Source organism: Pseudomonas sp. NFACC41-3 (genome assembly GCF_900109505.1).
GTDB lineage: Bacteria > Pseudomonadota > Gammaproteobacteria > Pseudomonadales > Pseudomonadaceae > Aquipseudomonas > Aquipseudomonas chlororaphis.
In genome coordinates this window covers 1-57,671 of record NZ_FOAE01000005.1, presented here as the reverse complement: position 1 = coordinate 57,671, position 57,671 = coordinate 1, and the positions used below count along the sequence as shown (strand labels likewise).

Genomic DNA, 57,671 nt, shown 5'->3' with positions numbered 1-57,671 from the left:
GTGGACTTGCTCGGCGAGGGCTACGACCTGGCCTTGCGCATCGGCGTGCTGGAAGACTCGACGCTGATCGCCCGGCGCATCGCTTCGATCCAGCGGGTGTATTGCGCCAGCCCGGCGTACCTGGCCGAGCGCGGCACCCCGCTCAGGCCCGAGGAGTTGCCGGGCCACGACTGCCTGCCTTACGGCCACGGTCGCCAGGTGCAGTGGCGTTTCGAAGGGCAGGGCCACAAGCCCTTGCTGCTCAACGTCACCGGCAGGATGCGGGTCAACAACGGCGAATTGCTCAAGGACGCGGCCATCGCCGGCATGGGCATTACCTACCTGCCGACCTTCATCGTCGAAGCGGCACTGAAGGACGGGCGGCTGGTATCGGTGTTGGACGGCTTTGAGCCCGAGCCCCTGGCCTTGTCGGCGGTCTACCCGCAGCACCGCCAGGGTTCGCGGCCGGTGCAGGTGTTTATCGAGTTCTTGCGCGAACAGTTGAATCGCGGCGTGGCGTCGGGAACACGATAAGCGCTAGGAATGCAGTGCGTTAGCGGGGGCAGTCCGGTGCGGCTGCCTGTTCATCCCCGCCCGAACGCCACCGGCTCTCCCAACAATGCCTTTTGCCGCCAGGCGGGTGCGCTGGTGGGGAACAGCACCTCGGTCGGCCGCAAACGCGCGATGCCGCAGGCCGCGGCGATTCGCTGGCGTTGCTGGCCGCGGACAAGCGCTTGCCGATAACTGCTTTCGCTCTGTCGCAGCCCCAGCACATAACCCACGCCCGCCTGGAAACCGCCTGCATGGGCTTGCCACCAGGCGGCGATCAACCGCGGGTCGGGCCACGGCAGGTTCTCATCGGGGTCCATGGCGACATTGGAGTCCTTAGGGTCGTCGTTCGGGCCGGCATCGAAATCCGGCAGGTCCTGCAATTCCAGGTCGAGCAGCGCCAGGTCCGCGCCAGTCATCAGGCTGAAGGCCTCGCCAGCGACGCGGGCATGCGGCAGGTCGCTCATCTGCTGGATCAGCCAGGGCACACTGACCGGATCGCCCAACAGCCCGACGGCCTGGATGCCGATGCGCCGCTGCCCGGGGTTCTGCATCAACTGGCGGATCCAGGCGATGCTGTACTCGCGCTTTTGCCAGGCCAGCCATACGCAGAGCGCGCGGTACTGGAATTCGCCCGCTTGCTCGGCGAACTGGCGCAGTGGCTCCAAAGCTTCCTCGTCGCCCATCTGCGCGGTGGCCCAGTTGGCCCAGAAGCGTGGGGCTGCCTCCTGATGCTGGCGGTGGGCACGAATAGCCGGCATCAGGTCACGACGGCGCAACTCGCCGGCAGTACGGGCGGCCCGCGCCAGCACGCCGGGGTCGGCATGGGACAGCCCGGCCAGCAGGGCGGGGCCGGGATCGTGACGGTGCATGCCACAGGCGGCCAGGCCGAGGCGGCGGAACAAGGGCTCGGGGGAGGCGAGCATGCGCTCGATCCAGGGCGATACCCGCTCCCAGTCGAGCCAACCCAAGGCCGCGGCCATAAAGCGCTCGCTGCCCGTATGCAGGCGTACATGCTCGACCAGGATGCCCATGGCTGTCGCATTGTTTGTCTCGAAGGACAGCACCGTGGCGGCAAATACCTCGCCTCGTGCGTTGGGGCTCAGTTGCTGCGACAAGGCCTCCAGTCCGGGCAAACCCGCTATGCGCAGACCATCCAGATGGGCTTCGATGCGGTTGTCCAGGGTGGTCAAGTGCTTGAGGTCATAGTGGGGCGCTCGCACGGCGTAGTCGCGCAGGCCGGCGAGGAAAGATGCTTCATCCACGTATTGATTAAGAATCCCCTTTATTGTAAGGCGAACATCTATCACGGGTTGGCAACCTGTATCCAAGTTATAGCGTCATCACTGTATGCAATATCCTGCAAGCCGACTGACCAAATGCGGCCATCAGCAGAGTCAAGATATGCTGTGCTTACGTTTATATCGAGGTCTAATTTCTCAATATCATCGCCTACAATTTTGAATATCCCATCGTAACTGGAGATGTAAATGGAACCACAAAAGTAAGTCATGCCCCAAAAATCACTTTTCGTAAGGTCTTGTTCTATTACCTCCCATGCATTGTCACGCCCGCGAATGATTGTTCCCGCCATTCCACAGATGTATACATAGCCATCACCCGCACATTCAATTGCGTTAAGCACCACATTAGTCGGGCTATGCTCTTGCATCCAGTGCTTCCCATTATAGCGCCAGATTTCCCCTAAATATCCTGCACAATATATGTCCTCTTCAGAAAACCCATCGATGCAATTGAAGCCTATGGCATATTCGCGCCGATCTCTTCCTAGAAATACGCCATTATCAATTCGAAGCCATATTTTTTCGTTAGATTTTTTGTATACATGCCTGCCCATGCCTGCTAAGTAAATTTCACCATTGATAACTCTCATTGCTCTAAGCGTTAACAAATCACTCGGACCATCATCAGAGGGATCCACTTGCTCCTCAGATAGCCCTGGCAGATTAAGGGTTAATATTTTTCCATCAACACCCATGGCTAGTATTTTTTTCCCATCCTCAAGAACTATTGCTCCCCTTATAGCCGTATCCAGCGTCTTTTTTCCCCACTTCTCATCGGCATAGCGAAAAACTATCGAGTGGTCCGTATTTTGGTCTGCTAACTCATCGTCAACTGCCATTATGACAACGTAATTCTTTCTAAATGCGGTGACTCCTGTGAAACTTCTGGCGCGTTGTTGGTACATGGCGATTACCCTGTCTAGATTGGTTGCTTATTACATGTCATCGTCTTCGCTTATACGTTTTAAGGCATCGGACCTTTGTTCTGCTTTCAACGGTTGTCTTCGCGTTGGTGAGTGGCATTTTTTTTTGGGATCTTTCCCGTAAAAGTGATCCAATTGTGACTCTATACAGCTAGGCGAGCACTCACTATCAGGATTGGCGTCTTTGTGAGATTGGAGCGCGATTTCTTTTGCCTTGGCATAAGTTAATTCTTTGCCTATCAGCGTTTCCTCTATAACACCGCGTGTGCCATGTGCAACTCCATGTTTACCTTCATAGCGTGAACGGTTGGCGCACATTGTTGGAGCGCCGTTATAAGCGCCTCCAGGCTTGCTTGAAATATGAGAAAAATTAGGCATCAAAACACCCCCAGGGCGCACCCAGTGATCCTCAATCAAATGATCGCCTGTGTTCTCCGGACTGCAGCACATTTCTTTGTCTTTGCCCTTGGGCACAAGTATGCACCGCATGGCAGTTTTACAGTCGTCTGAGCAATCAACGTGGTGCTTTCTTTCGCCAACTTGCTTTGATTTTGAGTCTTTGCAGGCAGTCTGCATCTTCTCTGTATCTTTCTTACAGTTGGGAGGGTCTCCGAACGCCGTGGCGTCCTGATAGAGCCAGGGCGCTGTATTAGAATTTGAGCCGTGGTTATGAGTAGTCATATCCATATTCCTGACCACATTCTCCCCCTCGAACTTCACATCCATGGACCAGGAAGTGAAGTACACCTTGCCTTTGATCTTGCTGGTGATGATGCCCTTTTTCGGCGCGCAACCGGCCTCGTCGCCATAGCTGGTCTTGAAGTAACTCTTGTCCTTGAGCATCACCTCTTTGCGGGTGATCTTGACCGTTCGTGTGCCCCTGGTGGTGTCCTTGGCCATGCCCGTATTGGGATAGGGAATGGGTACTCCCGTCGGAGTCGGCGGCGCCTGAGGCGGGGTGAAGCAGACATCGGGGAAACAGGCGATGGATTTCCCAGCCGCCGCCTTGCAGGAAACTTCCATATTGTTGGCATACACCTCATTCGCCATCACGCAGCCCTCACAGTCTGATAACTGAGCAACGCGGCGGCGCGTTGGCCGGCGTCGTTGCCGAGGTGGCAGAAGATGTTCGGGCCTTCGCCGTAGCCCTTGCGGCTGGCGGCCAGGGCCACGGCGAGCATCGCCGGGCCGATGGCGGCGCCGGTCTCGCCGATGCAGTCGGCGGGGTGCCAGAGGTGGAAGAATTCCTTGCGCACCCGCAGGGTGCGGCTCAGGGCCAGGGAGGCTTCCTTGAAGTAGTACTGCTCGCCGGAGATATCGGTCAGGCGGTAGTCCATCTGCTCCAGCCCGCAGCCGGCTTCGCTCAGGGCCGCGCGCACGGCCTGGGTCAGGCCGTCGGCGCGCAGCGGAATGTCTTCGGCCCCCACCGTGGCCTTCTCCACACCGAACCCCAGGCCGATGCAGGCCAGTTGCGGTGTTGCGCTGGCGGTCGGGGCGTTGACCACCACGGCGGCGGCGCCTTCGCCGGGGATAAAACCGTTGGAGTTCTGGCTGGTGAGCAGGCGTTCGCGCTCTTCGAAAGCGGCCAGGGTCGGCCCGCTGAGGAAGGAGTCGACGCCGGCGATCAGCACGTGGCGATGGCCTTGCTGGTAAATCAGTTTGCGCGCATTGAGCAGGGCGACCGCGCCGCTGACCCGGCCACGGGCAATGACATTGGAGCTGCCATGAAAACGCACGCCCAGCTCATGCTCGATGTCGTGCAGCAGGCCCAGGTCCAGGCCGTCGAGCCGGCCGGGGCGGTCGGCCTCCGCCACCCCGAGCAGCAGCGGGGTTTTCTCCGGGTCGACGCCCGGCGTGCCCTGCAGCGCCTCGGCGATGGCCCGCGCGGCCATCTTGATCAGCTTGCTGCGCCCGCGCCAGGGCTGTTCCAGGGGCACGCTGGCAGCGATCAGCCATTCGCCGCCGCGGTCGATAAAGCGGGTCTCCTGGAAGTTGTCGATGGCGCAACGGATCGCCGCGCAGCTCGCGGGGGCGCTAAGGCCAACGGCGCTGACCATGCCGGAGCCGATGATGCACAGTGCGGTCATCAGGGCGTCTCCTCGGGTGTGCGTTTGGCTTTCACCAGGGCCGACAGCGACGGATAGTAATCCTTGCCCAGTTCGCGGGCGCGCCACCAGCCCGTGGACATAGTGCCGACCAGCACCTGAGCGATCTCGAACAGGTTGCGTTGTAGCGGACGGGAGACACGCCAGGTCAACTGCACCTGGCACGTGTCGGTGTCGATCAGCAGGGTGTCGATCACCGCTTGCACAGTCTCGTGACCGCCTTTTTTCAGAAAGAAGGTCACCGGCACCTCCATCTGGGGAATGCGAAAGCCCGCGCGCTCCTGGGGCGTGAGGTTGAGCAACAGCACATCCTCGCCGCCGCGCAGGTAGTGGGTCTGCTGATCGTCGGGGGCCGCCTGAAAGTAGCGCTGGTCGAAATCCGCCGGCAGAAACGGAAAGCAGTCGGCCAGCCAGGCCTCGTCGTAGGTGCCGGCGAAGCGGGCGCGTTGTGGCCAGCCACGGCCGAGGGGGCCGAGGGCCATGGGGCGAAAGTTGCCAGAGGGACTGTCGATCGGTTTGCCCAGCTCCTCGGTGCTCGGCATCGGCATGCCGACGATGTCGGCACTGTCGGCGCTGCGCGGGTACCAGCCACAACCGGTCGGATTGTCCAGGTAGCAGTGGCGCAATTGGGGGTCGTTGGCGATCGGATGGCTGCCGCCAAACGCCCGGGCGTAGGAGATGTCCTGCTCGGTAAACGGCTGGGGCAAGCCGGGAGCAACGCCCAACAGCCCCGATTGCCATTGCCGTGGACCGAGGACGGAAAAAGCCTTGCTCATCTGCCCGACGCGAATGCCCGCGGTCAGTTGCGTCACGGGGCGCCCACCTGGGGCGTAGGCCTTGCCGCGGACCAGGACATCGCAGCATGGCTTGACCGGGGCGAAGTCCATTTCCTGCAGTGGCGCGCTGAGACCGGGCTCGCCGAGGAAGGTGTCGGCCATCAGCAGCGGTTGCTGGGTGTCGGCGAGGGTGGCCGCGCGGCCGTCCAGGGGCAGGTTGAACGTGCCCTTGGCCACCACCACCAGGGATTCGCGGCCATCGGGCGCCAGGCCCTGGGTATAGGCGGCAAGCAGTTGGCTGGCGTTGAGCAGTTCCATAGGCCGGATACCTGTCTAGTTGATCTGCACCGAACCGCCCTTGATGCGGTTGACCCCGCTGGAGCGGCTGGACAGGTAGGCGCCCTGGATGATCACTTTGCCCGCGCGGGTCAGGGTGATGCTGGCCTTGCCACAACGCAGCACGATCTCGCGTTCGGCGCTCAGTTCCAGGCACTGCTCGTCCAGCCGCACGCTGGCGACGGGCTCGGGCGAGGCATCCGTGCCGAGCAACCGGCCGATCACCAATGGGCAGGCCGGGTCGCCGCCTTCGAACATCAGCGCGACCTGGCCGCCGATATCCGCAAGCTCCAGCCGCGCGGTGCAGCGGGCAACGACGCCGCTGCCCTCCGGGCAACCCGGGTAAACGACCCTGGGCGCACTGGCGTGCGGTAGCTCGAGCAGGGTGCCGATGACCACTGCATCGATGCGGGCTTGCATGGGTAGCGGGTGTTGAACCGTCATATACATACCTCCACTGTGCTGGCTCTGTACGAAAAGTGGCTGCGCGCTGGGCGCCTTCGGCGCTACGCGGGCCATGCTGCGTTAAAAACAGGCTTGCCTAACCTTCGCTCGCCGACTTTTCGTACAGACCCTAGTTCTGCAGGATCTTCTGGCCCTTGACCACCACGTTCCGGTTGGCCTTGATGTTGATGGCGCCGGAGCCGTCGATGGTGATGTCCTTGCCGCGAATCATGATGGTGCCGTCCTTCTTCATGGTGATGCTGGCCGCGCCCGTGGTCAGGGTGATGGAGTCGCCGGCGGTGAGGGAGAAGTTCTTGCCGACGTCCAGGCTGTCGTTCTGCTGGATGTTGGTGGTGCGGTTCTGGGATACGTCGCGGGATTCGTTCTGGCCGATCTGGGTGCTCTGGTTGCCGTTGATCTCGATACCTTCGTTGCCCTTGACCGTTTCGTTGCGGTTGCCGGTGATGTCGATGGTCTCGTTGCCGCCCACGTCCTCGGTGCGGTTGCTGACGATGCTGATGGTTTCGTTGGCACCGACCTTTTCCGTGCGGTCCGCGCCTATGGTGATGGTCTCGTTGTTGCCCACCTTCTCGGTGCGGTTGGCGCCGATGGTGATTTTCTCGTCGCTGCCGACATCCTCGGTACGGTTCACACCGATGGAGATGGTCTCGTTATTGCCGACCTTTTCCTTGCGGTCCACGCCGATGGTGATGGTTTCGTTGTTATCGACGGTTTCGGTGCGGTCGTGTTTGACGTGCACGGTCTCGTCGTTGTCGATGGTCTTGCTGCGGTCGTGGCCGACCCAGTGGGTCTCGTCGTTCTCGACCTCGATGTCCTGGTTCTTCTCGGCGTGGATGAACAACTGCTCCGCACCCTTTTTGTCCTCCATGCGGATTTCATTGAAGTTGGCGGGCGAGCCCTCCTTGCTCGAGCGGCTTTTCACCCCGCTCTGGGTGGCATTGGCCGGCAGTTCGTAGGGCACGGTCTGTTCGGCGTTATAGACCCGGCCGGTGATGATCGGGCGATCCGGGTCGCCTTCGAGAAAACCGACTATCACTTCCTGGCCGATCCGCGGGATCTGCACCGACCCCCAGTTCTTGCCGGCCCAGGCCTGCGACACGCGCATCCAGCAGGAGCTGTTCTCGTTGGATTGGTCGTGGCGATCCCAATAGAAATGCACCTTGACCCGGCCATACTGGTCGGTCCAGATCTCCTCGCCAGCGGGGCCTACCACCCTGGCGGTCTGCGGCCCGCGGACAATCGGCAGGGGGGTCAGGGGCAGGGGGCGGAAGGCCTGGCTGGCATCCATGCAGTCCAGTTCGCTGGTGAACTGCTCGGCCAGGTCCAGTTGCCCGCTTTCATAAAGCTCCTGGCGGATCTGGTAGCGGGCGACCACCACCAGGTATTCGCGATTCTGGTCGGCGCGCTCGTAGCCGGTCAGCTTGAACAGATGCCCGCAGCCCAGGCCACGCGCACGACCGCGCAACTGCACGCGCTCGAACTGGCTGTGAATGGCCTGGATGCGGGTGCGTGCGTAATGCTCGCCATCCTTGCTCTGGACGTATTCGCCCGGGTAGTCGTAGAGCGGATGGTCGCCGTTGCTGTGGCTGCGCGACACGCTGGAGCGCACTTCGAGGCTGGCACCGGGGCGCTGGAAGTCGTAGTCGTTCAACGCCAGCGAGCCCGGCTGGACTTCCCGCGCCAGTTGCCAGTCGTAGAAGTGGTCGCGCTCGCGCATCTGCTGATCGGGCGGGTAGAAGGGCACCGAGGCGTAGTCGGCCACCGTCGAGTGGGCGCCGTAGGCGTCGGCCAGCACCAACACGTGACGCGCTTTCTCATGGCGGAAGTAGTAGTAGATGCCTTCCTGCTCCATCAGCCGGCTGATGAAGTCGAAGCTGGTTTCGCGGTATTGCACGCAGTATTCCCACTCGCGGTAACTGCCGCTCAGGTTGTCTTCGAAATCGGAGAAGCCGAGGTCGCGGAACACCTGCTTGATGATGTCCGGCACTGTCTTGTTCTGGAAAATCCGGCAGTCCGAGGTGCGCGTGAGCAGCCAGAACCAGGGCCGCAGGCTGACCCGATAACCGGCGAACTGGCCGTGGCCGGTCAGTTGCCGGCAGCCGCAGGCAATACCGTGGAAATAGCGTTTGCCGCCGCCGTGCAGCTCCAGGGTCAGGCCCATCGGCTTGCCCAGTAACTGGTCGAACTTGATCGCCCGGTCTTCGGAGGTGAGGTCCAGTTCGTAATGGAACAATCGCCCCAGCTCCTCGCTGCCTTCCATGCCCTGCAGCAGCAGAACCTCGCCGCCGAGGGGGCTGTCGACCTGCACCAGGCGGGTGCTTTGCGTGATTGCCATAAACGGCTTCCTCCGGCTCGCGTTCGGGCGTCAGTCGGTTGTCTCGCCAACATGCGGGTCGAATGCGTAATGCAGCGCATTGTCCCGTTGGCTGATGCGCACGCCCGCCAGCGGCTTGCCCTCGAGCATGCGGGTGAGAAACTCCCGGCTCATATCCGGCAACAGGGTATTGGTCAGGATGGCGTCGATCATCCGTCCGCCGCTCTCGATCTCGGTGCAGCGCGAGACGATCAGGTCGACCACGCTGTCGTCGTAGGCGAAGGGCACCTTGTGCCCGCTTTCCACGCGCTGCTTGATCCGCTCCAGTTGCAGGCGGGTGATGGCTTTGAGCATCTCGTCGCTCAGCGGATAGTAGGGGACGGTCACCAGGCGCCCGAGCAGGGCCGGCGGGAACACCTGGAGCAATGGCTCGCGCAGCGCCTTGGCAATGGCATCGGGATCGGGCAGCCGTTGCGGGTCGCGGCACAGGCTGGCGATCATCTCGGTGCCGGCATTGGTGGTGAGCAGGATCAGGCAGTTCTTGAAATCGATCAGGCGGCCTTCGCCGTCCTCCATCACCCCCTTGTCGAACACCTGGAAGAAGATTTCGTGCACGTCCGGGTGGGCCTTTTCCACCTCGTCCAGCAACACCACGCTGTAGGGTTTGCGCCGCACCGCCTCGGTCAGCACGCCGCCTTCGCCGTAACCGACATAGCCGGGCGGGGCGCCCTTGAGGGTGGAGACGGTGTGCGCCTCCTGGAACTCGCTCATGTTGATGGTGATGATGTTCTGCTCGCCACCGTACAGGGCCTCGGCCAGGGCCAGGGCGGTTTCGGTCTTGCCCACGCCCGAGGTGCCGGCGAGGAGGAATACGCCAATCGGTTTGCTGGGGTTGTCCAGCCCGGCGCGCGAGGTCTGGATGCGCTTGGCGATCATCGCCAGGGCATGGTCCTGGCCGATGATGCGTTTTTTCATGTGCTCGTCGAGCCTGAGCACGGTGTCGATTTCGTTGCGCGCCATGCGTCCGACCGGGATGCCGGTCCAGTCGGCGACCACCGCGGCGACCGCCTGGTAATCCACGGTGGGCAGGATCAACGGGCTTTCGCCCTGCAAGGTGGCGAGGCGGCTCTGCAGGTCGCCGAGCTTGTCGCGCAATGCCGTGCGTTCGGCTTCACCCAGGCGCGGCGATGCAGCGTCGGCCTCGCCGCTGGTGTCGTCCAGCGGTTCGGCGGCGGCGCGCAGGGTGGCGCGGGTCGCCAGCAGTTCATCGACCAGGGCTTTCTCTTCGCTCCAGCGACCTTCCAGGGACGCCAGGCGTTGGCGTTCCTCGGCGAGGGCCGCCTCGACCTCCTGCTGGCGAGTACCGATGGCAATGCCAATGGCCTGCTCGCGGCCGATGATCGCCTGCTCGGTGCTCAGCGCCTCGATGCGTCGGCGGCTGTCGTCCACTTGCGCCGGTACCGCATGCAGGCTGATGGCGACCCGCGCGCAGGCGGTGTCGAGCAGGCTCACCGATTTGTCCGGCAGCTGCCGGGCCGGAATATAACGGTGCGACAGCTTGACCGAGGCCTCCAGCGCCTCGTCGAGGATCTGCACCTTGTGGTGCTGCTCCATGGTCGAGGCGACGCCGCGCATCATCAGGATCGCCTTGGCCTCGGACGGCTCGTCGACCTGCACCACCTGGAAGCGCCGGGTCAGGGCCGGGTCCTTCTCGATGTGCTTTTTGTATTCGGCCCAGGTGGTTGCCGCCACGGTGCGCAGGGTGCCACGGGCCAGGGCCGGCTTGAGCAGGTTGGCGGCATCGCCGGTACCGGCCGCGCCGCCGGCACCGACCAGGGTATGGGCCTCGTCGATAAACAGGATGATCGGCTTGGGCGAGGCCTGCACATCCTCGATGACCTGGCGCAGGCGCTGCTCGAACTCGCCCTTCATGCTCGCGCCGGCTTGCAGCAGGCCGACGTCCAGGGTGCGCAGTTCGACGTCCTTGAGGCTCGGCGGCACGTCGCCGGCGACGATACGCAGGGCGAAGCCCTCGACCACCGCGGTCTTGCCGACCCCGGCTTCGCCGGTGAGGATCGGGTTGTTCTGCCGGCGGCGCATGAGGATGTCGACCAGTTGGCGAATCTCCTCGTCGCGCCCGACTATGGGGTCGAGCTTGCCGCTGCGGGCCTGTTCGGTGAGGTCTACGGTAAAGCGCTTGAGCGCCTCCTGCTTGCCCAGCGCGCTGGGCGCCAGGGCGCCGCTCGCTTCGCCCGGCGCGGCGGTGGCGTTGAAACCGTCGCTGGCGGCCAGGCCGTTTTCCGGCGAGTCGCCAAGGTACTCGTCGAAGCGCTCGATCAGGTGCTCCACCTTGATCTTGTCGAACTCGCGGGAGATGGCCGAGAGGGCGTGGCGCAGGCTCGGTGTCTTGAGCATGCCGACGACCAGGTAGGCGCCGCGCACCTGGCTCTCGCCGAACAGCAAACTGCCATAGACCCAGCCGCGTTCCGCGGCTTCCTCGACCTGCAAGGACAAGTCGGTGATCGAGGTCGAGCCGCGTGGCAGGCGGTCCAGAGCGTCGGTGATATCCCTGGACAGGCGCGCCGGGTCGAGGCTGAACTGGCGGACCAGGCGGTGCAAATCGCCGTCCTGCAATTGCAGGAACTGATGCAGCCAATGCACCAGCTCCACATAGGGGTTGCCGCGCAGTTTGCAGAACACGGTGGCGGCTTCGATGGCCTTGTAGGCCGGGCTGTTCAACTTGCCGAACAGCGCGGCGCGGCTGATCTCACTCATGATCGCTGCTCCTTGAGGGGGTGGTATGGCTGGCGTATTCGCGGGCCAGCAGCAGGTCGCCGGCATCCGTCGACGGGCTGCCGAGCCAGGTGTCGAAGCCCAGGCGGGTCTGTCCGTCGAGATCGATGCGCGGCACTTCCTGGTGCCGCAGCAGCAGATTGACTTCCCAATCCAGCTCCTCGCCCTGGTACTCGGCGACCCAGGCGGCCAGTTCGCCGAAGCTTTCCTGGCCGGGCAGCAGGCGGCGGTATTGCTCCAGGCTCAAAGGCCCCAGGCGGATGCGGAATTTATGCTGGCGATCCCAGACGTGGGTGCCCAGGCTCAGGTCGCTGCCGAGCGAGCAGAGCGCCACGCCCAGCTGGCTGCGTTGCGGCAGCTCCAGCCACTGGCCGACGTATTCCTCGATGCTCACCGGCACGCCGAAGTAGTCTTCCAGGATCGCGCGCAAGCCGTCCGGGTAGCGGGTTTGCGCCGCCAGGTGGCCGGTGAAGTGGTAACGCGCCGAGTCGGCGATCGGGCCCTGGCCGAGCAGGCTGGTCATGCCCCGCCCGGACAGCGCGGCCAGGCGCATCGACCAGTAGTCGTGGGCGGGGCGGTCATGGCTGACGGTCGGCCGTGCCTCGGCCCAGGCGCGGTAGAACAGGCATAACAGGCGGTGATTGAACACGTCGAGAAAGCGCGTGAAGCTGGCGTCGTCGTTGTTGCGCTGGCGATCGCGGGCGTATTCGGTCAGGTGCAGCGGCAGCGGGCCGTTGGGCCCGGTGAGGCCGAAGAACAACTGCTCGATGCGCGGCGCGGCGCCCTCGGGGCCGGCCTTGATGCTGGCCAGGGTCGAGGGGGCGAAGCCGCAGTCGGGTTTTTGCCCCAGGCGCAGCGGGTCGTCGTGCAAGCGCAGGGAATGGCCGATGCGCGGCCGGTCGCTGGCCTCGCACTCGATGCGCCGTAGCGCCTGGAAGAAGTCGTAGGCCCAGGGCTCGTCGGCCATCCGCTCGATGCTGTGCAGCGGTTTCAGAGGTTCGGTCGACATCCGGGGTGCGCCTGCCATCGCATGATTTCGCCGCGCTCGGTGGTGCGCAGCACGGTTTCGGTGAAGCTGTTGATCGACACGTAACGGGCCAGGAAGCGCTCGAACACCGCGCCCAGCAGGTACACGCCGGTGCCGCGGAAGGCGTTTTCGTCGAACTCCAGGCTGATCTCCAGGCCACGGCCAAAAACGATCGGCCCCGGCATCGGCAACCGGCGGGTGCAGGGCGTGCTGCGCACCTGGCGCAGGCCCTCGATTTGCAACTGCAGCGCCGCATCGCCGGGGTCGCCGTACAGGCGCAGCAATTCGCGCAGCGCCGCGGCCCCCTGGCCCTGTTCGCTCAGCGACAGGTAGTTCAGCGACAGCTGGCTGATCAGCCGCCAGGCGCTGGCATCGTGCGCGCGGCTCGGCCGCGGCCGGCTTGGCCCGGCCAGGCAGCGCACGGCCAGCACCGGGGCGCTGTCTTCCAGGGTGAAATCGCTTTTGCCGGTACCCACCGGCATCAGCAGCGGCAGGTCGCGGTTGGTGCACAGGGCGCTGAGACCGAGCTGGCGCAAGTCGTGGCGATAGGGCGCCTGGTTGACATCCACCAGCGAGACGAAGGTTTCGCTGCCGATATAGGTCGAGCGTGGCCCGCGTCGCCGTTGCTGGCTGGACAAGCGACGCGGCTCGCGGCGGACGATGTAGTAGGCCTGCTCGCGGCCATAACGCAGCGGATCGCGGATCGCATAGAACGGCTGGAACGGCTGCTCGGGGCCGCTGCCATGGCCGGTGACCTGGGTCAGGGAATGGATCTCGAAATCCAGCGGCCGGGTGCGGTCGGCGATCACCTGGTGCTCATGCACCCGCTCGCTCAGGTGAATGCGATCGGTGCGGCGTGCAAACAGGTTCACCGCCGGGGTGCAGAAGGGCACGAATTGGGCTGCGGATACCGTGCCTTCCAGGGTGCTGTCGAGGCGATCGAACAGCACCACCACCTCCAGTTCCTGGCTGGCGCAGCGCTGCACACCGGCGCTCAGCCCGGTGAAGTCGACGAACAAAAAACGATTGGGCAGGGCGAAATATTCCTGCAGCAGGCGATACCCCTGGAAGGCCCGGGGCACCACCGGCAGCACTGCGTCTTGATCGTCGAAGCCGCGCGCCTTGAGGCTCTCCAGAGGCAAGCGCTCGGCCCAGTCGCCATCGACGCTCTTGATAAACACCGCGCAGGCGTTGCCGAGCAACTGCTCGTACAGACGGAAAGGTTGCTCGTCGGCGCCGTTGAGGTAGAGCGGCAGGCTGTCCAGCGCCAGGGCGTTGAACGGCAACCCGGCGCCGCAGCGCAGGCGCAGGCGCAACCCGGCCTTGGCCTTGGGTTCGCTGGCGGCCAGTCGGCCGAGGGTCGCGGCCGGGTTGCCGAAGTATTCGGCATGGCTGACCTGCAACGGCCACAGCGTCACGGCATGGGCGCTACGGTATTCGCAGGCGGTCTGCTCGCCATGGCCCAGCTGGCCGCGCAGGGCGGCGTGGCGTTCGACCGTGAAGCCGCTGGTCAGCGAGCCCTCGTTGGGGTCGGCGACCAGCTGGACCACCACCACCGAAGGCGTTGGCGCCAGGTAATGGGGGTAGGCGATTTCCAGCAGATTGTGGGTGAAGGTCGGGTATTCGGCGTCCAGCTTCAGGTGGACCCGCGCGCTCAGGTAGGCGAAGCCCTCCAGCAGACGCTCGACATAGGGGTCGGCGCATTCGATGCCGGACAGGGTCAGGCGGCTGGCGATCTTGGGGAACTCCTGGGCGAACTCGGCGGCGCTCTCGCGGATATGCTGCAGCTCCTGGTTGTAATACTCGAGCATGCGCGGGTTCATTGGCGTCTCCTGGCGGGCTCGGCCGGCGTCACTTTGACGTGCCCGGTTTCCAGGTCGAGGGCGGTGCTGAGCAGCAAGCGCAGGGGCACCGGCTCGGCCCACAGATCGCCCTCGATCTCGAAGCTCAGGGCGTTGTGGCTCATGTCATTGCCGTCGAGTCGCGCGCGGACCTTCAACGAGCCTTTGAGGATGCGCGGCTCAAAGGTGGCGATGGTGTCGCTGAACAAGGCTTCGATGGCCTGAACATCGACACTCGAGGCGGTATGTCCGGCCAGGGGCGGCAGGCCGAAATTCAGCACCGAGTTGCCCGCTGGCATCTGCGCGGCCTGCTCCGGATCGAACAGCACGCAGGTGTTGAACAGCCAGGCCAGATCGCGCAGCACGCAAGCTTTCAGCTGGGTCAGCGACATGACGCGGCGCTCGGCGGCTTCTTTCGGGTTGTGCGGATCGTCGTCGGTCAGGCGATCGAGCAACGAGGGTTGCAGGCGTTCTTGCAAGGTCAGCTCGGCCATCTTCGGTTATCCCTGTCGGTGAAGCTGAGGCTGTGCAGTTGATCCCGCAGGGCCCGGAGGGCGCCGCCCAACTGACCTGCACACATCGGCTGTTCGGCGTCCATCGCCATCTCCTTATTCGCAGGTTTAGTTCGCAGGCTTCGAGCCGAGCCCTGGCGTGCGCTCAAACGTCGGGTTCGAACAAGCCGATAAACATTTTCTCATCCCACTGGAAGGGCGGGCAGGCCGTCACCCGGCTCACCGCCGACGAGGCTTCCAAACCCTGCCCGGTACTGCGTATCGCCTGGATCTCGGTGCGGCAATCCCGACTGGGCGAGGGCAGTTGCTCGCTGCTTTCCACCAATATCACCTGGCGTGTCCCCACCTGCTTGGTGCGCAGGGTGCCGCTGGGGTCACGGTGGAACTGGCAAGGCCATTTCAGGCTCAGGTCGATGCCGGGTTGCTGCGGGACCAGCACACGACAGTTGCCATTGCGCTCTTCCAGCAGCAGGTCCCGGGCCAGGAAGCGCGCCTGGGTGGCGCTATCGGCCGGGTTCTGCGCGCAGGCGGGCAACATCAAACCCGCCAGGCCCGCGACGATAAGGCGAAGCAGGCGCTGACTCATGAGAGCTCCCAGAACCACACCTGGGCGGAGTGGTTGGCCGGGTCGTCGTAGGTCTTGGTGAAACCGCGGCTCCACAGGTCGATATGGTCGCCGGCCGCGCGACTCTCGCCGCTGCGGGTAAAGCAATCCTTGAAAAAAATGATCCCGTTCTTCTCATTGAGCTGCAGCTTGGCCTTGGCCGCGTCGGTAAAGATGCTGGGCCGGCCCAGGTGCTGTCGCCACAGCCAGTTCGCCAGCGACTCGGCACCGCGGGCGTGGCCGTGGCTGCAGCGCGGTTCCGAATAGGTGTGGCCATCCACGAGGATGCTTCGCTCGGCATTGAGCGTAATGCTCAGGCGGATCGCGCATTGATTTTCCCAACCGCCATCGCAAGGCTGGCTTTCAGCCGGATAGTTGTTCCACAGATTGATGAACGCGGGTCTGGCCATCACGAACCTCCTGTTGCGCCGTGGCCCCTGGTACAAGCCGAGCACCCTGCGGCAGGGCTGCAGGGTGGCTGGCGTCACACCTTGACGTTTTGGCGGATATTCCAGCCGTACTTGACCGGGCCGCCGTCCTTGGAACCGTCCTGCTTCTGCGGTTGGTAGTCGACCAGCACCTGGCCGAAATTCAGCGCGATGTTTTCGGTCAGGCGGTCCGCGCCGCCGCTGCCGCCGGTGCCGATCGAGGACACCAGGACCTCCTTGAGGGTGATGGTCAGGTACTCGACCGGATCGTCGCCGCCGGCCTTGCGCACCGTCAGCTTGGCCTCGTCGTAATGCTTGCCGCTGGAGCAGGCCATCATCAGGTTGGGGGAGGATTTATCCACCCACTTGGTCAACGTCAGGTCGTGGATATTGACCTTGCCGGCACCGCCGCCACCGCCCACATGCATGTTGCCGGACTGGGCCATGGCCCAGCTCCAGGAGAGCACGTCGATCTCCTCCTTGTGGTTCTTGTCCTGGGACTCGCCCTTGACGTCGCCGATCTTGATAAACATATCAACAGCCATCATGCCTCCTTAAGTGGTTTGCACCACTGTGTGCCAGTGATTCGCCACGCTGCGTCGCAGGGCACCCGCCACCACGGCGAATGCCTCCTGAGATGAATCAAACCGCCTTGGCGGATGGAAGTTTGGATACCAGCCGCAGCGATACCGTGAGCCCTTCGAGCTGGTAGTGCGGGCGCAGGTAGAACTTGGAGCTGTAGTAACCGGGGTTGCCCTCGATCTCCTCGACCACCACCTCCGCCGCGGCCAAGGGGTGCTGCGCCTTGGTGGTTTCGGTGGAGTGGGCCGGGTCGCCGTCCACGTAATTGAGAATCCAGTTCTGCAGCCAGCGCTGCATGTCGTCCTTTTCCTTGAACGAGCCGATCTTGTCGCGAACGATGCACTTCAGGTAATGGGCGAAGCGGCAGGTGGCGAACAGGTAGGGCAGGCGTGCCGCCAGGTTGGCGTTGGCGGTGGCGTCGGGGTCGTCATACTCGGCCGGCTTCTGCAGCGATTGCGCGCCGATGAAGGCGGCGAGGTCGGTGTTCTTCTTGTGCAGCAGCGGCATGAAACCGTTCTTCGCCAGCTCCGCCTCGCGCCGATCGGCGATGGCGATTTCGGTCGGGCACTTCATGTCGACCCCACCGTCGTCGGTCGGGAAGGTATGCGTCGGCAGGTTCGGCACCTCGCCGCCGGACTCCACGCCGCGAATCCGCGAGCACCAGCCATAGAGCTTGAACGAGCGGTTGATGTTCGCCGCCATGGCATAGGCCGAGTTGGCCCAGGTGTACTTGGAACTGTCGGCGCCGTTGGTTTCCTCTTCGAAGGCGAAGGCGTCCACCGGGTCGGTCTTGGCGCCGTAGGGCAGGCGGGCGAGGAAACGCGGCATGGTCAGGCCGATGTAGCGCGAGTCCTCGGAGTCGCGCAGCGAACGCCAGGCAGCGTATTCCGGCGTGGTGAAGATCTTGGTCAGGTCGCGTGGGTTGGACAGCTCCTGCCAGGAGCCCATGCCCATCACCGTCGGCGAGGCCGCACTAATGAAGGGCGCATGCATCGCCGCGCAGACCTTGGCCAGCTCGCCGAGCAGCTCGACGTCCGGCGACGACTGGTCGAAGTAGTAATCGCCCACCAGGCAGCCGAACGGCTCGCCGCCGAACTGGCCGTATTCCTCTTCGTACATTTTCTTGAAGATCGGGCTCTGGTCCCAGGCGGTGCCCTTGAACTTCTTCAAGGTCTTGTGCAGGTCGCCCTTGGCGATGCTCATCACGCGGATCTTCAGCTGCTCGTCGGTTTCCGTGTTGTTGACCAGGTAGCTCAAGCCGCGCCAGGCGCTTTCCAGTTGCTGGAAGTCGGCGTGATGCATGATCAGGTTGACCTGCGCGGTGAGCTTGGCGTCGATCGCGGCGATGATCGATTCGATGGATTTGATCGCGTCGTTGGAGATCAGCTCGGTCTTGCTCAAGGCCTGTTCGGCCAGGGTGCGCACGGCGCTTTCCACCGCCTCGCGGGCGTGCTCGGTCTTGGGTTTGAACTCTTGCAGGAGCAAGGCGGCGAAGTCGCTCGGTGCGGTCGCGGCGTCTGCCTGGGCCTGCGGGTCTTTCATCAATTCGGCCATGGTCTGCGTCCTCTGTCAGGCTTGCGGCTCGGGTTCGGTCGGTTTCGGCGCACTGGCCAATGCCTGCAACAGGGCCGGGTCCTTGATCGCCTTCATGATCATGTCCTCGGCGCCGGTCTTGCCGTCCATGTAGGTCAGCAGGTTGGCCAGCTGGGTGCGGGCTTCGAGCAGTTGGTTGAGGGCATCGACCTTGCGCGCCACCGCGGCAGGGCTGAAGTCGTCCATGCTCTCGAACGTGACGTCCAGGCTCAGGTTGCCTTCCCCGGTCAGGGCATTGGGCACGTTGAACGCCACCCGCGGCTTCATGGCCTTGAGCCGCGAGTCGAAGTTGTCGACATCGATCTCCAGGAACTTGCGGTCGGCCACCGCCGGCAGCGGCTCGGCAGGCTTGCCGACAAGGTCGGCCATCACCCCCATGACGAAGGGCAATTGCACCTTCTTCTCCGCGCCGTAAAGCTCTACGTCGTACTCGATCTGCACCCGGGGAGCACGGTTACGGGCGATGAATTTCTGGCTGCTGGTGTTAGCCATTTTTCCTCCTGCGCTGCCTATGCGGCTGTGTTGGATGGGCGTCGGTTAAAGCGTTTCACTCGGACTATTCACCCTCGGGCCCGCGCAATTTTTCGAACTGGGAAAAGCCGTCCGGAATCAGGTTGCTCACGATGGTGGCGAAATCGGCGCTGACCAGTCTCTTGGCGCGGCTCAGGAGCACCGGCACGGGGCTTGAGGGCTCGTGCCTGGCGTAATAACCGAGGATCCGGTCGAGGCTGCGCAGTACATCGTCACGGCTGCCGATCTCGCCGGCGATGCGCGGCGCGGCGGCGCCGGGGGCCGGGGACATGGCGGCATCGACAGGCTCGCCGGCCTGCGCGACAGCGCCGGGAACGCCTGTCTGAGGGGCGTGCTCGGCGATGATTTGCACGGCATGCCGAAGCAGTTGCTTGATCGTGCCCAGGTCCGCGCCGTGGGTGGAGCCGACCCGTTCGTTGACCTCGCGCTCTATGGTCAACAGCGTGCCATGGGCATCGTTCAGGGCGGCGCGGCAGGCCTCGAGCTGTTCGCCCGCGCAGTCCTGAAAGGCCGCGCCGAGCTGGTCCGGGCTGAGGCTTTCACTGGCGAAGCGCTGCAAGCCCGCGGCATTCAGCGCGGCCCGCAGGCCGATGCTGCCAAATGCCCGCGAGCTGATCAGCGGCATGCCCCAGAGCAGGCGAATGACCGGTTCGGCGTTGAGGCCGGCGAGGGCGTTGATCCGAAAGGTGGGGTCATTGTTATCTTCTGCATCCAGCTTGGGATGCAGGTCGTCCCAATACTGCGCGAGCAACTGCTGGATCAGCTGTAACCCTTGCACCAGGCCGGGCAAGCCTTGCAGGGCAATGGCGCTTTGCAGGAAGTAGTTGGCGATGCGCAGGTCTTTGCTGCGCGTGAACAGTTCGACGCAGAGGTCGCGGACCTGGCGCCATTCCGGCGGTGCGGCGGGTAACACGGCATCGCCCATCTGCCGTTCGGGTTGGCCTTGCGCCGCGCGTTCAAGCTCGAGAAAGGCGGCGTCGTACTCGAGGTCGCCGCCACAGGGGGAGTCGGGGGAAATGGTTTCCAACAAGCGCTGTACATCCACCACGGACGTGATCTCCATATCGGCCCGGCAATCGGCGCCCGGTCAGGGTGAGCGCACGACTAAATCCCTTTTGCTGCGGATGAGTGTTCTATCCAGAGCCACTGTTTGGCGTCATTTCTGAATTCAACAATTGACCTGAAGTTTTAGCCCAGTTCAATTGTTGTCAAGAAACTCTCCGACCAGTGGGGAACACTGTGATGTTTGAAGATAGGCGGTCGACGGCGATTTTTTTAGTTTCTTTTGTTATAGGGCTTATTTGAAAAAAGCGAATATAAGCGCAGGAACTTTGAGGGCACGGAAATCTTTTAGGGGGCTATACTCGCTTTGCACTCGCTGGCATGCCCGAGCTGTTGTTATTGAGCAATACCGTACAAGGAGTTCCAATGCCGCTGCGTTTGACAATCACCAGTTATCACAAGCTGACTCCCGGCCAACGCGCGGAGTTCGAGCTTGATCGCGGTGAGCTGAAAATCGGCCGCAACCCCGAGAACGACTGGGTACTTCCAGACCCGGAGCGCCTGGTGTCCGGCCAGCATTGCGTCATTCAGCTGCGTGACGGCACCTACTACCTGACCGACACCAGCACCAATGGCGTACAGCTGGTGAATGCCGGCGTGCGCATGCACCGCGGCAACAGCGAACCCTTGCGCGACGGCGAACTGCTGCGCGTCGGCGAGTACGACATCCTGGTGCAGATCAACGGCGCCCCACAAATCGCCAACGGCGCACCCGGGATGAGCGATCCCTTTACCGGCTTCGATGCGCTGATCAAGCGCCAGGCGCCGGACGAGATGCCCGGCGCCGCGGCGCCGCCCCCCGGCAGGGTGCAGATCCACGCGGGCGGTTCGCCCCTGGACACCAAGCCCGACCTGTTCGATTTTCTCGCGTCCCCGGCAGTGCCCCCACCGGCCCTGGCCGACCACGTGCCGTCCGAACGCCATGACTTTCGCCCGCCTGAGCCACAACGCCCGAGCGCCCCTGCGGCCAGCGAAACCGGCGCGGCGCCGGCGATTCCGGCGGATTGGGACCCCTTCACCGAACTGGGGGCGCACCCGGCGCCGGTGGCGCCGGCCACTGTGCAAGCCACCGCGCAGGCCCAGCCGCAACCATTGCCAGCGGTATCGGAGAACAGGGCCGGCAGCGCACCCGAACCGGCCGTGCAACGGGCCGCGGTTGCGCCTGCGGCGCCGGCAGTCGGAGGCGACAATGAGGAGGGGCTGGAAGCCTTTCTCAGGGGCGCGGGGCTCGAGCACTTGCGTATCGACAGAGGCGAAACCCGCGCGCAAATGGAGGCCATCGGCCGCAGCTACCGGCATATGGTCGCGGGGTTGATCGAGGTGCTGCGCGCCCGTGCCAGCCTCAAGGGTGAGTTCCGCATGGCCCAGACCATGATCCGCCCGGTGGAGAACAACCCCCTCAAATTCGCCCCCAATGTCGATGAGGCGCTGCTGTTATTGCTGCGTTCCGGCAACCAGGCCTTCATGCCGGCCGACCAGGCGATCAAGGAAAGCTTCGACGACCTGAAAGCGCATCAACTGGCCGTCATGGCGGGCGTGCAAGCCTCGATCAAACACCTGCTCGAGCGTTTTCAGCCAGCGGTACTGGAAGCGCGTTTAACTCAACCTTCGGCTATTGGCGCTTTGCTGCCCGGTAGACGTCAAGCGCAATACTGGGAGTTGTTCACGGAACTCTATGCGAGCATTTCCAGGGAGGCTGAAGATGATTTCGAGGATTTGTTCGGGCGCGAATTCAGTCGTGCCTATGAAGAACAAAATACCAAGTTGCGAAAAGGCTGAGCGCCCTCGGTTAGTTGGATAAAGGCTAATGGCTATTAAATAGTGAGTTGATCTTGTTTGGTGATCGGTAGTTTCGATTTGGAATAACAAACGTCATGGAGGACGACATGCCAAAGTTCTTGTTGTTCGCAACAGTACTACTGCTGACTGCCTGTGCTTCGAGTCCGCCGCCGCCCCCTGCTCCTACTGTCGTTGTCATGCATATCCAGGCTGCTGCCGATCTGAATCTTTCGGCGGGCGGCCAGGCGACCCCTGTGCGGGTGCGTTTGTATGAGTTGAAGAGCGGTGGAGCTTTCAGTCGCGCCGACTATTTCTCCCTGGTGAATGCCACCGGCGCGACCTTGTCCGCGGACCTGGTGGCGCAGGACGAATTGCTGGTCCAGCCGGGTCAACAGCTGACCCTGGAGCGCACGCTCGACGAGCAGAGCCGTTTGCTCGGCCTGGTGGTGTCCTACCGTGAACTGGACAGCGCCGTGTGGCGCCAGATGATCAATATCCCGAGCAATGAAACCACGCCATTGACGGTTTCCCTGACAGCCAGGGCGATCAGCGCGGCAGCCACGAAACCTGCGAATTAGTCCTGTCGAGGAAGCCAGTCCATGTCCTGGAATAACCGTGTGGTGTGGTCCGAAGGAATGTTTCTGCGGCCGCAGCATCTCCAGCAACATGATCGCTACATGGAAGCCCTGATCGATGGCCGTTGCCGCCCGTTGAGCGCCGGGGGGTGGGGGTTCTCCGAGCTGCGCATCGACGAGTCCCTGCTCGGCCAGGGCAAGGTGGCGATTGTCAGCGCGCGCGGGGTGCTACCCGATGGCACGCCTTTCGACATTCCCGGTGACGATCTGCCGCCGCCGCCACTGAACGTCAACGACAATTTGCGCGATGCGCAGGTCTTCCTGGGTTTGCCGCTCAAGCGGGCCGGCAGCCGCGACACCGTGGGGGAGGGCGAGGCTCCGGGCGGTGCGCGCTACATCAGCCAGGTGCGGGAAGTGCGCGATGACAACGCCGCCTTCGAGAGTCGGGCGTCGCTGGCGATCGGCGGCAAAGCCCTGCGCCTGCTGACCGAGCGCGACGGCCTCGGCGAATATGCCTGCCTCGGTTTGCTCCGGGTGCTGGAAAAACGCGCGGACAATGCCGTGCAACTGGACGACGACTATATTGCGCCGCTGCTCGATGTGGCCGCCTCCAGCGTGCTGGCGGCCTTTCGCAGCGAGCTGCAAGGGTTGTTGCACCAGCGTGGCGAGGCCCTGGCCGGTCGGGTGGTGGCCTCGGGGGCTGGCGGCGCCTCGGAGATCGCCGACTTTCTGCTGCTGCAACTGGTCAATCGCGCCGAGCCCTTGCTCAGCCACCTGGCCCGGTTGAGCCCCTTGCACCCGCAGGACTTCTATCGCGAGGCGGTCTGCCTGGCGGGAGAGTTCGCCACCTTTTCCGCAGCCGGGCGTCGCCCCAGCGACTACCCGGCCTATGCCCACGACGACCTGGCGAGCAGCTTCGCCCCGGTGATGCACGATCTGCGGCAAGCCTTGTCGATGGTCATCGATACCCGCGCCACGCCGATTCCGATCATCGAGAAATCCTACGGCGTGCATGTGGCGATGCTGGCCGACAAGAGCTTGCTGGAGATGGCCAGCTTCGTCCTGGTGGTGCGGGCCGAGGTACCGGCCGAAACCCTGCGCACGCATTTCCCCCAGCAGGCCAAGATCGGCTCGGTGGAGCACATCCGCGACCTGGTCAATCTGCAGTTGCCAGGCATCGCCTTGCTGTCCATGCCCGTGGCGCCGCGGCAGATTCCCTATCACGCCGGTTCAAGCTATTTCGAACTGGATCGTGGCAGCGAACACTGGAAACAGTTGACCCACTCAGGGGGCTTCGCCTTTCACATTGCCGGCCAGTTCCCGGGCCTGAACCTGGCCTTCTGGGCCATCCGAGGATAGTTCGTCATGCACCCGATCGATGATCCCTTCGGCAACTCTGGCGCAGGTGGCACTTCAGGCGGCGTCTCGACGGGCGGCAACGACCGTACCCTGATCATGCCGCGGCCCGGCGGGCGCTCCGTCGATGCCTCTGCCCCCAGGACGGACGCGGCCAGCGCCGCCGATCCGCACATTGCGATGCCGGGCGCGCCGGTGGCGAGCAGCCTGGCCCAGGGCCTCAACCCGCTGGAGCGAGCGGCCGGCCCGATACTGGCGTTGCTGACCCGCTTGCGCAGCACCCTCGCTCACCCGCAACCGGCCAGCCTGCGCGCCCAGTTGCTGGCTTACCTGCGCCAGTTCGAGGAGCAGGCGCGCGCCGCCGGCGTCGCCCAGGATGAGGTGATGCTCAGCCGTTATGTGCTCTGTACCGCGCTGGACGAAGCGGTACTCAGCACCCCCTGGGGCAGTACCAGCGACTGGGGCAAGCAGAGCCTGTTGATCACCCTGCACAACGAAGCCTGGGGCGGCGAAAAAGTCTTCCAGCTGCTTGAACACTGTCTGCAGAACCCACAGCAGCGCCTGCACATTCTGGAGCTGCTGTACCTCTGTATCTGCCTGGGCTTCGAGGGCCGCTACCGGGTCATGAATGACGGCCGCAGCCAGTTGGAGGCCTTGCGCGAGCGCACCAGCGCGACCATTCGCAGCGTGCGCGGCGAATTCGAGCGCGAGCTGTCGCCGCATTGGCGGGGGCTCAGCGTGGTGCGCGATCGCTTGTCGCAGTTCCTGCCGCCCTGGGTTGGCGTAGCCATTTGCCTGGCCGTGCTGTTGCTGCTGCTGTTCGGCTTGCGCCTGAAGCTGGCGGCCGACGCCGAGCCGGTGTTTCGCAATATCCACGCCCTGGGCGAGATCCCGGTGCAAGCCATCGACCGTCCACCGCAGCAGCCCAGGTTGATCGAACGCCCGCGCCTGGCGCGCTTCCTCGCCGAGGACATCAAGGCCCAGCGCGTTGCCGTGGAGGATGCGCTGGATCGCTCGGTGGTGACCATCCGTGGCGACGAGTTGTTCGCCTCGGGCAGCGCGAGCATTTCCGAACAGTTGCAGCCCTTGCTGCTGCGGGTCGCCGATGCCCTGCGCCAGATCAAGGGCACGGTGCAGGTCACCGGGCACAGCGATAACCGACCGATCGCCACCTTGCGCTACCCCTCGAACTGGAAGCTGTCGCAGGATCGCGCGCAGCAAGTGATGGAGATCCTCGCCGCCCGCAGCGGCCAGCCCGAGCGCTTCACCGCCGAAGGGCGCAGCGACGCGGAACCGGTCGCCTCCAATGACAGCGCCGCCGGACGCGCCAGGAACAGGCGCGTGGAGATCACCGTGCTAGCGGAGGGCAACCAGTGAAGGCCTTTATCAATTTCCTGGTGCGCTGGGTGGTGCCGCTGCTCGGCCTGCTCGCCCTGAGCCTGGTGATCTGGTTCCTCGGCCCGCTGATCATCGTCGCGGCCTATGAACCCCTGGCCCCGGCGGCCGTACGCTGGGCCCTGATCGGCCTGTTGTTCCTGGCCTGGATCGGTGTGCGCGTATTGCGCATCGTCCAGGCCCGGCGCAACGCCGCCAAGGTCATGCAGGGCCTGGCGGCGGTAGCGCCGGATGCGGCCAGCGTCGCCACCGCCGAAGAACTGGCGGCCCTCAAGCAACGCATGGACGAAGCGCTGCTATTGCTCAAGCGCAGCAAGCTCGGCGGTAACGAGCGGCGCAACCTTTACGAGCTGCCCTGGTACGTGATCATCGGCCCGCCGGGCTCGGGCAAGACCACCGCGCTGGTCAATTCCGGGATGCACTTTCCGCTGGCCGAACAGATGGGCAGTGGGGCGATCCGCGGAGTCGGCGGTACGCGCAACTGCGACTGGTGGTTCACCGACGAAGCGGTGCTGCTGGACACTGCCGGACGCTACACCACCCAGGACAGCCATGCGGCGGTGGACAAGGCGGCCTGGCTGGGCTTTCTCGACCTGTTGAAGAACCAGCGCAAGCGCCGGCCGATCGATGGCGTCTTCGTCGCGATCAGCCTGTCCGACCTGCTATTGGGCAGTGAGGCCGAGCGCAGTGCCCATGCCCGGGCCATCCGCACGCGGGTGCAGGAGTTGTATAGCCAGCTGGGTGTGCGCTTCCCGATCTACGTGATGCTCACCAAGTTCGACCTGGTGCCGGGGTTCATGGAGTTCTTCGACGCGCTGAGCAAGGAGGAGCGCGCGCAGGTCTGGGGCGTCACCTTTGCCCTGGACGATGGCAAGAGTCCCCAAGGCCCGCTGGCCCGTTTCGACGAGGAATTCACCGCCCTCGAGGCGCGTCTTACCGAGCGCTTGGTCGAGCGCCTGCAACAGGAGCGCGACCCCAACCGACGCGATCTGATCTACGCCTTCATCCAGCAGTTCGCGGCGTTGCGTCACAACCTGTCGTCCTTCCTCGAGGGGGTATTCAAGCCCAATCCCTATGAAGAGCGGGCGCTGTTGCGCGGGCTGTACTTCACCAGCGGCACCCAGGAAGGCAGCCCCATCGACCGTCTGATCGGCAGCATGGCGCAAAGCATGAACCTGGACCGCCAGCACCTGGCGCGCCAGACCGGCACGGGTCGCAGTTACTTCATTACCCGCTTGTTCCGCGATGTCGCCTTCGGCGAGCGCGGCCTGGTCGGCAGCAACCCCAAGGTCGAGCGCCGGCATCGCTGGATCAATCGTGGCGTACTCGCCGCCAGTGCCTTGGTCTTGCTGACGGTGACGGCCATCTGGGTCGCCAGCTACCGCGCCAACCAGGCCTATATCGCCGAGGTGGACGCGCGCCTGGCACCGCTCAAGGGGCAGGTCGAAGCGCTCAGCCCGGCGCAGCGCGAGGTCTTGGCCGTGCTGCCGCTGCTCAACGCCGTTCGCCATGTCGCCGACAATTCGCTGTCCTGGGCCGAAGGCTATGGCCTGTTCCAGGGCGACATGCTCGGCGCCGAAGCCGCCAGCGTGTACCGCAAGCTGCTGATCGCGGTGCTCGCGCCGCGTCTGCTGACCCGCATCGAGGAACAGTTGCGCAGCGGCGGCAACACCGAGTTTCTCTACGAAGGCCTCAAGGTCTACCTGATGCTGGCCAGCGCCGAGCACTATGACGCCGATGCCATCAAGACCTGGATCAACCTCGACTGGGACCACAGCCTGCCGCGCGACCTGGCCCCGGAACAGCGCCTGGCCCTGGCCGAGCATCTCAATGCGCTGTTCGTCCACAAGCCACCACCGGCGAGACTGGATGAAGCACTGCTGGCCGACCTGCGTCGGCAGTTGCAACAGATGTCCGTGGCGCAGCGGGTCTACAGCCGGGTGAAACGCCAGAAACTGCCCGAGGGCGTAGCGGATTTTCGCCTCAGCGAAGCGGCCGGGCGCGACGCCGCCCTGGTGTTCACGCGCAAGAGCGGCAAGCCGCTGAGCGATCCGTTGTCCGGTTTCTATACCTACCGCGGCTACCGCCAGGCGTTCATGGTCGCCAGCCTCAGCCAGTCCGGCGCCCTGGCCGAGGAACAATGGGTACTCGGCCGGCCATTGAACGACAACCAGGATGTCGCCAGCCTGGCCCTGGAGGTGCGTGCCCTGTACTTCCAGGATTTCCTCAACCAATGGGAAACACTGCTCGGCGATCTCGACTTCGTCGCGATCAACGGCATCGCCCAGGCCGCCGATGTGCTGCGGGTGCTCTCCGGGCCAAACTCGCCACTGAAGAAACTGCTCGCTGCGGTGGCCAAGGAAACCAACCTGCAACAAGAGGATCGCCTGCTGGCCGAGAAGCTCAAGGCCGCCGACGGCACCGTGGACAAACTCAAGCAGCAGCTCGGCTCGCTGGTCGGCCAAGCGGCCCAGGAAGATTCGTCGGCAACCTCGCAGGTCGATCCCATCAGCGCGCGTTTCGCCGAGCTCAATAGCCTGGTGACCCCCCATGGGGATGGGCCCGCGCCGATCGACGACCTGCTGGCCCAGCTCAATGAGCTGTATGTGCAGGTCAGCGCCATGAGCGGCGCCAGCGGCGACGCCTTGCTGGGCGAGGCGAAGAACCAGGCGGTGGCCACCGCATCGCGGGTCAAGCTCGGCGCCGAGCGTCAGCCGCCACTGGTGCAGAAGCTGGTCAACTCGGTGGTCAGCGCCACCACTGGCAGCATGATGGGCAGCATCCGCACCCAGCTGAACGCGGCCTGGATCAGTGAGGTGGTGAATGTCTACCGCCAGTCCCTGGCTGGCCGTTACCCCATGGTCAACTCCAGTTCGCGGGAGGCCACCCTGGAGGACTTCGGCAACTTCTTCGGCGTGGGCGGGGTGATGGACAACTACTTTCGCAAGTACCTGCAAGCCTACGTCAACACCTCGACCAGCAACTGGCGCTGGCAGCCGGGCGCCGCGGAAAAGCTCGGCATAGGTCCGGGCGTGCTGCAAACCTTCCAACGCGCCGCGGCCATTCGCGATGCCTACTTCCGCGCCGGAGGCACCCAACCGGCGGTACGCTTCGAGCTCAAGCCCGTGGCCATGGATGCCTCCATCAGCCAGTTCCTGCTCGACCTGGACGGCCAGCAGCTCAGCTACGACCATGGCCCGAGCCGGCCGATGGCGATGCAATGGCCCAGCCCCAACAGCCTGGGGGTGGTGCGCCTGTCCGTCACGCCGCCCACCAGCGCCGGTCGTTCGGGACTGACCCTGGAGGGACCCTGGGCCTGGTTTCGCTTGCTGGAACAGTCCGACCTGACCCAGGGCAACGCCCCGGACCGCTTCACCCTGCGCATGCGCGTCGACAGCGCCAGCATCTCCTGCGAGCTGCGCGCCAGCAGCGCGTTCAACCCGTTCAAGGGCCGGCTGTTGTCCGGCTTCAGCCTGCCGGAGCGCTTGTGAGCAGCCCGGGTTTCTACGGCAAGCTGGCCGGCCGCGGGGATTTCATTCACCGCGGCCTGTCGCCGACCTTTATCGAGCGCTGGGATGCCTGGCTCTCCGCCGGCATGGCCGCGAGCCAGGCGGCGCTGGGGGCGGCCTGGCTGGATGCCTACCTGGTCAGCCCGCTGTGGCGCTTTGCCGTGGCGCCGGGCCTGCTCGGCAGCGAGGCGGCGGTGGGGGTGATGATGCCCAGCGTCGACCGGGTCGGGCGCTACTTCCCGCTGACCATCGCGCTGCAACTGGAGCCCGAGACCGATCTGGGCGCGCTGGTGGCCGGCCCGGATGACTGGTTCGAGGCGGCCGAGGCCCTGTTGCTCTCGACCCTGGAGCCCGAGGCCGCTGTCGAGGCCTTCGAGGCCGCGGTGCCGGCCCTCGGTCGCCCGGTCTGTAGCACGCAGGTGCCGGGCATGCCGGGGCTGGAGGGGCAGATGCGCTTCGCCGCCACGACCGCGGCGGCGCGCGGGACGGTGCTGATGCAGCACGCCTGCGAGGGCGCGAGCCTCTGGTGGGGCAAGGGCTCCGGACGGGTCGCCGCTGGCCTGCTGCGCTGCCAGGGATTGCCGGCGGCGCAGGATTTCAGCGGTTTTCTGCTGGGCGAGGGCGGCTACGCGGCGCTTGCGCAAACCGTGCAGTTCGATTTCGGGAGCTGATTTTGGGCATTAGGGACATTTCGGGAGCCAGGGCATGTCGTCAGCCGTAACGCGTTACGAATCCGCCAGCCACAGCCATGTCGGCATGGTGCGTCAGGTCAACGAGGACGCCTGCCTGGATGCGGTGCAAGCCGGCCTCTGGGTGGTGGCCGACGGCATGGGCGGGTATACGGCGGGCGATTTCGTCAGCAGCCTGATCGTCGATACGTTGCGCGCCATCCCGCCCGAGCCCTCCTTGGCGGCCTATGTCCAGGCGTTGCGGGCGGGGCTGGAGCAGGCCAACGCGGCGGTTCGCCAGGAAACCGCACAGCGCGGGGTCGGCATCATGGGCAGCACCCTGGTGCTGCTGGCCGCCCGCGGCGACAGCGCCACCTGCCTGTGGGCCGGCGACAGCCGCCTGTATCGCCTGCGCGAGGGCCAGCTGGAGGTCATCAGCCACGACCACAGTTATGTCCAGGAGTTGCTGGACAGCAGGCTGCTCAGCGAGGACGAGGCGCGGGAGCACCCCATGGCCAACATCGTCACCCGCGCCGTGGGCACCCAGGACCGGCTGGAACTCTCGGCCGTGGACCTGGAGGTGCGTCCCGGCGACAGCTTCCTGCTGTGCAGCGACGGGCTGACCAAGACCGTCGAGGACCCTGAACTGCGCGAGGTGCTGGGCAACGCGAGCCCCTATGAGGTGGTCCGCAGCCTGGTGCACCTGGGGCTGACCCGGGGCGCTCCCGACAACATCACGGCGGTAGTCGTCAATGCCCACTGAAAACGCATCAGCCGAAGAACGCTCGAGCATGGACATGGACATTCCCGGCTATGGGATCGAGCGCGAGCTGGGCGAGGGCGCCATGGCCACTGTCTACCTGGCGACCCAGCGCTCGCTGGAGCGCAAGGTGGCGCTCAAGGTCATGGCCGCCGCGCTGGCCGCCGACCGCAGCTTCTGCGAGCGCTTCCTGCGCGAGGGCAAGACCCTGGCGCGGCTCTCCCACCCGCACACCGTGACCATTTACGACATCGGCAATGTCGGCCACTTCTATTACATGGCCATGGAGTACCTGCCGAACGGGACGCTGAAGGAGCGGATTGCCGAGGGGCTCAGCCCGCAGCAGGGCCTGGTCTACCTGCGCCAGATCGCCCTGGCCCTGGGGTATGCCCATGCCCAGGGCTTGGTACACCGGGACGTCAAGCCGGCCAATATCCTGTTCCGCGCCAACGGTTCGGCGGTGCTCTCGGACTTCGGCATCGCCAAGTCCCTGGAGGACAGCACCCAGTTCACCCAGGCCGGTTTCGCCGTGGGCACGCCCAGCTACATGAGTCCCGAACAGGCCCGCGGCCAGCAGATCGACGGTCGCACCGACCTCTACGCCCTGGGGGTGGTGCTCTACGAGATACTCACCGGCAAGCTGCCCTATACCGGTAGCGACTCGCTGTCCACGGCCCTGGCCCACTTGACCGAGCCGTTGCCGGAACTGCCCATGACCCACGGCCGTTACCAGGGGATTCTGCGCAAGCTGCTGGCCAAGGATCCGGCCGAGCGTTTTGCCGATGCCGATGCCCTGATCGCCGCGCTGGACAATCTGCCGCCCGCCGGGCCGGCCGATGCCGAGGCGACGCAGTTGCGCCCATTGCCGTTGCCCGCCGCGGCGGCCGCCGGCCAATCCGCGACGACCGGTCTGGGCGGGCTGACGCCGGTTTCCCTCGATATGCCGCCGCTCGCTGCGCCAGAGCCCGAGCCAGCCGCCACGGCCAGACCCGAGCGGGCCGCAAGCCTCGGCGCACAGCCGCCGCCCGGGTCGCGCGGGCCGTTGTGGGCGCTGCTCGGTGTGGTCGTGGTCGGGGTACTGGCCCTGGCTGGCGGGGGCTACTGGTGGCTGCGCTCGGCGCCGCCGGTGGAACCGCAAAACGGCCAGGTCGAGGTCAAAAAAACGCCGGCTGGCGATGAGCAGGGCTCGCCCACCAAGACGGCCAGCGCAACGCAACCGCCGCCGGCGACGAACGCCGATGGCGGCGACCGGCCGCTGCTGATGCCGGGCAAGAAAACCCTGTTCCAGCGCGTGCTGAGCAAGCCCGGCGCACAGGTGTCCGGCCAGCCCGGGGCGGCGCCCAGCGGTGCCGCGCTGCCGGCGTTCTCGGTGCTGTATGTCTATCAGCGCCAGGCGGTGGCGGGTGGCACCTGGCTGGAGGTCGGCGCCGCCAGCGATGGCCAGCGCGATGGCTGGTTGCCGGCCGAGCAGGTCAGCGACTGGAAGCAGAGCCTGGTGCTGAAATTCACCGAGCGCTCCGGTCGTTCGCCGGTCATGTTCCTGCGCGAAGCAAGCACCCTCGAACGGTTCCTGGCTGACACGGCGCAGGCCCGCGCGGCCCTGCACAAGGCGCAGAACGAAGGCAGCGTGGACCCGCAGATCGTCGCGCTGGAGCCTGTGGCCAGCGCCATTCCCCAGGACCAGTTCTACCTGCTGCCGATTTTCGAGGCCCGCGAGAGTTTCGATGCCGACGGTCAGCCGGTGCAACTGCTCAATGTGGCCTCCATCGACCCTGGCAATACGCCCCTGGGCAAGGTCGGGGGAGCGGCCAAGGCCGCCAGCGATGCCTTCCGTACGGCGATCGTGCTGGTGGTCGACACCTCGGTGTCGATGCAGCCCTACATCGACCGGGTGCGCCAGGTGGTGCAGGCGTTGCACCGGCAGATCGCCAGCCGTGGCGACCTGGACAGCGTCAGCTTCGGCCTGGTGGGGTTTCGCAGCAATGTCGAGAAAACCCCGGGCCTGGAATATGTGGCGCAAACCCTGGTGAGCCTGGAGGAGGGCCGCGATCCACAGCGCTTCCTCGAGCTGGCTGGCCAGGTCAAGGCTGCCCAGGTGTCCAGCCACGCCTTCAATGAGGATGCCTTCGCCGGTGTGATGGCGGCGGTCGAGGGTACGGACTGGAGTCCCTATGCCGGGCGGCTGATCCTGCTGGTCACCGACGCTGGCGCCCTGCGCAAGAACGATCCGCTGGGGCGCACCCAGATGAACGAAGCCGAGGTGCGCGAAGCCGCCCTCAGTAAACAGGTCAAGATCTATGCGCTGCACTTGCGCACCGAGGCCGGTCGGAAAAACCATGACTTCGCCGAGCAGCAGTACCGTAGCCTGACGGCCGACGCCAACCCGCAGATCGGCGACCTGTACATTCCGGTGGCGGGCGGCGATGTCGGTCGCTTCGGCGATACGGTCGCCGAGATCGGCTCGGTATTCGCCGAACAGGTGCATCAGGCGCGCAACAACCAGGCGCCGAGCCTGCCGCCGCCACAGGGGGCACCAAGCGTCGCGAGCAAGGCCACGGCCATCGGCTACGCCATGCAAATGGACTTTCTCGGTCGCCAGTCGGCGGTCCGTGCGCCGCAGCTGATCACCGCCTGGACTTCCGACCACGACCTGACCAACCCCTCGCTGCCGGCCTTCCAGGTCTGCGTGCTGCTGACCAAGCTGCAGCTCAACGACCTGCAGCAGTCGCTGAAACTGATTGTCGATGCGGCCCGCCGTACCCAGACCTCGCCCAAGGATTTCTTCCAGGAAATCGCCAGCGCCAGCGCCCATATGAGCCGCGACCCGACGCGGTTGAAGCAGGGCGGCAACCTGGTGGAAGGCGGCATTCTCGGCGAGTACCTGGACGGCCTGCCGTATCGCAGCAAATCGCTGACCATGACCCAGGACCTCTGGCTGTCCCTGAGCGTGGCCGAGCAGCAGGACTTCATCGACGAACTGGAGTCGAAAATCCGCCTGTACGAGACCTTCCACAACGACAGCGCCAACTGGGTCCGCTTCGGCGAGGCCCAGCCGGGCGATGCACTGTATCGCGTGCCCCTGGCGACGCTGCCCTGATGCTCAAGCTCAGAGATATTCGCAAGACCCGTGGCGAGGGACCACAGCGCTACAGCCTGGTGGTGCCCCGGCTCGACCTGCGGCCGGGCCAGCGCCTGGCGCTGGTAGGCCCCAGCGGCAGCGGCAAGAGCACCCTGCTGGACCTGCTGGCCCTGGTGCTGTCGCCGGACCCGGGCGGCGTTTTCGAATGTCGCGCCGACGACCGTACGCTGGATGTCGCCGGGCTCTGGCGCAGCGGCCGCCAGGATGTGCTGGCCGGGCTGCGCAGCCGGGTCATGGGCTATGTGCTGCAGACGGGCGGGTTGCTGGGTTTTCTCGACGTGCAGCGCAATATCGGCTTGTCGCGGGCGCTGCTCGGCCTGCCGGCCGATGCCACGGTCAGGCGCCTGGCCGAGCAGCTGGAAATCGCCGACCAGTTGCACAAGCTGCCGGCGGCACTCTCCGTGGGCCAGCGCCAGCGGGTCAGCATCGCCCGGGCCCTGGCCCATGGGCCGAGCATCGTGCTGGCGGACGAACCCACCGCCTCGCTGGACCCGCTGAACGCCGAACGGGTCATGCAGCTGCTGGTGGCCCAGGCCGAGGAGCGCGGCGTGTGCATCCTGGTCGCCACCCATGACGAGGCGCTGGCCCGGCGTGCCGGGCTGCAGCTGCATCCCTTGCAGGTGCAGCGCGGCGCGGATGGCGGGGTCACCGCGACCCTGGCGGGAGGTGGCTGATGCGGCTTGCCCTGATGGCCCTGCTGGCCTGGCACGACTACCGCGCCGAGGTGCGCCTGTCGGCTTGCGCGGTCCTGGCCCTGGTCGCCGTGCTCGCGCCCTTGCTGGTGCTGTTCGGCCTCAAGTTCGGCCTGGTCACCACCCTGACCGAACGCCTGGAGCGCGACCCCGCCGTGCGCGAAGTCGTGCCCATGGGCGGCGGGCGCTTCAGCGCCCAGGCCATCGCCGAGCTGGCCGATCGTCCCGAAGTGGCCTTCGTTGTGCCGCGTACCCGACAGATCGCCGCGACCGCCGACCTCTACCCGGACGCGGCCGGCCAGGCGCTGACGGTCGAGATGATCCCCACCGCCGCGGGCGACCCGTTGGTGGCGCCGGCGCTGCTGCCCGATGCGCCGGACCAGGTCCTGCTCAGCCAGCGGGCGGCGGAGAAACTCGGGGTCCGTGGCGGCGACGTGCTGAGCGCCGCGTTTGGCCGTCAGGTCGGCGGGCGCCAGGAATATCAGCGCACCCGCCTGCGGGTGCAGGGGGTCTTGCCACTCGCGGCCTTCCAGCGCGATGCGCTGTTCGCGCCCCTGGCCCTGCTGGAAGCCGCCGAAGACTACCGCGACGGCCTGGCCTGGCCTGGGTACCAGCCACAAGCGAACACGGCGCGGGTGTATCCGGGGTTCCGTCTCTACGCCGCGGACCTGGACGGCGTGGAGCGCCTGCGTCTTTATTTCGCCGAGCGCGGGCTGGAGGTCGCGACCCAGGCCGACGTCATCGCCCAGGTGCGCTCCCTCAGCCACAACCTGACCCTGGTGTTCTGGGTCATCGCCAGCCTGGCCCTGGCCGGGGCCTTCGCGGCCATGACCGCCAGCGCCCTGGCCGCCGTCGAGCGCAAGCGCAGGGCCTTGTCGGTATTGCGCCTGCTGGGTTTTTCGACAGGCGCCCTGATCGCTTTCGTCGTGCTGCAGGCGCTGTACACCGGGGTGTTCGGCCTGCTGCTGGCCTGGGGCTTGTACGGCATGGCCGAAACCGGGCTGAACCGGCTGTTCGCACCGGCGACGGGGGAGTTCGCCTGCCGGCTGCTGCCGAGCCACTACCTGTTGGCCCTGCTGCTGACACTGCTCTGCTGCCTGCTGGCGGCGGCCTCCGGTGGCTGGCGCGCGGCGCGGATCGAAGCCTCGGAAGGACTGCGCGATGTCTAACTGGCCGAGGGTTCTGGTCTGGCTGAGGGCTCTGGTCATGCTGGCGCTGGCCGGCGCGGCGCAGGCGCAGGACGCCCCGGCGGATAATCCGAAACCGCTGCCCGATGACCTCAGCCTGCCGCTGCCCTGCGAAGGCGAATTGGTGTTCCGCTACGTCTATGTCCTCGCCAAGGGCACCCTGGACGACCGTGAGGTCAATCTCGGCTATCCCTTCAGCGATGACGATCCGGGCTACCGGCAATCCTTCATCTCCGGTTATCGGCGCGACTACATCAACGGTCAGTTCGTCCTCGACGACCTGCCGGCCGACTGGCAAGCCCGAATCGCCCCGACCCTGCCCAAGAGCGAGGCCGACAGCCTGCTCAAGCCGATGTTCTATTTTGTCGGCAAATACGAGGTCACCGAGCGCCAATACGCCCTGGTCATGGCCCAGGAGGCGGCATTGGCGGGGCAGGGCGAGGCACCGGCCTGCGCCCCCATGAGCGACATGTCCGCGCGCTTGCCCAAGGTCAAGCTGTCGCGCCTCGAGGCCGAGCGCTTTGCCGCGGTGTACAGCGCCTGGTTGCTCAAGTACCACCGCGACCGGTTGCCGGTCAGCGGCCGCGGCAAAGCGGCCGAGGACGGCGGGATGGGCTTCGTCCGCCTGCCGACCGAAGTGGAGTGGGAATTCGCCGCACGCGGTGGCCATGCGGTCAGCCGCCAGGCGCTGGAGGCGCGCTTGTTTCCGCGCAAGGTGCAAGGCAGCGACAGCGATGGCCCGCTAGGGGACTGGGCGGTGTTCAGCCAGGTCGCCGGGGGCACGGGGCAGGGCGCGCGGCTGTTGCCGGTCGGGCTGAAAAAGCCCAATCCATTGGGACTGTTCGACGTGATCGGCAACGCCGCGGAGATGGTCCAGGAGTCCTTCCAACTGGTCCACGCCGGTCGCCGCCAGGGCAGTTACGGCGGCTTTGTGGTCAAGGGCGGCAACTACCTGGAAGGCGAGCTGACGCTGTTCACCGGCATGCGCCGGGAATACCCGCTGTTCGCCGCCGACGGCAGCGAACAGCGCAACGCCACCACCGGTTTCCGGGTGGCCCTGGGCGCGTTGTCGGCACCGCGCTCACGCTATGAGGAACTGTTCGAGCAGTGGCAGAAGGAAGGCCGCCTGGCGGGCCTGACCGATGAAATCGAGGCTGCCGAAGACCCGACCCAGTTACTGGACAGTCTCATCGCCAGCAGCACCGATCCGAACCTGCAGGCGCGCCTGGCGCGGGTGAACGAAGAGCTCAAGCGCAATGTGTCGCTGATCGCCCGGCAGCGCGAGGAGGCCGCAGGCAACCTGATTCAGTCGGCGGCCCTGGTGGCCGAGACGGTCAACAACTACAACATTCGCCTGACCAACCTGAAGAAGGATCGCGATCAAGCGCGGGCCGCCCAGGACGAAGCCACCGCCAAGCTGTATGAAACGGCCATCGCCAATGGGCGCAGTGCGCTCGAGGGCGCCCTGGCGATCTACATCGACAACCTCGCGACCGGAACGCGCTACACCGACGAGGTGATCCAGACGCAGTTCCAGCGGACCCGGGAGGAGCTCAATCACAAACCGGTGCTGGGAAAAAGCCTCATGGCCCGTGCCACGCTTTTCGTCAGGCACGTGGGGCAGTTTCGCCAGCAGCACCGAGCCGATCCGGAGATGATCCTGAAGGAGCTTCTTGGACCCTGAGCAGGATGTCGGAACTGTCGTCGGTGGCGGCGAAGACCCGCTAGGCTGGATGTAGTGTCGGCAGGCTTGGCTCACGCTGGACGCAGCCCGCTCTGCGCGGAAGCCGAAAACGGAATTGACCCACAAAACAAGGAGAGACACGACCATGGATACTTCACTCAAGAACTGCGCTTCGATCCTGGCTCGTACCCTGCCGTTGCCGGGCGTGGTCTGCTGCGCCCTACTGCTGGGCGGTTGCGCGGGCTTCGGGGCTCCAAGCTCGAAGGTCGCGGCCCAAACCAAGGTCGAGTACTACCCGCAATGCTATGAGCCGGTCAGCCAGCTGCGCAGTTCCGACAAGTCGATGACCAAGTCGGTGGCCACCGGCGCCATTGCCGGTGGCCTGCTCGGCGGCCTGACCGGGGCCCTGGTCGGCAATAGCGGCGATGCCGGCCGCAATGCCCTGATAGGCGCCGCCGCCGGGGCCCTGGTCGGGGGCGCGACCGGCTACTACAGCGAACGCCAGAAGCAGATCAGCGACGACCGTGCGCGCATTGCTTCCTACGCCAGCGACATCGGCCAGAGTACCGGCGAAATCGACCGCAGCATCAGCTACACCCGTACCGCGCAGAACTGCTACCAGCGTGAGTTCACCTCACTGCTCAATGCGCGCAAGGCGAAGAAGATCAGCGACAGCGAAGGGCGCCTGCGTCTGGCCGAGATCGTCAGCGGCCTGAAGGAAACCAACGAGCTGATGGCCGCCGTGGATGGGCGTGCCGGCGAGAGCATCGATGTCTACACCCAAGCCTATGAGAAAGACCTGCAGACGGTCGGTGTGCAACGCCAGGACGTTGCTCAGGTGGCCGCTGTGAAGCCTCCGGCCGCCACCGACAAGAAGGCGGCGACCCGCAAGAAGGCCGGCGCCAAGACAACGACGAAGACGGATGTGCCCAAGGAAGCCGTCACCACCGAGCGCACCTTGCAGCAAGCCACGGCCAAGCGTGCGGAAGGCCAGAAAATCGCTGCCCGTGGCCAGACCATGGTCAACGACGTGTGCAGCAACCCCGACATGGGGGACTGGGCACCGCCTGCCTGCTCGAAAGCCTGATGCGGGAAAGGGCCTCTTTCCAGGGTTTGGGTGAGCCGATTGGAAGCTCAATCTGTTTGACGACGGCGTCCTTGAGGTCGGCGCGGCCAGCCCAACAATGATTTTCTGGAGGTCGACGGGGTTGGGGGTAGAGGTGCCGTTTTTTTGATTGGGCGGCGGGTCACATCCACGGCGATGCTGGCTCCTGAGGGAATCGGGAGCACAGCATCCGGGATCAGATAGGTGCTTTGAATATGGGGGTCATGGGGCAGTCAGAATTTATCTGAAAACCATAAACCACCACCCGCTTGGCACGCTAAAAGGAAGATGAAGGGTTCTTTTGAAAGTATCAGTCAGGGGCACTGGTGACGTCAGTGGTGATTATTGCTCGACAGGCATATCAAGTTCGTTGTGAGCTTTTAATAAGCGCCTGTTCGATTGACAGTGAATGCCGCAGGTGTATTCGATAAATGAATGCTCTGCATTTTCATGCCGGGCAATATTGTATTTCTGAAAAGGCAGCATGGCTCTTCGCATCGGTGACTGATCCAGTATGTTCTTGAATGTGGCGCTTGAGTCATCAGCAATCCAGAGTCGTCTTACTTTTCTTTTCTTGTTGCCATCGATGAATTTGTGACGAGCGTGCAGGACTCTCAGGTTATCCATGACCAGAATATCCCCAGGTTCAAGGCTGATAGGGGTGATGTAATTCTCGTTGCTGGAGTAGTGGTTCTGGATGTAGTTGAAAGCAGCGTTGGCCCATTCAGGAATGAAGGCGGTGCTGTCATACCTGTAACGGATTCTTAATGTGTCGTCATCGATTTTTTCGAATACCGCGCAGTCTATGGACAACAAGTCGTCCCGGCAGTAGGTGACACTGCCGCTGGTCATCAATATCTTCAATGTGTCAGCATGATTTGAAAGCAGGTCATTGTAGATTTTCTGCCCGTCAACCAGGAAGTTGTCTCCGCCAGACTCAGGCTTCGAAACACACTGGAGGATGACGAACTTGGGCGGCGTTATTTTTTTTGCCGTGCCATCTACATAGGCCATCCCATTCAAAAAAGACCCGTCGGTATGCGGGAAGAAATCGCTCGACAGTTCACCATGGTAATCATCCTTGAAGCTTTGCCAGTCCTTGTTTATTGGCTCGCCGCCGCCCACCACACCATGTTCATCGGACTTCGTATGGAACTGAATCAGTCCAAACTTGCCCGCCGTCTCTCTAAAGGCTTCGAGAGAGTGGTCTTGAGGCTTGATAACGCAATATCCATGTTCTTTAAGAAAAAGGGAGATTCCTTTGTGGTCAAAAAAATCAAACTTCTTGCTTATAGTCATTTCACACTCCTTGTCTTGATGGAAAACTTTTACATGCCATTAAAAAAATGATCGAAGATCATTTTCAAACCAAAAAACGTCACCCCCGCTTTCAAAAGCATGGCGCCTACACGCTGCGATATACGGTCTCTGAGAAACCCACCGAGGTACGAGCCGAGGGTGGATGCGGTAATCATGATTAATATGAGATTTGCGTAATCCATGAACGCAAAGCCGGCAATAACAAAGGCCGCGACCTTCAATCCGTGCAGCACGCTCATTTGCATGGCGTGGGTTACGATCACTTCATTTTTATTAATATTCATCTTCATCAGGATGGGCTGTGATATCAAACCGGTTACAGCCACGAAAAGTGAAAGAAATGTTTGAAAGAAGCCCACGATCGCAAAGTTTTTAAATACAAAACCCAGGCGTGAGACGATCTTGGTCCAGGTGATTGCCAGAATAAAAAAACCGAGGATCAGTGACAGATATTGTTCGGGGAATTTCCCGATGAAGAAATAGCCTATGAATGCTCCGACAAGACAGCCGATAACATATCTAGGCAGGATCTCTACTTTTGCACTCTTGTAGTCAAAGACGAATCTGCTGCCATTGCTCACCATTTGAATCAAACCGTGAACCGGTACAACCGCAGAGATGGGGATGAATTGAGGCATCACCGCAAGCAATCCAATCCCGCCGCCAACACCAATGGCTGCCGTCATGAATGAAGTGATAAAGCTGACGCCCACCAACAGATATAAACCATCAGAGAGTTCGAGCATTATTGGTTCCTGTCCAGTTTTATTAAGGTTTAAACGTGCATCGCGATGCGTTGGCTTTTCACGGAGTTACTTATTCCTAGGCAAACGCCTATGACCGCTCTGGAATAATCAGGCGCTTCAAGGCGAACTCAGTCATTACTTATTTGCAGGTAATGAAATGATCGGAAATGCGTAGTCCGTCTGTCTGTTTCAGATTCCTGGCCACGGCGAGCTTTTGCTCTGTGGATGTTGCTTGGTTGCCAGCCGGATACTTTTTTCAACGCGACAAGGTTTCCGCCCCCTGTTCAAACGGGGCGTAAAGTCTGGCTGATGCGTGAGTATGGGGTTGGTGTGACAGGCCGTAGCCGAATCACTCTGTTCATGTCGGAAAGTCAGAGTCTCATCAATACGAAGTTGATGGTGTGTTGCGTTGACTCACTTCCCTTGCGGGTGAAAGTCTCCCTTATATCAATAGTCAACCCTTTCACCCGGGCACGGTCTGCCGAGTCAAATGGCGGGGCCATGTTGTCGGCGAAACGATAAGTGTGTGCTAGAGGCTATCGCCATTTAATAAACTGAGAGGCTCTATGCCATGACTAAAGTTTTCGTCGGTTGCAGGGGGTAGAACATTCATATGTTTTACATCCCTGTCCGACACTGTCATGGCGAGCCATCTCAGACAAAACGCGATTCACTTCTCGGGCAGGGCCCAGGCGATGATGCTGTCACCCAGCTTGGTTGGAATCCGGTCATGACCGCCGACCACGGCCACGACGTACTGTCGGCCTTGGCTCATGTAGGTCAAGGGTGAAGCCTGATTGCCTGCGGGGAGGCGTTCCTCCCACAGCAGTTCTCCACTTTCACTGTTATAAGCCCGCATGAAACGATCGATGGCGGCACCGATAAATGTCACGCCTCCGGCTGTCGTCACGCCCGTCGCATCGCTCGGCGTACCGATTTCGAAGCGCATCCGAGAGGCGATTCCCCAAGGCCCGCTGTCATACCCCGTACCGAACGGGCGGCTCCAGACGACATCGCGCGTGCGCAGGTCGATACCGGCAATGAAGCCCCAGGGTGGCGCAATGCACGGCTGGTCAAGGGAGGACATCCATGGATCTTTGATGGCGCCGTAAGGCAGCCCGGCCTGGACGCGGAAGCCTTGGCTGTTGCCCGGCGATTCCTGGAACGACTTGGCATTGATGGCGTCGAGTTGTTCGCGGGGAACCAGCCCCTGCATATAAGGGAGCCGCTGGTTATTGATGATCAGCAGGCCTCGCTTGAGGTCGACCATCACGCCTCCCCAGTTCAATCCGCCGTGATGGCCAGGGAAAATCAGGCTTTGCTGGCCTACGACCGGCGGGGTGAAGATCCCTTCGTAGCGTGCCTGGCGAAACTCGAGGCGACATTGCATCTGATCGAAAGGCGTCAGCCCCCAGGCATCGGCCTCGGTCAGTACTTCCGGGGTTTTCGATGGGCGCCCCATGGTGCTCGGCATATCGGGCGAAAGTGGCTGGGTGGCCGCGGTGTAGTCTCCGGGCGCGGTTCCCTGGGGCACGGGAGATTGCACGACATCCACCAGCGGTTCGCCGGTGGCGCGGTCAAGCACGAACAACTGGCCGGATTTGGTGGCTTGAATGACGGCCGGGCGTGGCCCCGTGGCGGTAGGGAAGTCAATCAGACTGGGTTGTGGGCTCAGGTCGTAGTCCCACAGATCGTGGTGAACGGTCTGGAAATGCCATTTGACCTTGCCAGTGGCCGCATCCAGCGCGACCAGGGAGGAGCTGAACTTGTCCTCTTGTTCGGTGCGAGTACCGCCATAGAAGTCGCCGGCTGCGTTGCCGGTGGTGATATACACCAACCCGAGTTCATCGTCGGCGGAAAGCGGTGCCCAGGAGTTGGGTGTGCTGAGGGTATAGGTCTCGTCGTCGCGAGCGGGAGCATGGGTGTCCGGACGACCCAGGTCCCAGGCCCATTTCTGTTTGCCGGTGACAGCGTCGTAGCCGCGTACCACGCCCGAGGGGGCAGGGCGTACATCGGAGTCAAGGACTCGGCCTCCGGTGATCACCACTCCGCGAATGACGGTGGGGGCGGAGGTGATGCCCGTCGAACCTTTCCTGAAGGTACCCAGGCCGTCTTTCAAATCCGCAAAACCAGCGTTGCCGAAGCCGGGGCACGCCTGGCCCGTCAAGGCGTCTACCGCGCCCAGGCGAATATCGTTGGTGCCCCAGATGATGCGTGAGGCGCACAGGCCGCTGGCATTGGGCACTTCGAAATAGGAGACGCCACGGCAGTAGGCACCGCCATTGGCGAAGTAATCCGGGTCGACTTTGGAGTCGAACCGCCAGTTCTCCTTCCCGGTGGTGGCATCCAGGGAAATGATGATTTGCTTCGGAGTGCAGGTGTAGAGCGAGTTGCCCACCTTGATCGGTGTGGCCTCGTTCAGGTACTTGGTCTTTTCGCCGGGTTGCTTCACGTCGCCGTGGTGGTACTCCCAGGCCTTCACCAGGCCTGACACATTCGAGGGGGTGATTTGCGATGCGGCGGAATAGTGGTTGCCCAGGTTGGAGCCTGCATAGGCGGTCCAGTTGGTCTCGTCGTGTGACGCGGCAATATTGCCGTCCGGTGAGGTCACCGTATTGCGACTGAAGGCTTGTCCGGGACGCGTCGTGGCGAGCGTCGAGTCGGCAAGGTGAACGGTGTCCGGGAAGAACAGCGGCACCAGGATCGTGCCGCCCATGAGGATCGGCAACAGGCCCATGATGGTGAAGTAATGACTTCTGCTGACGTTGGCAAAGTCACGCCGCACCACGGGCCAGAAAGCCAGGAACGGAACGCTGAGAACGGCCAGCCAGGCCAGGCGTGGAATGAAGGCCCAGCCGTTGTACCCGGACTCCCAGATCGCCCAGGCGTAGGTGGCCAGAGCCGCTGCGCCATACAGGTAGAGGCCGAGGGATTTTTTCAGGCCGATGAGGAGGGCCGATAGCAACAGGGCGGTGCCCATCATGGCGTAATAGGGTGATCCGCCAGCACTCACCAGGGCGCCGCCTTTATAGGCCAGTGTCACTCCAAGCAGGGCAACCAATACGGTGTACCCCCCGAACAGAAGGTTCGAGACTCCCGCCCCTCTACCCAACGTCCTTTCGTTCATTGCAATCATCCCTGTGTGATTCGATATGGCTACGTTTCCGAGCGGCGCGCATAATTGCTCATTGTGATAATGAAATACAATATGCGACGAAAAATTTAGCTGAATCGTCGGGATGAGCGGTATTTTTGTATTTTGTGTTGAGTTAAGACAATCGTGATAAGCTGGCCGGCGGATGATTGGAGCGCTCCGACAAAGCCTCGATCAGTCATCGGGTGTCAGGGGGGCGCTCTATATCCCCTCATCTGGCATGACGTCCTGTTGAGTCTTGAGACGACCTACTTCGTCGAGATGCTTCCAGAGAAATTGCGCGGCTTCTTCGCGCCGATCAGATTCGATGAGGTCGAGCAAATGGATGTGTTCCTGGCATTGCGCCATAAGACGGGTGCGATCGACGTTGGCCTTGTAGCCGATGAAGCGCCTGAGCTGATTTTGCTGGCGTATGGCATCGATGAAAAAGACATTGCCGGAGCACTGCACGATCAGTTCGTGAAACTGGGCGCCCACCTGGAACAGCTGGGCACGGGACAAGGTCTGGATATCCCCGTCGAGCATGGCCTGCTGTTGCTGCCTGGCCTGGGCGAACGCGGCGTGATTGACCTGATAACCAGGCTCGAGCAGGGCAGCCGGCTCGATGGCCATGCGGAAACGGTAGCTCTGGATGTGTGCCTGGGCGTTATGCACGAAGTCCTTCAGACCCCATCCTTGCCCCGGCCTGCGTTCCACCATGGCTTCGCTGGCCAGCCTGTTCAAGACCTTGAGCAACTGCCCGCGCGGTACTTCGTAACGGCGCAGCAGCTGGGCTTCGAAAAAGTGCTCAGGTATCTCGCCACCCAGAATGTCGTCGACCACGCGAAGGTAAAAGTCTTCGAAAGGATCGCTGGCGAGCGGGAAGGTCGTTTCTTGAATCTGCCCGGCGTCTTGTTTCAGAAAGTAGCCTCGGTTGGGTTCCTGAATGGCGAGGCCCCATTCAGCGAGCAAGGCAAACACTCGCCGCACCGGCGAGCGCGAAACACCCAGCGCTTGGGCAAACGTCTGCTCGCGCAACGGCTCACCGGCTTTCATCGAGCGCGCGCGAATCATCTCGATAACGCGGGGGGCCAACTGCAAGGCGAGGTCTTTCTTGATCACAGGCTCTCTCTCGGATGATTGATGTCAGTCCGTTTGCGCTGGGGCGGGTGCCCCCACCGGACTGGAGTTGGAAAATACCATACGAAGGTGTGGGGATCTGCACAAAGCGCACTGGCGGATGGGGCGAACAAACTGATCGAGGTACATGAGCATGAAGGCTCCACGTATTTTCCTGATCCACGCGACTGCACTGGCGATCGATCCGATCGCGACGGCCTTTGCCCGGCATTGGCCGCAGGCACAGGTGATCAATCTGCTCGAAGACTCGTTGTCCCGGGACCGCGTGGAAGAGGGCGAATTGACCGCGAGCATGAAGGCGCGCTTTCTGACGCTGTCCCATTACGCCGTACAAAGCGCAGCGGACGCGATTCTGTTTACCTGCTCGGCTTTTGGCGATGCCATCGACCTGTGCAAGCCCAAGATTGCCATTCCACTACTCAAGCCGAACGAAGCCATGATCAACCTGGCTCTCACGCAAGCATCGCGTATTGCGGTGCTGGCGACGTTCGAGCCGACCATCCCCTCGATCATGGCCGAGTTCAGGCAAGCGGCTGAGCGCAGTGGCCGAGCGCCGGAGGTGGTGCCCTATTTTGTTCCAGGGGCAATGCAGGCGTTGAGTGAAGGGGACAAGGAAGGTCACGATAGCGCCATTGCACAAATGGCCGCTCAGGTCGACGCCTGCGACCTGATCTGTTTCGCCCAGTTTTCAATGACCAGTGCCGCAGGGCAGGCACAGGCCCGCTCGGGTCTGCCGGTACTGACCACGCCCGACAGTGCAGTGCTGGAGATGCGCAGGATGCTCCAGGCTGATGATTTCATTTCTTCCCAGGACGGATGTTTACCCCATGCTCAAGTTTAATGCTCATCTCGGTTTCCAATTCAATGAATGGCCTTTTCTGCAGCGCATCGAGGCCGCCGCCGCGGCGGGGTTTCGGGCGGTGGAGTTTCCGTCGCCCTATGAGTTCGATGCCAGTCTCTTGGCCGACCACTTGGCTCGGCACAGCCTGTCGCTGATTCAATTCGCCGCACCGGCTGGGGTGACCAAAGGCATTGCTGCCTTGCAGGGCAAGGAAGAAGAGTTTCGCGACGGCTTGCGCCAGGCTGTGAGCTACGCCAAGGCGTTGGCTTGTTCGGATGTCCACATCATGTCAGGAGTGACGACACAGGATGAGGCGGCGCTTACCTTCGGGAGCAACCTGGAGTACGCAGTCAAATACTTCGAAGACCAGGGGGTACGGCCGCTTATCGAAGTGATCAGTGCGCAGGCGATGCCGGACTACTACATGTCTGACTTCAACAAGGCGCAGCAGGTGCTGGAGAGCTTTCCGAGTGTCGGGCTGATTCTCGATCTTTACCATGCCCAGCTTCTGACCGGAGATGCAGCCGAGGTTCTGGCCCGGTTTTATGACAGGACCGTCCATGTGCAAATCGCCGACTGCCCGGGCCGTCACGAGCCGGGAACGGGGAGCATGGACTTTGCTGCCTTGTTCGCGGCGCTGGAGCAGCGTGGCTACCCAGGATGGATCGGCTGTGAATACCGCCCCTCCGGCGCTACTGTCGCGAGCCTTGACTGGATCAAGCAGCTAAGTGCCTAGGTTCTGTGCGAAACCTTTTTGAAAAGCTGAATGGGTAGAATCGCCGCCATCAAAGGCAGAAGCCCCCGATGGCCGAGCGAGGCGAACCCAGCGAAGCGTCCTGGGAAATATCGAAGGCTAATCGCATCCAGCTCTACGTGGCGGAGCATCGCTTGATTTACGAAGCGATTGTCTCCGGCGACGAAGAGGCTGCGGCTTTCTACGTTGAAAACCACCTCAAGCGGGTGCAGCGCGATATCAATACCCGCGAGTGACAGGCGGCTGATCGCAATCAGCCGCTAGCGCATAGAAACTCCTCCTCCCGCATGCCTGTTATCCGCTACGAGTGCACCGCTGGTCATCGCAAGATCGGCCGGCCAATTCAGTAACTAGACTCATCGGGATACCCCGGCGCAGCGTGTACTGCAGCTGTCGCTACCGACAATCGGATTCTTCTGTGCGAAGCAGGTGTGCGGCGAACCTGTCGCGCGCCTGGAAGGCCTGTCCCGGCATCCCGCGGCGTCCCTGCAGCAGCCACCTCCCATCCGCCCACTATGGCGTCAAAAGCCCGTGCCAGAGCCCTCTGGTTTCCAAGCCGCGAGGCTCTTGCGCGTGCTTGCGCGCCAGGCCGTTGCCGGGGGCATGCCGGTTGTCCGAGGCGATCCGGCCAATGGCCGCACGCAGCTGTCCGGCGTGATCTAAGCTCCACAAAGGCTGGCCTTTCGAGCAGAGGTTTCAATGCAAAGCACACCAGAAAACAGTCTGAAAAATGCGTTGAAGGTCTGTAGAGACAGCTTTGTTTTCGTCGGCTTTTTCAGTTTCTTCATCAATGCGCTGATGCTGGTCCCGACCTTCTACATGCTCCAGGTGTATGGGCGGGTGATGACCAGCGGCAGCCTGACCACCCTGGCCATGTTGACGCTGATCATGACCCTGCTGGTGATCACCCTCGGCTCCCTGGAATGGGTTCGTTCGCGCATCATGGTCCGGGTCAGTACCCGGCTGGATGTGCTGCTCAGTCGCCAGGTCTACAAGGCCAGTTTCAAACGGGCCCTGGACAGTGGCGGCATGGATGCCTCGGCCCAGTCGCTCAACGACCTGACGGGCTTGCGCCAGTTTCTTTCCAGCAGCGGCCTGTTCGCCTTTTTCGACGCGCCCTGGTTGCCGATCTATATCGCCGTGATGTTCCTGTTCCACCCCTGGTTCGGCTGGGTCGCGACGGGTAGCGCGCTGCTGTTGATACTGCTTGCCTTCGTCAACGAGAAGCTCACGGGGCCGGTACTGGCCCAGGCCAACAAGGAGCATATCGGCGCGACCCTCCATACCACCAAGAACCTGCGCAACGCCGAAGTCATCGAGTCCATGGGCATGCTGGACACCCTGATGGATCGCTGGGGGCGCCGGCAGAGAAACGTTCTGCTGCTGCAATCCCTGGCGAGCGACCGGGGCGGCATGGTCACCACGCTTTCGCGGACTTTCCGCCTGTTGGTGCAATCGCTGGTGCTGGGCCTGGGGGCCTACCTGGCGGTGGACCATCAGGTGGGGGCCGGCCTGGTGTTCGCCGGGGCCGTGCTGCTGGGCCGGGCACTGGCGCCCATCGACCTGATGATCGGCAGCTGGAAGGGCTTTATCGCCGCCCGTTCGCAGTACAACCGCCTGAACGACATCCTCGGCAAACAGCAGGCGCAACCCGAGCGCCTGTCCTTGCCGGCGCCTGAGGGCCAGGTGCAGGTCGAGAACCTGATTGTCACGGCACCTGGCTCGAGCACTCCGATCCTCAAGAACATCAGTTTCAGCGTACCGGCCGGTTGCGTGGTGGGCATCATCGGCCCGAGCGCCTCGGGCAAGTCGACCCTGGCCAGGGCGCTGATCGGCGTCTGGCCGCCGCAGCATGGGGTGGTCCGCCTGGATGGCGCGGACATCAGCACCTGGGACAAGCATGAGCTTGGCCCGTATATCGGTTACCTGCCCCAGGACATCGAATTGTTCGAGGGCAGCATCGGCGAGAACATTGCCCGCTTCGCCGAGATCGATTCGGCGAAGGTCATCCAGGCCGCCAGGATCGCTGGCGTCCACGAAATGATCCTGCTGTTGCCCGATGGCTACGACACCGTCATCGGCAGCGAGGGCTTCATGCTCTCGGCAGGGCAGCGCCAGCGCATCGGGCTGGCCCGCGCGCTGTACGGCAACCCGCGGCTGATCATTCTCGACGAACCCAACTCCAATCTCGACGAGGTCGGCGATCGTGCCCTGGCGGCCGCCATCGGGCAGATCAAGCACACCGGCGCGACCCTGTTCGTGATTACCCACCGCACCAACATCGTGTCGCAACTCGACCGGCTGCTGGTGATGAAAGCCGGGATGGTCGGCCTCTACGGGCCGCGCGAGGAAGTGCTGGCCGAACTCAGCGGGCAGCAACCACCGGTACCCAAACATGCCGGGCCAGTACCGGTGGTGACCAACGTGGCGTCGATCGATGCCCGCAAGGACGATGGCGGTGAATCCTATGCCTAGTCGTCAAATCGAAAGCTTTTCCGACCTGCCGGTGTCCGATCGCAAGGCCCACCGCCTGGGCATGGGCATTGTCGGCGTGACCTTCGGCCTGTTCGGCACCTGGGCGGCACTCGCGCCCCTGGACGGTGCCGCCTACGCGCCGGGGGTGGTCACCGTGCAGACTTACCGCAAGACGGTCCAGCACCTGGAAGGCGGCATCGTCAAATCGGTGCTGGCCCATGATGGCGACATCGTCAAGCGCGACGATCCGCTGATCATCCTCGACGATGCCCAGCTGCGCTCCGAGTACGAGGCGACCCAAAGCCTGCTGATCGCGGCCAGGGCCATGGAGTCGAGGCTGATTGCCGAGCGCGATGGGTTGCCGGCGATCGATTTCGGGCCGATGAGCGATCCGGCCAGCGTGCGGGGAGAGGAAGCGCGCCAGGGCGAGACCCAGGTATTCAACGCGCGGCGGGGCTCGCGGCTGGGCCAGATCGCGGTGCTGCGCGAGCGCATCGGCCAATTGCACCAGCAGATCAAGGGCCTGGAATCGATGATCGCGGTCAAGGTGCGCCTGGAGAAATCCTACAGCGGTGAAATCGGCGAATTGTCCGACCTGCTCAAGCAGGGGTTCGTCGACAAGCAACGCCTGCTCGAGCAGGACCGCAAGCTGGGGATGCTCAGGTCGGAGGTGGCCGATCACCGTTCCACCATCGACAAGACCCGCCTGCAGATCAACGAAACCCAGTTGCAGATCCTCCAGGTCGACAAGGATTTCGATTCCGACGTGGCCAAGCAGCTGGCCGAGGTGCAGACCAAGATCTACGACCTGCAAGAGAAGAACTCGGCCCTGGAAGACCGCCTCAGCCGTATCGTCATCCGCGCCCCCGACGCGGGCATGGTGATTGGCATGACGGTGCACACCATTGGCGGTGTCGTGCGTTCGGCGACGCCCTTGCTGGACATCGTGCCCTCGGTGTCCGAACTGGTCATAGAGGCCCAGGTGGCGCCGGTGGACATCGACCGGATCGCCATCGGCAAGCGCGCCGATATCCGTTTCGGCGCGTTCAATAGCTCGACCACGCCGGTGATCGAAGGCGAGGTCAGCAGCGTCTCGGGCGACCGCTTGACCAACGAAAAGACCGGGACCGCCTATTACCTGGCGCGGGTCCGGGTCACCGAGCACGGCGTGCGTACCTTGGGGGAGCGCAAGTTGTTGCCGGGGATGCCGGCGGACGTGCTGATCGTCACCGGGCAACGCACGCTGTTGCAGTACCTGATGCAGCCGGCCCGGGATGTGATGTCTCAATCAATGATCGAGGAGTGACCCGTGGGAGCGCCGTCAGTTCTGCTAGCGAGTGCATTCATGCTTGCAGCGGGGGCCGCCTTGGCGCAAACCGCTGCGGTAACGTCGACCGGGGTCAATGCCTCGACCTATTCCACCGACCTCATGCAGTTGTATCGCGAGGCGCGGCTGGAGGACCCACAGGTCCTGGCCTCTTTTGCCCAAGCGCAGGCGGGCAAGGAGCATCAACGCGAGGCGCTGGGGGCGCTGTTGCCGCAACTGTCGCTGAATGCCGGGAGAAACCGGATCCACCAGGAAAACGACCTGATCCAGGAGCGCAGTTACGATAGCGAAAGCTACAGCCTGGTGCTGCGCCAGTACCTCTACAACAAGGCCGCGTGGGAGAACTACCAGAAGTTCAAGAGCCTGGCCAAGCAGTCCGAGTCCGAAGCGCTGGACGCCCAGGCCGAGGCCACGGTGGAACTGGCGCGGCGCTACTTCACCGCGCTGGCGGCCGAGGATGAGCTGGAGCTGGTGAGGGCCGAGCGCCGGACCACGCAAAAGAGCCTGGACCGGGTCAACGCGTTGTACGAAAAGCAGATGGCGATGATTACCGACCAGCTCGACCTCAAGGCCCGGGTGGACCTGCTCGCGGCCCAGGAACTGGATGCCCGCAACCAGGCCCGCATCAGCCGCGAGGCGCTGGCGGAACTCGTCGGCCGGCCGGTCAAGGAGAAGCTCAACCGGATTCGCGATGGCGCGCAACTGCGGGTTTCGGCGCAGAGCCTGGAGTCCTGGGTGCGCGATGGCATGGAGCTGAACCCGACGCTCAAGGCCAGCGAAAGCGGCGCCGAAGCCGCGAACGCAGCGTTGCGCAGTGGCAAGGGCGGGCACTATCCGACGGTGAGCCTGAACCTCAGCGCGCAACAGACCAACGAGGGCTACAACAATACCCTGGCGCCACGCACCGACAGCTATGTCGCCGGCATTGGCGTCCAGGTGCCGCTGTACAGCGGCGGCTCGACCTCGGCGCGGGTCCGTGGGCTCTACCAGGACCAGCTGGTCGCCGAGCAGCAGCTGGAAGCGATCCGGCGCCGGGTGGTCAAGGAGATCACCAGCGCCTACCTGACCGCCAATTCGAACGGCGAGAAGATCGACGCCAGTCGTTCGGCCCTGGCCTCGGCCCAGCTGTCCCGGGTGGCGGCGGAGAAGGGGCTGAGCTACGGCATGGTCAATGCGGTCGATGTACTGACCAGCGTGCGCAACGAGTTCCGCGCCCGGCGCGACCTGCTCAAGACGCAATACGAGTTCCTCAGCAACGTCTTCACCCTCAATCGCTGGGCGGGCAAACCGCCGGTGGAAAGTGTCGAGAATGTGAATGCCTGGCTCAGCCCCGGTAGCGCCAGCCAGGCCATGGGCGTTGGCATCGAGGACCAGGAGTAAGACACCGGGGCATTTCTGCCCCGGCTGAAGAATCGCTTGCGCAGAGGACCGGCGTTGAACCGGTGATTTCATGGCGCTGCCGGCCCCGTCGATAAATTGACGCTCTCATTGCCTACTGACTTATCTGCGCGCCATTCGTCTGTTACTTGACGAGCCTGGTGGGGTCCGGCTTTGCCCGCCGCTCGCTCGTGGCGAGCCTAAGAGCTTGATTTGCGGGGGGTAGGGCGCCCCAGGGGAACCTCGACCCAACGACCCGCACCCGGCTTGGGTCGAAGACCGACGGATGGGTTGGCAGGCAGCGCAGTGGGCTGGCCTAGACTCAGTTGAGGGCTCGCGGATGCCCTGCGACACGTGCAAACTATTGATAGTTATTCTTATTTATGCCGTTTCGATAACTTTGCCCGGCTGCGGGAAACCTCCGCAATTTCTGCCTGTACCCTGGGTCGCCAAGACCCGGGCGGGCACGTTTCAGAGCCTTTCGGCGCTCGCATCCGTCCTTCAAGAGCGAGTGGCCGATCAAGGAAGGCCAACGCGTATGAAGGTCATCGTTTTTCAAGGGGAGGCAGGAAGATCATGCCAGACCATACAAAAACGATACGCGTGATGCTGATCGACTGCCGCCCCCTCGTGCTCATGGGGCTCCATGATTTGATCAATGCGAGGAGGCCCCGGATGGAGGTGAGTGGCCAGGCCACCACCTACACCAATGCGCTGGACCTTGCCGATCAGCTGCGTCCCAATGTGATTTTTTTCAGTTTCTTTCCGGATGCGCTGAACCCTCTGGAGGTCGTCGCGGGGCTGACCCGCAGCCCGGAAATGAAATTGCTGGTGCTCAAGGGCCTGTACGAATCCGTTCCGGTTGCCCAGGCGATCGAGGCGGGCGCGCGCGGCATCGTGCTGGCGGAAGACCCGACGGACTCGATCGTCCGGGCCATCATCAAGGTCCACCATCACGACGCCGGACTGGACCGAGCCTGGTCCGGCGGGCTTTCCGGCTATGCCGCGACCCGGCATATACCCGTGCGATGCAACCTGGAGCAGGCGAAGCAGGCGCGGCTGACGCTGCGCGAGCGGGAGCTGATTCGCGCCATCGTCGGCGACCCGTCCGCCAAATACATGAGCATCGCCGAGCGCCTGGGCATCAGTGAGCACACCGTGCACAACCACCTCAGCAACATTTATCAGAAGCTCAACCTGATCAACCGCATCGACTTGCTGATGTACGCCCTCAAGCACGGGCTCACCGACAACGAAGAGCCGCCCGACTCCACGTGGGTGGAACTGAAATGAGCTGATCAAGACAAGGCAGCCTTGTGGCTGGCCTTGTCGCTGTCCAGGCTGCCCGGATCGAGGGTAATGCCGTTCTCGTCGTTTCCTGCCCCATGAATGTGCAGGCATGTCGCCGTGCTCTGTGAGCCTTGGGCTGCCTGGGCGTTTGGCGTGGAGGCGAGTGAGAGCGTTGCGGACGGTAGCGGCAAAAAAAAGCGAGGGTGGTTTCCAGGCCACCCTCGCTTTCATTCGCATGTGCGAGGTTTCAGACGCTGCCCATTACGATATCGGTATTGAGCAGATCGACCCCGACCAGGGTAATGGTGGTGATCTGTCCGCCCGTCTCGGCCACCGTCACGATGCTGTCGGCGCCGGCGTTGTTGATCGACTGCACAGTGGCGCCCGCGTCACCAATGAGCACCACTGCGTCGCGCTGGCCGGCTCCGGCATCGAAGCCTGTGACCTGGTACTGGTTCTCGGCCACTGACAGGTCGATATTGAAGGCATCCCGCTCACCCGTGGTGCCCACCAGCCTGAAGTCGAAGAGCACGTCGGTCGTGTCGTTGGCGAACAGGTTGGCGTCGAACGCGCTGGTCGCCGTGTCGCCATCCTTGTCCGTCACCGTCGCGTTGAACGCCAGCTTGACGTCGCTGGCCAGGCTCTCGGTCTCGTGGGTGAACTCGATCGTCGGGATCTTGATCTCGCCCCGGGCCATCGTCAGCTGGACCGCATCGATCAACGATGTAGCCGATTGCTCGACGGTGAAGGACACCTGTCCACCGGCCTCTGGCGTCAGGGTGTTGACCTCGATCAGGTTGGAGAAGGTGCCATCTTCGTAGAAGACCCTGTAGTACAGGTCCTCGGTGGCCGTGTTGTAACCGCCCACGGAGTTGTCGATAAACACCTTCATGCTCGTCAGCAGGCTTTGCGGGTTGACCACGAAGCTTTCATCGGCCGCGCCGATCGCCGCCTGGTTATCGCCCTGGAGCAGGTTGTTGGCGATGCCGATACCGGCCGTGCTGACGTTCAAGGCCGCCGAGCCGATGTAGGACGGCAGCGGGTTGGTCTGCAACTGTGCTTCGGTAGGGTCGGACGCTCCAAGCCCGATGCCGGTCTGAATGCTGTTCGCGCCGCTTGCCGGAGCCAGCGGGTTGGCACCGAAAAACACGATGTCCTCGCTACCGATGGTCAGCGTGCGCACGGGGTCTGGGCCACCGGCATCCAGCGAGCCGTCGGCACTGCTGAGGACGATGGTCGAGCGGAAGCCTTCCTCCAGGTCCAGCGCATAAGTGCCGTTGGCGTAGGCGCTCAGGGTGTAGTGGACGGTGGTATTGGCCGTTGCCGCGTTGTTGTCGAAGTCACCGGTCAAGGTGCCCGCGAACTGATACGCGCCATTGGCGTCCGGTGACGGCGACTGCTCGACCAGCGTACCGGTGCCGGTGGTGGTCGTATCGTCCGGCCGGACCAGGGTGAACTGGCCGTTCACCAGCGAGATGTCCAGCCCGGTCGCACCCAGCCCGTCGGCGCCGGCGGCCATGTTCCAGTAGCCTTGTTGCGCCTGGTCGGTCCCCGTACCGATCAGGTTGCCGAAGGCCAGGGTTGGCGTGTCGTCATCGACGGTGATCACCAGCTTGTCGGCCGCGGCGGTCACCGTGTCGCCGTCCTTGTCGGTGGCTTGCAGCAGGCTGCCCAGGTTGATCGTCAGGTCGTTCTCGTCGTTGCCGGCCGCGTGATCCAGGGGCTGTAGCAGGCTGAAGGTGTAGGCGCCCGCTACCGTCAGGCTGAGGGTGAACACGTCAGTCGCGCCGGCCTTGGCGGTCAGGGTGCTGCCCAGGACGCTGTAGGTCAGTGCCACTCCACCGGAGCTCAGGGCTGGCAAGCCGCTGGTGTTGCTCGACAAGGAGTAGCTCAGCGGTACGTCGGCCCCGGACTGGAAGATGCCGCTGACGTTGCCGCTGACCGTGGTGACCTCGCCCGGTACGTCGCCGATACCCCCGGCGATGCCATTGGCCAGGCCGTCCTCGTCGACGGTGCCGGCCTCGGCGCTGCCATTCGCCGTTGGCGTGTCGTCATCGACGGTGATCACCAGTTTCTCGGCGGCAGCGGTTACCGTGTCGCCGTCCCTGTCGGTGGCTTGCAGCAAGGTACCCAGGTTGAGGGTGATGTCGTTTTCATCGTTGCCGGCTGGATGATCCAGGGGCTGGAGCAGGGTGAAGCTGTAGTCACCGGCGGCGCTGAGGCTGAAGGTGAACACATCGACGGCACCTGCCTTGGCCGTCAGGGTATCTCCCGCCACGCTGTAGACCAGCGCCACTCCACCCGAGCTCAGGGCTGGCAGGCCGCTGGTGTTACTCGACAAGGAGTAGCTCAGCGGTACGTCGGCCCCGGACTGGAAGATGCCGCTGACGTTGCCGCTGACCGTGGTGACCTCGCCCGGTACGTCGCCGATACCCCCGGCGATGCCATTGGCCAGGCCGTCCTCGTCGACAGTGCCGGCCTCGGCGCTGCCATTCGCCGTTGGCGTGTCGTCATCGACGGTGATCACCAGTTTCTCGGCGGCGGCCGTTACCGTGTCGCCGTCCTTGTCGGTGGCCTGCAGCAGGGTCCCCAGGTTGAGGGTGATGTCATTTTCATCGTTGCCGGCTGGGTGATCCAGCGGCTGGAGCAGGGTGAAGCTGTAGGCACCCGCGGCGCTGAGGCTGAAGGTGAACACATCGGTGGTACCGGCCTTGGCGGTGAGGGTATCGCCCGCCACGCTGTACACCAGTGCCACTCCGCCAGACGTCAGGGCTGGCAGGCCGCTGGTATCGCTCGACAAGGCGTAAGTCAGCGGTACGTCGGCACCCGACTGGAAGATACCGCTGACGCTGCCATTGGCCACGGTGGCCTCACCGGCCACGTCGCCGACGCCACCGGCAATGCCATTGGCCAGGCCGTCCTCATCGACGGTGCCGGCCGCAGCGGTTCCGCTTGCGGTTGGGGTGTCGTCATCGACGGTGATCACCAGTTTCTCGGCTGCAGCGGTCACCGTGTCGCCATCCTTGTCGGTGGCCTGCAGCATTGCGCCCAGATTAAGGGTGATGTCGTTTTCATCGTTACCGGCTGGATGATCCAGCGGTTGCAGCAGGGTGAAGTTGTAGTCACCCGCAGCATTGAGGCTGAAGGTAAACACATCGACTGCGCCAGCCTTGGCCGTCAGCGTGTCGCCGGCAACGCTGTAGACCAGCGCCACGCCGCCCGAGCTCAGTGCTGGCAGGCCACTGGTATCACTCGACAAGGCGTAAGTCAGCGGTACATCGGCGCCGGACTGGAAGATACCGGTCACGCTGCCGCTGGCCGTTGTCGCTTCGCCAGGTACGTCGCCAACGCCGCCGGCGATGCCGTTGGCCAGGCCGTCTTCGTCGACAGTGCCAGCCGCGGCAGTTCCAGTGGCGGTTGGCGTGTCGTCATCGACGGTGATCACCAGCTTGTCGGCGGTGGCGGTCACCGTATCGCCATCCTTGTCGGTAGCTTGCAACATCGCGCCCAGGTTGAGCGTGATGTCGTTTTCGTCGTTGCCCGCTGGATGATCCAGCGGTTGCAACAGGGTGAAGCTGTAGTCACCTGCAGCATTGAGGCTGAAGGTGAATACATCGGTTGCGCCCGCCTTGGCCGTCAGGGTATCGCCAGCCACGCTGTAGACCAGCGCCACGCCGCCCGAGCTCAGCGCTGGCAAGCCGCTGGTGTCGCTCGACAAGGCGTAAGTCAGCGGCACATCGGCGCCGGACTGGAAGATACCGGTCACGCTGCCGCTGGCCGTTGTCGCTTCGCCAGGTACGTCACCGACACCACCGGCAATACCATTGGCCAGGCCATCCTCGTCAACGGTGCCAACTCCAGCGGTTCCATTCGCCGTTGGCGTGTCGTCATCGACGGTAATCACCAGCTTGTCGGCGGCGGCTGTCACCGTATCGCCGTCCTTGTCGGTGGCTTGCAACATCGCGCCCAGGTTGAGCGTGATGTCGTTTTCGTCGTTACCGGCTGGATGATCCAGGGGCTGGAGCAGGGTGAAGCTGTAGTCACCCGCAGCATTGAGGCTGAAGGTGAATACATCGGTTGCGCCAGCCTTGGCGCTCAAGGTGTCGCCAGCCACGCTATAGACAAGGGCGACTCCGCCCGAACTCAGCGCTGGCAGGCCACTGGTATCACTCGACAAGGCGTAAGTCAGCGGTACATCGGCCCCGGACTGGAAGATCGCTGTGACGCTGCCGCTGGCTGTGGTGGCTTCGCCAGGTACGTCACCGACACCACCGGCGATGCCATTGGCCAGGCCATCCTCGTCGACGGTTCCGGCCCCAGCGGCGCCATTTGCGGTGGGGGTGTCGTCATCGACGGTAATCACCAGTTTTTCGGCGGCAGCGGTTACCGTGTCGCCGTCCTTATCCGTGGCTTGCAGCATTGCACCCAGGTTAAGGGTGATGTCGTTCTCGTCATTTCCGGCCGGATGATCCAGCGGTTGCAACAAGGTGAAGCTGTAGTCACCGGCGGCGCTAAGGCTGAAGGTGAATACATCGACGGCACCCGCCTTGGCGGTCAGGGTATCGCCAGCGACGCTATAGACCAGCGCGACTCCACCCGAGCTCAGGGCTGGCAAGCCACTGGTGTCGCTCGACAGGGAGTAAGTCAGCGGTACATCAGCGCCGGACTGGAAGATGCCCGTCACATTGCCGCTGGCCGTGGTGGCTTCGCCAGGCACGTCGCCGACGCCACCGGCGATGCCATTGGCCAGGCCGTCTTCATCGACAGTGCCAGCCTCGGCGGCTCCGGTTGCGGTGGGCGTGTCGTCATCGACAGTGATCACCAGTTTCTCGGCCGCGGCGGTCACGGTGTCGCCGTCCTTGTCGGTGGCTTGCAGCATTGCACCCAGGTTAAGGGTGATGTCGTTTTCATCGTTGCCGGCTGGATGGTCCAGCGGTTGCAGCAAGGTGAAGTTGTAGTCACCCGCGGCATTGAGGCTGAAGGTGAACACATCGGTGGTACCGGCTTTGGCGGTCAGGGTATCGCCAGCGACGCTATAGACCAGCGCGACTCCACCTGAGCTCAGGGCTGGCAGACCGCTGGTGTCGCTCGACAAGGCGTAAGTCAAGGGTACGTCGGCGCCGGACTGAAAGATCCCCGTCACGCTGCCGCTGGCCGTGGTGGCTTCGCCAGCCACGTCACCGACACCACCGGCAATACCGTTGGCCAGGCCGTCCTCATCGACAGTGCCGGCCCCAGCGGTGCCATTCGCGGTTGGGGTGTCGTCATCGACGGTGATCACCAGCTTGTCGGCCGCGGCGGTCACCGTATCGCCATCCTTGTCGGTGGCTTGCAGCATCGTGCCCAGGTTGATCGTGATGTCGTTTTCGTCATTGCCGGCCGGGTGATCCAGCGGCTGCAGCAGGGTAAAGCTGTAGGCACCGGCGGCACTGAAGCTGAAGGTGAATACCTCGGCGCCACCCACGCCTGCATTGGCGGTGAGAGTGTCGCCGGCGACGCTGTACACCAGCGCCACTCCGCCGGACGTCAGGGCTGGCAGGCCACTGGTATCGCTCGACAGGGAGTAAGTCAGTGGCACGTCGGCACCGGACTGGAAGATTGCCGTCACATTGCCGCTGGCCGTGGTGGCTTCGCCAGGCACATCGCCGATACCGCCGGCGATGCCATTGGCCAGGCCGTCTTCATCGACGGTACC

41 protein-coding genes and 1 pseudogene (1 of these 42 running past the window's edge) are annotated in these 57,671 nt (G+C 63.5%); 20 read left to right on the top strand and 22 right to left on the bottom strand.

Going from position 1 to position 57,671, the window contains the following annotated elements; genetic code table 11:
* A protein-coding gene (locus tag BMY68_RS21930) for a LysR family transcriptional regulator (protein WP_085530531.1) crosses the window boundary here: on the top strand, positions 1 to 513 show its 3' portion. The gene continues 393 nt to the left of window position 1, outside the view; 513 of the gene's 906 nt are visible here — the last part of the coding sequence; the start codon falls outside the window, past its left edge; its stop codon occupies positions 511 to 513.
* 50 nt (positions 514 to 563) lie between these two features.
* On the opposite strand, the gene BMY68_RS21925 is transcribed toward BMY68_RS21930, so the two are convergent.
* From BMY68_RS21925 to tssA, 17 genes are all read right to left on the bottom strand, one after another.
* Positions 564 to 1,835, bottom strand: a complete 1,272-nt coding sequence (locus BMY68_RS21925) for a TIGR02270 family protein (protein WP_085531531.1) — start codon at positions 1,833 to 1,835, stop codon at positions 564 to 566.
* Positions 1,835 to 2,737: a beta propeller repeat protein gene (locus BMY68_RS29690; protein WP_139214899.1), complete on the bottom strand. Its 903-nt coding sequence runs from the start codon at positions 2,735 to 2,737 to the stop codon at positions 1,835 to 1,837. Before BMY68_RS29690 ends, BMY68_RS21925 begins: the two co-directional genes overlap by 1 nt.
* Before the next feature lie 30 nt (positions 2,738 to 2,767).
* A complete protein-coding gene (locus BMY68_RS21915) occupies positions 2,768 to 3,805 on the bottom strand; it encodes a DUF4150 domain-containing protein (protein WP_085530533.1) in 1,038 nt (345 codons plus the stop codon).
* Positions 3,805 to 4,845 (bottom strand): 3-oxoacyl-ACP synthase, encoded by a 1,041-nt coding sequence (locus BMY68_RS21910; protein WP_092160546.1) that lies wholly within the window; start codon positions 4,843 to 4,845, stop codon positions 3,805 to 3,807. The genes BMY68_RS21915 and BMY68_RS21910 overlap by 1 nt, the downstream gene beginning before the upstream one ends.
* On the bottom strand, positions 4,842 to 5,954 hold the full coding sequence (locus BMY68_RS21905; protein WP_085530535.1) for a DUF2169 family type VI secretion system accessory protein: 1,113 nt from the start codon (positions 5,952 to 5,954) through the stop codon (positions 4,842 to 4,844). The genes BMY68_RS21910 and BMY68_RS21905 overlap by 4 nt, the downstream gene beginning before the upstream one ends.
* 15 nt (positions 5,955 to 5,969) lie before the next feature.
* Entirely contained in the window at positions 5,970 to 6,416 is a 447-nt protein-coding gene (locus BMY68_RS21900) for a DUF6484 domain-containing protein (protein WP_085530536.1), read from the bottom strand.
* 130 nt (positions 6,417 to 6,546) lie between these two features.
* Positions 6,547 to 8,772, bottom strand: coding sequence for a type VI secretion system Vgr family protein (tssI, locus tag BMY68_RS21895; protein WP_009044346.1), 2,226 nt, complete (start codon positions 8,770 to 8,772; stop codon positions 6,547 to 6,549).
* Positions 8,773 to 8,802: 30 nt separating this feature from the next.
* Positions 8,803 to 11,526 carry a type VI secretion system ATPase TssH gene (tssH, locus tag BMY68_RS21890; RefSeq protein WP_085530537.1) on the bottom strand — a complete coding sequence of 908 codons (2,724 nt, stop codon included), beginning with the start codon at positions 11,524 to 11,526 and terminating at the stop codon, positions 8,803 to 8,805.
* Positions 11,519 to 12,571, bottom strand: a complete 1,053-nt coding sequence (gene tssG / locus BMY68_RS21885) for a type VI secretion system baseplate subunit TssG (protein ID WP_239694118.1) — start codon at positions 12,569 to 12,571, stop codon at positions 11,519 to 11,521. Before tssG ends, tssH begins: the two co-directional genes overlap by 8 nt.
* Positions 12,535 to 14,394 carry a type VI secretion system baseplate subunit TssF gene (gene tssF, locus BMY68_RS21880; RefSeq protein ID WP_062822734.1) on the bottom strand — a complete coding sequence of 620 codons (1,860 nt, stop codon included), beginning with the start codon at positions 14,392 to 14,394 and terminating at the stop codon, positions 12,535 to 12,537. Before tssF ends, tssG begins: the two co-directional genes overlap by 37 nt.
* A complete protein-coding gene (tssE, locus tag BMY68_RS21875) occupies positions 14,391 to 14,906 on the bottom strand; it encodes a type VI secretion system baseplate subunit TssE (protein ID WP_009044342.1) in 516 nt (171 codons plus the stop codon). The genes tssF and tssE overlap by 4 nt, the downstream gene beginning before the upstream one ends.
* A gap of 163 nt (positions 14,907 to 15,069) precedes the next feature.
* Positions 15,070 to 15,510: a hypothetical protein gene (locus BMY68_RS21870; RefSeq protein WP_085530539.1), complete on the bottom strand. Its 441-nt coding sequence runs from the start codon at positions 15,508 to 15,510 to the stop codon at positions 15,070 to 15,072.
* The gene (locus BMY68_RS21865; RefSeq protein ID WP_037005248.1) at positions 15,507 to 15,938 is read right to left on the bottom strand and encodes a type VI secretion system amidase effector protein Tae4; all 432 of its coding nucleotides are present in this window, start codon (positions 15,936 to 15,938) and stop codon (positions 15,507 to 15,509) included. Before BMY68_RS21865 ends, BMY68_RS21870 begins: the two co-directional genes overlap by 4 nt.
* A 74-nt stretch (positions 15,939 to 16,012) precedes the next feature.
* A complete protein-coding gene (locus BMY68_RS21860; RefSeq protein WP_009044340.1) occupies positions 16,013 to 16,501 on the bottom strand; it encodes an Hcp family type VI secretion system effector in 489 nt (162 codons plus the stop codon).
* Between the two features lie 97 nt (positions 16,502 to 16,598).
* The gene (gene tssC, locus BMY68_RS21855) at positions 16,599 to 18,092 is read right to left on the bottom strand and encodes a type VI secretion system contractile sheath large subunit (RefSeq protein ID WP_053261652.1); all 1,494 of its coding nucleotides are present in this window, start codon (positions 18,090 to 18,092) and stop codon (positions 16,599 to 16,601) included.
* 15 nt (positions 18,093 to 18,107) lie between these two features.
* Positions 18,108 to 18,623 (bottom strand): type VI secretion system contractile sheath small subunit, encoded by a 516-nt coding sequence (gene tssB / locus BMY68_RS21850; protein WP_009044338.1) that lies wholly within the window; start codon positions 18,621 to 18,623, stop codon positions 18,108 to 18,110.
* Between the two features lie 64 nt (positions 18,624 to 18,687).
* Entirely contained in the window at positions 18,688 to 19,725 is a 1,038-nt protein-coding gene (gene tssA / locus BMY68_RS21845) for a type VI secretion system protein TssA (protein WP_239694117.1), read from the bottom strand.
* A gap of 365 nt (positions 19,726 to 20,090) precedes the next feature.
* On the opposite strand from tssA, the gene tagH reads away from it, so the two are divergent.
* From tagH to tagQ, 12 genes are all read left to right on the top strand, one after another.
* Positions 20,091 to 21,503, top strand: coding sequence for a type VI secretion system-associated FHA domain protein TagH (tagH, locus tag BMY68_RS21840; RefSeq protein WP_085530540.1), 1,413 nt, complete (start codon positions 20,091 to 20,093; stop codon positions 21,501 to 21,503).
* Positions 21,504 to 21,610: 107 nt separating this feature from the next.
* Positions 21,611 to 22,081 carry a type VI secretion system lipoprotein TssJ gene (tssJ, locus tag BMY68_RS21835; protein WP_085531535.1) on the top strand — a complete coding sequence of 157 codons (471 nt, stop codon included), beginning with the start codon at positions 21,611 to 21,613 and terminating at the stop codon, positions 22,079 to 22,081.
* Positions 22,082 to 22,102: 21 nt separating this feature from the next.
* The gene (gene tssK, locus BMY68_RS21830) at positions 22,103 to 23,437 is read left to right on the top strand and encodes a type VI secretion system baseplate subunit TssK (RefSeq protein WP_085530541.1); all 1,335 of its coding nucleotides are present in this window, start codon (positions 22,103 to 22,105) and stop codon (positions 23,435 to 23,437) included.
* 6 nt (positions 23,438 to 23,443) lie between these two features.
* On the top strand, positions 23,444 to 24,811 hold the full coding sequence (locus tag BMY68_RS21825; protein WP_085530542.1) for a DotU family type VI secretion system protein: 1,368 nt from the start codon (positions 23,444 to 23,446) through the stop codon (positions 24,809 to 24,811).
* Positions 24,808 to 28,320, top strand: coding sequence for a type VI secretion system membrane subunit TssM (gene tssM, locus BMY68_RS21820; protein WP_085530543.1), 3,513 nt, complete (start codon positions 24,808 to 24,810; stop codon positions 28,318 to 28,320). The genes BMY68_RS21825 and tssM overlap by 4 nt, the downstream gene beginning before the upstream one ends.
* Positions 28,317 to 29,009, top strand: a complete 693-nt coding sequence (gene tagF / locus BMY68_RS21815) for a type VI secretion system-associated protein TagF (RefSeq protein ID WP_085530544.1) — start codon at positions 28,317 to 28,319, stop codon at positions 29,007 to 29,009. Before tssM ends, tagF begins: the two co-directional genes overlap by 4 nt.
* 34 nt (positions 29,010 to 29,043) lie before the next feature.
* The gene (locus BMY68_RS21810) at positions 29,044 to 29,769 is read left to right on the top strand and encodes a PP2C family protein-serine/threonine phosphatase (protein ID WP_085530545.1); all 726 of its coding nucleotides are present in this window, start codon (positions 29,044 to 29,046) and stop codon (positions 29,767 to 29,769) included.
* Positions 29,770 to 29,797: 28 nt separating this feature from the next.
* A complete protein-coding gene (locus tag BMY68_RS21805; protein WP_085530546.1) occupies positions 29,798 to 32,863 on the top strand; it encodes a serine/threonine-protein kinase in 3,066 nt (1,021 codons plus the stop codon).
* Entirely contained in the window at positions 32,863 to 33,579 is a 717-nt protein-coding gene (locus tag BMY68_RS21800; protein WP_085530547.1) for an ABC transporter ATP-binding protein, read from the top strand. The genes BMY68_RS21805 and BMY68_RS21800 overlap by 1 nt, the downstream gene beginning before the upstream one ends.
* A complete protein-coding gene (locus tag BMY68_RS21795) occupies positions 33,579 to 34,766 on the top strand; it encodes an ABC transporter permease (RefSeq protein WP_085530548.1) in 1,188 nt (395 codons plus the stop codon). Before BMY68_RS21800 ends, BMY68_RS21795 begins: the two co-directional genes overlap by 1 nt.
* Positions 34,759 to 36,468, top strand: a complete 1,710-nt coding sequence (locus tag BMY68_RS21790) for a formylglycine-generating enzyme family protein (protein ID WP_085530549.1) — start codon at positions 34,759 to 34,761, stop codon at positions 36,466 to 36,468. The genes BMY68_RS21795 and BMY68_RS21790 overlap by 8 nt, the downstream gene beginning before the upstream one ends.
* 145 nt (positions 36,469 to 36,613) lie before the next feature.
* Complete coding sequence (tagQ, locus tag BMY68_RS21785; protein ID WP_009044325.1) at positions 36,614 to 37,555, top strand: type VI secretion system-associated lipoprotein TagQ; 942 nt, start codon at positions 36,614 to 36,616, stop codon at positions 37,553 to 37,555.
* Positions 37,556 to 37,915: 360 nt separating this feature from the next.
* Here tagQ and BMY68_RS21780 read toward each other — a convergent pair whose 3' ends face one another.
* The 4 genes from BMY68_RS21780 to BMY68_RS21765 form a co-directional block, all read right to left on the bottom strand.
* Positions 37,916 to 38,872, bottom strand: a complete 957-nt coding sequence (locus BMY68_RS21780) for a TauD/TfdA family dioxygenase (RefSeq protein ID WP_085530550.1) — start codon at positions 38,870 to 38,872, stop codon at positions 37,916 to 37,918.
* A gap of 29 nt (positions 38,873 to 38,901) precedes the next feature.
* A complete protein-coding gene (locus BMY68_RS21775) occupies positions 38,902 to 39,639 on the bottom strand; it encodes a TSUP family transporter (protein ID WP_085530551.1) in 738 nt (245 codons plus the stop codon).
* A 670-nt stretch (positions 39,640 to 40,309) separates the two neighbouring features.
* Positions 40,310 to 42,766 carry a membrane-bound PQQ-dependent dehydrogenase, glucose/quinate/shikimate family gene (locus tag BMY68_RS21770; protein ID WP_085530552.1) on the bottom strand — a complete coding sequence of 819 codons (2,457 nt, stop codon included), beginning with the start codon at positions 42,764 to 42,766 and terminating at the stop codon, positions 40,310 to 40,312.
* Between the two features lie 228 nt (positions 42,767 to 42,994).
* Entirely contained in the window at positions 42,995 to 43,894 is a 900-nt protein-coding gene (locus BMY68_RS21765) for a GntR family transcriptional regulator (RefSeq protein ID WP_085530553.1), read from the bottom strand.
* Between the two features lie 151 nt (positions 43,895 to 44,045).
* Between BMY68_RS21765 and BMY68_RS21760 the strand changes: the two genes are divergently transcribed.
* The 7 genes from BMY68_RS21760 to BMY68_RS21730 all read left to right on the top strand — a co-directional run bounded on the left by BMY68_RS21760 (position 44,046) and on the right by BMY68_RS21730 (position 51,979).
* The gene (locus tag BMY68_RS21760) at positions 44,046 to 44,753 is read left to right on the top strand and encodes an aspartate/glutamate racemase family protein (protein WP_085531537.1); all 708 of its coding nucleotides are present in this window, start codon (positions 44,046 to 44,048) and stop codon (positions 44,751 to 44,753) included.
* Positions 44,740 to 45,489, top strand: coding sequence for a hydroxypyruvate isomerase family protein (locus BMY68_RS21755; RefSeq protein WP_009044319.1), 750 nt, complete (start codon positions 44,740 to 44,742; stop codon positions 45,487 to 45,489). Before BMY68_RS21760 ends, BMY68_RS21755 begins: the two co-directional genes overlap by 14 nt.
* A 68-nt stretch (positions 45,490 to 45,557) precedes the next feature.
* Entirely contained in the window at positions 45,558 to 45,743 is a 186-nt protein-coding gene (locus BMY68_RS21750; RefSeq protein WP_009044318.1) for an FCD domain-containing protein, read from the top strand.
* Between the two features lie 463 nt (positions 45,744 to 46,206).
* Entirely contained in the window at positions 46,207 to 47,982 is a 1,776-nt protein-coding gene (locus BMY68_RS21745) for a type I secretion system permease/ATPase (RefSeq protein ID WP_085530554.1), read from the top strand.
* The gene (locus tag BMY68_RS21740; RefSeq protein WP_009044316.1) at positions 47,975 to 49,288 is read left to right on the top strand and encodes an HlyD family type I secretion periplasmic adaptor subunit; all 1,314 of its coding nucleotides are present in this window, start codon (positions 47,975 to 47,977) and stop codon (positions 49,286 to 49,288) included. The genes BMY68_RS21745 and BMY68_RS21740 overlap by 8 nt, the downstream gene beginning before the upstream one ends.
* A gap of 3 nt (positions 49,289 to 49,291) precedes the next feature.
* Complete coding sequence (locus BMY68_RS21735; RefSeq protein WP_009044315.1) at positions 49,292 to 50,689, top strand: TolC family outer membrane protein; 1,398 nt, start codon at positions 49,292 to 49,294, stop codon at positions 50,687 to 50,689.
* 573 nt (positions 50,690 to 51,262) lie between these two features.
* On the top strand, positions 51,263 to 51,979 hold the full coding sequence (locus BMY68_RS21730; protein ID WP_085530556.1) for a response regulator transcription factor: 717 nt from the start codon (positions 51,263 to 51,265) through the stop codon (positions 51,977 to 51,979).
* Between the two features lie 244 nt (positions 51,980 to 52,223).
* On the opposite strand, the pseudogene BMY68_RS21725 reads toward BMY68_RS21730, so the two are convergent.
* Positions 52,224 to 57,671, bottom strand: a pseudogene (locus BMY68_RS21725) (hypothetical protein); the annotation flags it as partial.

Excerpts from the sequence above, each read along its gene's own strand:
- tssA (WP_239694117.1), bottom strand. The coding sequence starts at position 19,725 with ATGGAGATCACGTCCGTGGTGGATGTACAGCGCTTGTTGGAAACCATT.
- BMY68_RS21775 (WP_085530551.1), bottom strand. The coding sequence starts at position 39,639 with ATGCTCGAACTCTCTGATGGTTTATATCTGTTGGTGGGCGTCAGCTTT.
- tssB (WP_009044338.1), bottom strand. The coding sequence starts at position 18,623 with ATGGCTAACACCAGCAGCCAGAAATTCATCGCCCGTAACCGTGCTCCC.
- tagH (WP_085530540.1), top strand. The coding sequence starts at position 20,091 with ATGCCGCTGCGTTTGACAATCACCAGTTATCACAAGCTGACTCCCGGC.
- tagQ (WP_009044325.1), top strand. The coding sequence starts at position 36,614 with ATGGATACTTCACTCAAGAACTGCGCTTCGATCCTGGCTCGTACCCTG.
- BMY68_RS21740 (WP_009044316.1), top strand. The coding sequence starts at position 47,975 with ATGCCTAGTCGTCAAATCGAAAGCTTTTCCGACCTGCCGGTGTCCGAT.
- BMY68_RS21870 (WP_085530539.1), bottom strand. The coding sequence starts at position 15,510 with ATGAGTCAGCGCCTGCTTCGCCTTATCGTCGCGGGCCTGGCGGGTTTG.
- tssE (WP_009044342.1), bottom strand. The coding sequence starts at position 14,906 with ATGGCCGAGCTGACCTTGCAAGAACGCCTGCAACCCTCGTTGCTCGAT.
- tssI (WP_009044346.1), bottom strand. The coding sequence starts at position 8,772 with ATGGCAATCACGCAAAGCACCCGCCTGGTGCAGGTCGACAGCCCCCTC.
- tssG (WP_239694118.1), bottom strand. The coding sequence starts at position 12,571 with ATGGCAGGCGCACCCCGGATGTCGACCGAACCTCTGAAACCGCTGCAC.
- BMY68_RS21860 (WP_009044340.1), bottom strand. The coding sequence starts at position 16,501 with ATGGCTGTTGATATGTTTATCAAGATCGGCGACGTCAAGGGCGAGTCC.
- BMY68_RS21755 (WP_009044319.1), top strand. The coding sequence starts at position 44,740 with ATGCTCAAGTTTAATGCTCATCTCGGTTTCCAATTCAATGAATGGCCT.
- BMY68_RS21800 (WP_085530547.1), top strand. The coding sequence starts at position 32,863 with ATGCTCAAGCTCAGAGATATTCGCAAGACCCGTGGCGAGGGACCACAG.
- tssK (WP_085530541.1), top strand. The coding sequence starts at position 22,103 with ATGTCCTGGAATAACCGTGTGGTGTGGTCCGAAGGAATGTTTCTGCGG.
- BMY68_RS21760 (WP_085531537.1), top strand. The coding sequence starts at position 44,046 with ATGAAGGCTCCACGTATTTTCCTGATCCACGCGACTGCACTGGCGATC.
- BMY68_RS21730 (WP_085530556.1), top strand. The coding sequence starts at position 51,263 with ATGCCAGACCATACAAAAACGATACGCGTGATGCTGATCGACTGCCGC.
- BMY68_RS21780 (WP_085530550.1), bottom strand. The coding sequence starts at position 38,872 with ATGACTATAAGCAAGAAGTTTGATTTTTTTGACCACAAAGGAATCTCC.
- BMY68_RS21825 (WP_085530542.1), top strand. The coding sequence starts at position 23,444 with ATGCACCCGATCGATGATCCCTTCGGCAACTCTGGCGCAGGTGGCACT.
- tssH (WP_085530537.1), bottom strand. The coding sequence starts at position 11,526 with ATGAGTGAGATCAGCCGCGCCGCGCTGTTCGGCAAGTTGAACAGCCCG.
- tssJ (WP_085531535.1), top strand. The coding sequence starts at position 21,611 with ATGCCAAAGTTCTTGTTGTTCGCAACAGTACTACTGCTGACTGCCTGT.
- tssC (WP_053261652.1), bottom strand. The coding sequence starts at position 18,092 with ATGGCCGAATTGATGAAAGACCCGCAGGCCCAGGCAGACGCCGCGACC.
- BMY68_RS21750 (WP_009044318.1), top strand. The coding sequence starts at position 45,558 with ATGGCCGAGCGAGGCGAACCCAGCGAAGCGTCCTGGGAAATATCGAAG.
- BMY68_RS29690 (WP_139214899.1), bottom strand. The coding sequence starts at position 2,737 with ATGTACCAACAACGCGCCAGAAGTTTCACAGGAGTCACCGCATTTAGA.
- BMY68_RS21795 (WP_085530548.1), top strand. The coding sequence starts at position 33,579 with ATGCGGCTTGCCCTGATGGCCCTGCTGGCCTGGCACGACTACCGCGCC.
- BMY68_RS21905 (WP_085530535.1), bottom strand. The coding sequence starts at position 5,954 with ATGGAACTGCTCAACGCCAGCCAACTGCTTGCCGCCTATACCCAGGGC.
- BMY68_RS21865 (WP_037005248.1), bottom strand. The coding sequence starts at position 15,938 with ATGGCCAGACCCGCGTTCATCAATCTGTGGAACAACTATCCGGCTGAA.
- BMY68_RS21810 (WP_085530545.1), top strand. The coding sequence starts at position 29,044 with ATGTCGTCAGCCGTAACGCGTTACGAATCCGCCAGCCACAGCCATGTC.
- BMY68_RS21805 (WP_085530546.1), top strand. The coding sequence starts at position 29,798 with ATGGACATGGACATTCCCGGCTATGGGATCGAGCGCGAGCTGGGCGAG.
- BMY68_RS21900 (WP_085530536.1), bottom strand. The coding sequence starts at position 6,416 with ATGACGGTTCAACACCCGCTACCCATGCAAGCCCGCATCGATGCAGTG.
- BMY68_RS21915 (WP_085530533.1), bottom strand. The coding sequence starts at position 3,805 with ATGGCGAATGAGGTGTATGCCAACAATATGGAAGTTTCCTGCAAGGCG.
- tssF (WP_062822734.1), bottom strand. The coding sequence starts at position 14,394 with ATGAACCCGCGCATGCTCGAGTATTACAACCAGGAGCTGCAGCATATC.
- BMY68_RS21745 (WP_085530554.1), top strand. The coding sequence starts at position 46,207 with ATGCAAAGCACACCAGAAAACAGTCTGAAAAATGCGTTGAAGGTCTGT.
- BMY68_RS21790 (WP_085530549.1), top strand. The coding sequence starts at position 34,759 with ATGTCTAACTGGCCGAGGGTTCTGGTCTGGCTGAGGGCTCTGGTCATG.
- BMY68_RS21770 (WP_085530552.1), bottom strand. The coding sequence starts at position 42,766 with ATGAACGAAAGGACGTTGGGTAGAGGGGCGGGAGTCTCGAACCTTCTG.